Genomic DNA, 47,661 nt, shown 5'->3' with positions numbered 1-47,661 from the left:
AGCGACAGGCACGGCCGCCGCCACTCGCGGCGCGCCAGCCGCCCGCCTTCCGCGACGGCCAGCGCGGCCAGCGGCCAGCGCAGCCCGGCAGGCAGCGCGCTCAGCAGGATCGACAGGCCGGCCAGCAGGCCGAGCAGGCACAGGCCCCGCGCAAGCCAGCGCGAAGGCCGCCAGTCAATGCGGCAGGTCGATGATGCGCTGGACGATGCCATCGAGGTCGCTGTCCCCCGGCCGCTCGCGGCCCATGAACCAGCGCCAGAGCTTATCGTCCTCGGTGTCGAGCAGCCGTAGGAAAAGCGAACGTTCGGCGTCGTCCGCCGCCGGCCAGCGGCCGTCGAGGTAACGCAGCATGAGCTGGTCGAGCTCGCGCATGCCGCGACGGCAGCGCCAGCGCAGCCGTCGCAGTTCGGCGTCGTCGCTCACGCCCGCCGCCTCAGGCGCCGCGGCGCTGCAGCATCAGCTTCTTGATCTCGCCGATGGCCCGCGCCGGGTTCAGGCCCTTCGGGCAGGTGCGCGCGCAGTTCATGATGGTGTGGCAGCGGTAGAGCTTGAACGGATCTTCCAGGTCGTCCAGGCGGGCGCCGGTGTCCTCGTCGCGCGAATCGATGATCCAGCGGTAGGCCTGCAGCAGGATCGCCGGGCCCAGGTAGCGGTCGCCGTTCCACCAGTAGCTGGGGCAGCTGGTCGAGCAGCAGGCGCACAGGATGCACTCGTACAGGCCGTCGAGCTTGGCGCGGTCTTCCTTCGACTGCAGGCGCTCCTTGGCCGGGGCCGCGCTCTGGGTGCGCAGCCAGGGCTTGATGGAGGCGTACTGGGCGTAGAAGTGGCTCAGGTCCGGCACCAGGTCCTTGATGACCGGCATGTGCGGCAGCGGGTAGATCGGCACGTCCTTGCCGCCGCACTCGTCGATGGCCTTGGTGCAGGCCAGCGTGTTGGTGCCGTCGATGTTCATCGCGCACGAACCGCAGATGCCCTCGCGGCAGGAGCGGCGGAAGGTGAGCGTGGGGTCGATTTCGTTCTTGATCTTGATCAGCGCGTCCAGGACCATCGGCCCGCACGAGTCCATGTCGACCTCGTAGGTGTCGGTGCGCGGGTTGGCGCTGTCGTCCGGGTTCCAGCGGTAGACCTTGAAGGTGCGCACGTTCTTCGCGCCCGGCGCGGGGAAGTGCTTGCCCTTGGTGACCTTGGAATTCTTCGGGAGGGTGAACTCAGCCATGTGCTCGGTTCTCGGTTCGGTGCCTGGGCCCGCGGCGCGGGCGTGGGTGCCTCAGTAGGTGCGCGCCTTGGGCGGCACCACGTCCACGTCCTTGCTGAGCGTGTACATGTGCACCGGGCGGTAGTCGAGGGTGGTGTTGCCGGCCTCGTCCACCCAGCACAGGGTGTGCTTGTGCCAGTTCACGTCGTCGCGCTCCTGGTAGTCCTCGCGGGCGTGGGCGCCGCGCGATTCCTTGCGGTTCTCGGCCGAGACCATGGTGGCCACGGCCTGGCCCAGCAGGTTCTGCAGCTCCAGGGTTTCGATGAGGTCGGAGTTCCAGACCAGGGACCGGTCGGAAACGCGCACGTCCTCGAACGACTTCACCACCTCGCGGATCTTCTGCACGCCCTCGAGCAGGGTTTCGCCGGTGCGGAACACCGCGGCGTTGTTCTGCATGACCTGCTGCATGTTGCCGCGGATGTCGGCCGTCGGCGTACCGCCGCTGGCGTGGCGCAGCTTGTCGAGGTTGGCCAGCGACTTGTCGCAGGCCGACGCCGGCAGCGACTTGTGCGGCGCGCCCGGCTTGATCGTCTCGGCGCAGCGGTTGGCCACGGCGCGGCCGAACACCACCAGGTCGAGCAGCGAGTTCGAACCCAGGCGGTTGGCACCGTGCACCGACACGCAGGCGGCCTCGCCGATGGCGTACAGGCCCGGCACGACGGTGTCGGGGTTGCCGTTCTTCAGGGTGACCACTTCGCCGTGGTAGTTGGTCTGCAGGCCGCCCATGTTGTAGTGCACCGTCGGCAGCACCGGGATCGGCTGCTTGGTCACGTCGACGCCGGCGAAGATCTTGGCGGTCTCGGCGATGCCCGGCAGCTTCTCGTGGATGTCGGCCGGGTTGAGGTGGGTCAGGTCGAGGTGGATGTGGTCCTTCTTCGGGCCCACGCCGCGGCCTTCGCGGATCTCGATGGTCATCGAGCGGCTGACCACGTCGCGCGAGGCCAGGTCCTTGGCGTTCGGGGCGTAGCGCTCCATGAAGCGCTCGCCGTTGGAATTGCGCAGGATGCCGCCTTCGCCGCGCACGCCCTCGGTGATCAGGCAGCCGGCGCCGTAGATGCCGGTGGGGTGGAACTGCACGAACTCCATGTCCTGCAGCGGCAGGCCGGCGCGCAGCGCCATGCCGCCGCCGTCGCCGGTGCAGGTATGGGCCGAGGTGGCGGAGAAATAGGCACGGCCGTAGCCGCCGGTGGCCAGCACGGTGCCCTGGGCGCGGAACAGGTGCAGCTCGCCGGTGGCCATGTCGAGCGCCAGCACGCCGCGGCAGGCGCCTTCCTCGTCCATGACCAGGTCGAGCGCGAAGTACTCGATGAAGAACTCGGCCGAGTGCGCCAGCGACTGCTGGTACAGGGTGTGCAGGATGGCGTGGCCGGTGCGGTCGGCGGCGGCGCAGGTGCGCTGGGCGGTGCCCTTGCCGTAGTGCGTGGTCATGCCGCCGAAGGGGCGCTGGTAGATCTTGCCGTCCTCGGTGCGCGAGAAGGGCACGCCCTGGTGCTCGAGCTCGATGATGGCCGGGATGGCCTCGCGGCACATGTACTCGATGGCGTCCTGGTCGCCCAGCCAGTCCGAGCCCTTGATGGTGTCGTAGAAGTGGAAGCGCCAGTCGTCCTCGCCCATGTTGCCCAGCGCGGCCGAGATGCCGCCCTGCGCGGCCACGGTGTGCGAACGGGTCGGGAAGACCTTGCTGATGCAGGCGGTCTTCAGGCCCTTCTGGGCCAGGCCGAAGGTGGCGCGCAGGCCGGCGCCACCGGCGCCGACGACGACCATGTCGTAGGTGTGCTCGTGGATCTTGTAGGCGGACGTCATGGCGTTCTCAGTGTTTGTTGTCGATGCGGCCCATGGCGCGCATCAGGCAGTAAAGACGATGCGGCCGATGGCCAGCAGGGAGGCGATGGCGGCGATGGCGTAGGCGAACTTCACCGCCACCTGCAGCACCAGTTCGGCGCCGCCGTGCACGTAGTCCTCGATCACCACCTGCAGGCCCAGCCGGGCGTGCCAGAACAGCGACAGCACGAAGGCCGTCAGCAGGATCGCGGTGAGCGGCTGGGACAGGGTGGCGCGCACGGTGGCCTGGTCGTCGCCGAGCAGGCCGATCATGAGGATCACGAACCACGGGGTGAGCAACATCAGCGCGATCGCGGTCAGGCGCTGGTGCCACCAGTGGCTGGTGCCGTCCTTGGCGGAGCCCAGGCCCTTGGCGCGCGCGAGCGGGTTGCGCAGGCTCATGCCGCACCTCCCGCCGTGAAGCCGAAGTACCAGAGCACCGCGGTCAGCACGATGGCGAGCGCGATCACGGCGTAGCCGCTGGCATAGACCTTGGGGATGTCGAAACCGTGGCCGGCGTCCCACGCCAGGTGCCGGATGCCGTTGAGGAAGTGGTAGACCAGGCAGGCCGAGAAGGCGAACAGCGCCACCTGCCCCGGCACCGAGGCCAGCACCGCCTGCAGCGATTCGAACGCGCCCGGGCTGGACGCGGCGGCCACCAGCCAGCCGGCGAGCACCAGGGCCCCCAGGGCGAGGACCACGCCGGTGGCGCGGTGCAGGATGGACATCACGCTGGTGATCTGCGGGCGGTAGACCTGCAGGTGCGGTGACAGGGGTCGTTCTTGCGTCGCCATGGGCTGCGCTCGTCTGGGTGAGGTGGGAAGTATGGAAGGCGCGATGTGGGCGCCGCGTCAGAAGTCGATGCAGCGGCCGTTCTTTTCCCAGTCGCCGTAGCGGGTGGGTTCGGGGCCGTCGCGGCCCCCGACCTCCGCCGGTGGCGCCGCGCCAGGCGCGCCCGTGGGCGGCTCGCCAGGCTGGGGCTCGGGGGATGCGGCTGTTTCGCCTATGATTCGCGGCTCGGTCGCCATCCGCCAATGTTAAGTCCCGCACCCATGTCGTTCAAGCCAAACCTTGCCGCGAACGCCTGCCATCCCCTGCCCGGCCACGGCATCCTCGAGGTGTCGGGGCCCGACGCCGCGGCCTTCCTGCAGGCGCAGGCGATGAACGACGTGGCCGCGCTGGCGCCCGGCCGCTGGCACTGGAATGGCCTGCTGACGCCCAAGGGCCGGGTGATTGCGCTGTTCGCGCTTGTCCATGCAGCGCCGTCGCGATTCCTGATGGTGCTGCCGGATTTCCCCGCGGAGGAACTGGCGTCACGGATGAAACGCTTCGTGTTCCGGAGCAAGGTGGTGCTGCAACCATTGCCCTGGGTGGCCGCGGCCGGCCCCTCGCCCGCTTTTGCCGCCGCCGATGCCGTGCTGGATGGCGGCGACGGCGGACTGGCGCTGGACATGGGCGGCGAAGACGGCCCGCGCTGCCTGTGGCTGCTGCCGTCCGGGCACCCTTCGCTGGCGGCACCCGACGCCGCCGTGGCCTCGGCCTGGCATGCCGCCGACCTCGCCCACGGCCTGCCGCGCCTGCCGGAAGGCCAGCGGGAGGCGTGGACGCCGCAGATGCTCTCGCTCGAACGCCTGGCGGCCTTCAGCCTCAAGAAGGGCTGCTACCCGGGCCAGGAAATCGTCGCGCGCACGCATTACCTGGGACAGGCCAAGCGCGGCCTGGTGCGCCTGGCCGGCGAAAGCCTGCAGCCTGGCCTGGCGGTGGACGCCGCCGGGCAGGCCGTCGGCACGGTGGTTTGCGCCACCGGCGACGGCCGCGAAGCCCTGGCGGTGCTGGGCGCGGACGCGCCGGGGGACCTGGCGGCCGGGGGGCAGCCCTGCCGGCGCCTGCCGCTGCGTGAAGGATTGCGCCGCCCCGCCTGAGACCCGCGTCACGATTGGCGCCCCCCGGCCGTATCTGCTATATCGGGCCGCAAGGGAGGAGTCCAACATGAAGCGTATCCGTGGCCTAGCGGCCTTCGTACTTGCTTTCGTCTCGGCGCCGTCGCTGGCCGCCGATTACACCCTCGCGGTGGAGCCGAACTACCCGCCGTCGCAGGCGCAGCTGGTGTACAAGCCGCTGCTCGACTACCTCTCGGCCAGCACCGGCCACACCTTCAAGCTCAAGACCTCGGCCAACTACCACGTCTACTGGCGCGACCTGCGCGCGGGCATGAAGGTGGACTTCGCCTTCGAGGAAGCGCACTTCACCAGTTACCGCATCGACCGCCTCGGCTTCACGCCGCTGGTGCGCGTGGCCGAGCCCACCCGCTATTCGCTGCTGGCCGACGCGGCCATCGCCGAAGGCGGCACCGCGGGCCTGATCGGCTACCGCGTGGTCAGCATGCCGGCGCCCAGCATGGGCTACCTGCTGCTGGGCGAGATCTACCGCAACCCGATCGCCCAGCCCGAGATCAAGTCGGTGGCCTCGAACTGGCGCGATGGCGTGGAAATGATCTTCTCGCAGGAAACCGAGGCGGCGATGGTGCCCAACTACATCGCCCAGCTCTACCCGAACCTGGTGGTGGTGTCGGAATCGCGCGAATTCACCGGCCGTACGCTCAGCGCCGCCGGCACCGTGCCCGGCGACGTGCGCGAGGCGGTGGCCACGGCCATGCTGAAGCTGCACGAGGACGCCGCCCTGTACGAAGTGCTGGCCGAACTCGGCGCCAGCCAGTTCGTCGAGACTTCCAACGACGCCTATGCCGGCACCGAGAAGCTGCTCGCCGGCGTGTTCGGCTACCGCCCGAAGCCTTCGGCCCCGGCTCCGGCGCCGGTGGAGGAAGTGGAGATCGACGAGGACGCGCTGGGCGGCATCGAGGTCCAGGCCGAGGACTGAGCCCGGCGCTTCAGCCCAGTTCGAACTGGATGGCATCGCCGGTGTTCACGGCGATGCCCTGCCCCAGGCTGATGGTGCCCGACTTGCGAAGGTGCAGTTCGTCGCGGTGCAGCTTGATCTCGTCGTCCTCGCCGATGCGCACGTAGGTGCCATTCGTGGAGCGGTCCGAGAGCGTGAAGTGGCCGCGCTTGTACTCGACCATGGCGTGCGTGCGGCTGACCCAGTCGGCCTCGACCTGCAGGCCGTTGCCCGGTTCGCGGCCCATCGAAAACGGCTCGGAATGCGGGCCCAGCTCGACCACCCGGCCGCGATGGCGCAGGCGCAGCACCGCGGCGCCCTCGCCTTCCTCGGCGGCGGCGCGCACCGAACTTTGCACCATGGTCATGCCGGAGGTGTCCTCCTGCCAGACCAGGTCGACGATGGCGATCGGCAGCAGCTTGCCGCTGACCCGCGCCTTGCCCAGGCTGCGCGCCTCGGGCGCACGGCCCGACAGGCTGTCGTAGGTGGCGGCCGTGGTCACCACCTGTTCGCGCTTGGCCAGCGAAGCCATGCGCGCGGCGGTGTTCACCGCGTCGCCGTAGACGTCGCCGTCGGCCTCCTCGAGCGCATCGCCATGGTGCAGGCCGATGCGCACGGCCAGGCTGTCGCGCACGAAGTCGATGTCGCGGGCCATGCGCCGCTGCATGTCGCAGGCCGCCAGCACGCCGTTGAGCGCGGCCGGGAAGGTGCACATGATCTCGTCGCCGATGGTCTTGATGACCCGCCCGCCATGCTGCTGGCAAACCTGGGTCAGCGCACCCAGGACCAGCGCGATCAGCCGGCGCGCCTCGACGTCACCCTTGGTCTCGAACAGCCGGGTGCTGCCGCTGACGTCGGCGAAGAGGATCGTCTGGGGCCGGGACGGGCTCATGTCCAGCAAAACGACATCAGGCCAGGCGCTCGGCCATGGCCACGATGTCATCGTCGCTGGGAATGACCAGGAAGGCGGCGCCCGCCAGCGGCGTGTAGGTGTCCTCGCCGACCACCCGGCGCAGCGGCTTGGCACCGTGGCCGGCCTCGACCACCGCGGTGATCACGCCCTCGCCCACGCCCGCCGAGCGGCGGCCTTCGTCCACCACCAGGATGCGGTCGCACTCGCCGGCATGGCGTGCGATCGCGTCGCCGTTGAGCGGCTGCAGCCAGCGCAGGTCCACCACGCGCACCTTCCAACCCTTCGCGGCTTCGATGCGGCGCGCGGCGCGCAGGCTCATGGGCACGCCGTTGCCGAAGGTGAAGATGACCAGGTCGCGGGCTTCGGGCGCGTAGACGCGCTCCTCGCCCAGCACCATCGCCTGGTCGACCGGCGGGTAGCTGGTCAGCCACTGGCCGTCGCCCGGCTCGTACAGGTCCTTGGTCATGTACAGCGCGATCGGCTCGAGGTAGGCGCAGACGCGGCCGTCCACCTTCGCCATGGCCATCATCGTGCGCAGCATGGTGGCGGCGTCGTCGCCGCGGCTGGGGCAGCCGACCACCAGGCCGGGGATGTCGCGCAGCGCGGTGATCGAGTTGTCGTTGTGGAAATGGCCGCCGAAGCCGCGCTGGTACCCCAGCGAGGCCACGCGCATCACCATCGGGTTGCGGTACTGGCCGTTGGAGAAGAACTGCAGGCTGCAGGCCTCGCCGCGGATCTGGTCGCAGGCGTTGTGGAAATACGCCAGGTACTGGATCTCGGGCATCGGCAGCATGCCCATGTTGGCGTAACCCTGGGCCAGGCCCAGGATCATGGTCTCGTCGAGCAGCGTGTTGAACACGCGGGCGTTCTTGAACGCCTTGTGCAGGCCCTTGGTGACCGTGTAGACGCCGCCCTTCTGCGCCACGTCCTCGCCGAACAGCAGCGTTTCCGGGTACTTGCAGAACAGGTCGTGCAGGGCCTGGTTGATCTGGATGGCCAGGTGCTTCGGCGGCTGGTTCTCGGGCAGCTTCGCCTCGCCGCCGAACACGGCCAGGCGCTTGTCGGCGTAGTCGCTGCGGCTGGCCTCGGCGGCCACCTTGTCGGGCGTGTACGGCGCCAGCGGCGCCATCACCTCGGCCAGGTCGGTCAGCTTCGGGCGGCGGTCGGCTTCCTCCGCGGCGGCGAAGCAGCGCGCGCGCATGGCTTCGTACTTCTGCAACAGCTCGTCCTTAGACATCAGGCCCGAGACCAGCGCGATCTCGGCCGAGCGCAGCAGCGGGTCGGTGGCTTCCACCGCCATCAGCTCCTCGAAGCTGCGCCACTCGATCTCGAAGTCGGTGCCGGCGTGGCCCATGATTCGGGTGGTCTTGAGGTGCAGGAAGGTCGGGCGGCGCGTGCGCCGGCAGTGTTCCACCGCGGCCTGCACCTGGCCGTAGCCTTCGGCCAGGTCGAGGCCGTCGGCGTAGAAATAGTCCAGCCCGTCTCGGTGGCGGAAGGCATTGCCGATCCAGCCGCCCGGGGTCTTCACCGAGATGCCGATGCCGTTGTCCTCGCAGACGAACAGCACCGGCGCCGGCAGCTTCTGGTAGGCCGTCCACTGCGCGGTGTTGAAGGCGGTCTGGGCGGTGGCGTGGTTGCTCGAGGCGTCGCCGAAGCTGCAGATGGCGATCGAATCCTGCGGGATCGGCAACTCGTGGCCGATGCGGCGCGCCTGCTCGATGGCGATGGCGGTGCCCAGGGCCTTGGGCAGGTGCGAGGCGATCGTCGAGGTCTGCGGCAGTACCCACAGCGGCTTGCTGCCCCAGACCTTGTGGCGGCCGCCCGAGGCCGGGTCGTCCTTGCTGGCGGCGAAGCTGAGCGCGGAATCCATCACCGGGTCCATGCCCGGCAGCTTGCGGAAGCGCTCGGCCATGAAGCCGCCGGAGCGGTAGTGCAGGAAGGCCGGGTCGGTGTGGCGCGTCAGCCGCGCCACCATGGCATTGCCCTCGTGGCCCGAGGAGCCGATGGTGTAGAACACCTTCTGCTGCACGCGCAGCACGCGCGCCATCAGGTCGAGGTGGCGCGACACCAGCTGCGATTCGAACAGGGCCAGGAAGTCTTCGGCCGTGCAGGCGCTGCCGTCGAGCACCGGCTCGTGCGGCGCCGGCCGGTGCTGCGGCGTCCCCTGCCAGCCCTTCACGAACTCGGTGAAGTTGTCGTCGCAGACCTTGGCGCGGTTGACGTCCTTGTGGCGGGCCGGGATCAGGGGGGCGGTCATGGCGCTCAGAACGCGTTGATGCCGGTGACTTCGCGGCCGATGACCAGCTGGTGCACGGTCTCGGTGCCCTCGTAGGTGATGACCGACTCGAGGTTGAGCGCGTGGCGGATCGGCGGGTGCTCGGTGGTGATGCCGGCGCCGCCGAGGATGTCGCGCGCCTCGCGGGCGATGTCCAGCGCCATGCGGCAGTTGTTCCACTTCGCCAGCGACACCTGCGAATGCTGCAGCGTGCCGGCGTCCTTGAGGCGGCCCAGCTGCAGCGACAGCAGCTGCGCGAGCGTGATGCGGCGGGCCATGTCGGCCAGCTTGAGCTGCACGGCCTGGGTGGCGGCGATCGGGCGGTTGAACAGGATGCGGGTCTTGGAATACTCCAGCGCCGAGGTGTAGCTGGCGATGGCGGCGCCGATCGGGCCCCAGGTGATGCCGTAGCGGGCCTGGCTGAGGCAGCCCAGCGGGCCCTTGAGGCCCTTCACGTTCGGCAGGCGCTGGCTGTCGGGCACGCGCACGCCGTCGAAGAACAGGGCCGAGGTGACCGAGGCGCGCAGGCTCATCTTCTTGTGCACGACCTGGGTTTCGAAGCCCTTGGTGCCCTTCTCGACGATGAAGCCCTGGATGCCCTCGTCGGTCATCGCCCAGACGATGGCGATGTCGGCCAGCGAGCCGTTGGTGATCCACATCTTGGCGCCGTTGATGACCCAGTCGCCGCCGTCCTTCTTGGCGGTCGTCTTCATGTTGGCCGGGTCGGAACCACCGTGCGGCTCGGTCAGGCCGAAGCAGCCGATGATCTCGCCGCGGGCCATGCCCGGCAGGTACTTCTGGCGCTGCTCTTCCGAGCCGTAGGCGTAGATGGGGTACATGCACAGCGAGCTCTGCACCGAGACGAAGCTGCGGATGCCGGAATCACCGCGCTCGAGCTCCTGGCAGATCAGGCCGTAGCTGACGGCGTTGAGGTTGGCGCAGCCGTACTTCTCGGGCAGCGAGGAACCCAGCAGGCCCATGGCCGCGATCTCGGGCACCAGTTCCTCGGGGAAGCGGCCCTGGTCGAAGCAGTCGCCGATGATCGGCAGCACCTTCTCGTCGGTGAAGCGGGCGACGCTGTCCTGGATCATGCGCTCCTCTTCCGAGAGCAGCGAACGGATGTCGAACAGGTCGGTCGGGTTCAGGGCCATGGCTTGGGGTTTTCGCTGGACGGGAAAACCGGGATTTTAGCCGGTTCCCCGGCCGGCCGGCAGTCCGTCGGCAGTCAGCCCAATGAAGAAGGGCCGGCCTTGCGGCCGGCCCTCCGGGGGCGACGCGGGGGGAGGAGGCGCGTCAGCCCTTGGGCGGGGTCCCGGCGCCGGCGACGGCGATCACGCCGTCCTCCACCGGCAGGCGGTCGCCCGGGTCCTCGGCCATCACCAGGCTGCCGGTCTGGCCCTCGTAGCGCCAGGTCACGTCGTAGCCGACGATCTTGTCGCGTTCGCCCAGCAGGACCTGGTCGCCCGGCTTGGACTCGACCCGGACGCTGCCCAGTTCGCCCTCGCTGCGGTAGGTCACGTCGTAACCGACGATTTCCTCGCGCGGCTCGGTCACGGTCTGGCAGACCTGCTCGACCTCGGTGTACTTCTTGCCGCCGGCGTGGCGGCGGTCGATCTCGCGGCCGGCATAGGCGCCGCCCACGGCGCCGGCCACGGTGGCCAGCTTGCGGCCGTCGCCGCCGCCCACCTGGTTGCCCAGCAGGCCGCCGACCACGGCGCCCACGACCATGCCGTCCTTGTCGCCGAAACGCTCGGGCTGGCGCTTCTCGACCACCCGGTCCTCGCACACCTGGCGGGAGCCGGTGCGCATCTCGGTGATGGCGGTGGAAGACACCACCTCGCCGTAGATCGGCTCCTTTTCGGTGATCGGGGTGGACGACACCACCTCGGCATACGGCGTCGCGAACGTCTGGTACGCGGCGATGGCGCCGCCACCCGCGAGCATGCCGGCCAGCACGGCCAATACGGTCTTGTTCATGGTCTTGTCCTCGTTTGGCGGCGGTTCTCCGCCGACGCGAATGGAGCCTCGCGCAAGCCGCCTGAACGGCGACCGAAAGCGCGGCCGGCGCCATCACCGCATGTTAACTTCGGCGGCACGCCCCTTGCAGGAGCACGCCATGGCCCACCCCCTTACCGGACCGCTGGTCGGCTTCGCCTCCCGGCTGCGCTTCCCCACCCTGTTCAAGCTCACGCTCGTGCTGATGCTCGTCAGCTGGCTCTGGCCCTTCGACCCCCTGCCCTTCATCGACGAGATCGTGACGGCGCTGGCGACCCTGGTGCTGGCCAGCTGGAAGCGCCGGGACGAGCCGCCGGCACGGCCCAAGGGCCAGGTCATCGACGGTGAAGCCCGGCGCGAATGAACCTGCTGTACGACAGCCACTGCCACCTCGACGCGTCCGAATTCGACCCGGATCGCGACGCCGTGCTGGCCCGGGCGCGTTCCGCGGGCGTCACCCGGCAACTGGTGCCGGCGGTGGACCGCGCCAGCTGGCCGGCCATCCGGACGCTGTGCGCGGCCGACCCGGGCCTGCGCCCGGCCTATGGCCTGCACCCGATGTTCCTCGACCGCCACCAGCCCGAAGACCTCGACGCGCTGGCCGAATGGCTGGCCCGCGAGCGCCCCGCCGCGGTGGGCGAATGCGGGCTGGATTTTTTCGTCGAGGGCCTGGACCCGGAGGCGCAGCGCCGGTACTTCCGGCGCCAGCTGGAACTGGCGCGTGAATTCGACCTGCCCGTGGTGCTGCACGCGCGCCGCGCCGTGGACGAGGTGATCGCCTCGCTGCGGCGGATCGGCGGCCTGCGCGGCGTGGTGCACAGCTGGTCGGGCAGCGAGGAACAGGCGCGGCAGTTGTTCGGCCTGGGTTTCCACCTGGGCATCGGCGGCCCGGTCACCTTCGAGCGCGCCCGGCGCCTGCGCCGCACCGTGGCGACGATGCCGATCGAATGGCTGCTGCTGGAAACCGACGCGCCGGACCAGCCCGACGCCGCCCACCGCGGCGAGCGCAACGAACCCGCCCGCCTGCCGAACGTGCTGGCCGCGGTGGCCGCATTGCGCGGCGAAACGCCGGAATCCGTGGCTGCCGCGACGGCCGCCAACGCCGAACGCCTGTTCGGCTAGCGAACGCCCGGCCGGGCCTCAGCCCGCCCTGGCCTTGAGGATGAGCTCCAACGCCTTGCCCGCCATCGCGAAACCGAAGGTGCCGGTGACGTGCGTGGCCGCGCCCAGACCGGCGCCGCAGTCGAGCTTGAGCGCCGCATCGGCGCCCACCTGCGGCCGCACGCCGCAAACGCTGCCGTCGGCCTGCGGGTATTTCACGTTTTCCAGCGAGTAAACCGCCGGCACGCCGAAGTATCGGTCCGGGTTGCGCGGGAAGTTGAAGTCGGCGCGCAGGCGCTTGCGCACCAGGGCCAGCATGGCGTCGTGTTCGGTGCGCGAGAGGTCGCGCACGCGCACCAGGGTGGGGTCGGTGCGGCCGCCGGCCGAACCGCAGACCACCAGCGGCAGCTTCCGGCGGCGGCACCAGGCGACCATCTCGAGCTTGCTTTTCAGGCTGTCGCAGGCGTCGAGCACGACGTCGTGGCCGCGGTCGAGCAGCGTTTCGAGGTTGGCCGACACCAGGAACTGCGGCACCACCTCGACCTCGATGCCGGGGTTGATGGCGCGGCAGCGCTCGGCCAGCACCTCGCCCTTGTTGCGGCCGAACTGGCCCTCGAGCGCGTGCAGCTGGCGGTTGGTGTTGCTGACGCAGACCTCGTCGGCGTCGACCAGCACCAGCCGGCCCACGCCGCTGCGCGCCAGCGATTCCACCGCCCAGGAACCCACGCCGCCCAGGCCGACGACGCAGACCTGCGCCCGGGCCAGCCGCTGCGCCGCGCCGCGGCCATAAAGCCGGTCGATGCCGGCGAATCGGGAAGAAACCATGGCGCCATTCTACCCGTCGCCCGGTCGGCGGGAGTTCAGGTGCGGGCGCCTAGGTTCGGACGCGAGTTCCCGTCCCCAGGAGATCGCCATGAAGACCCCCCTGCTGATCGCCGCCGCCCTCGCCCTCACCCTGTCCGCCTGCGCCAGCCAGCCGCGCTCGTCGGGTTACGGCTACGACCGTGGCTACGGTTATTCCGAGCCGCGGCGCTGTTACGACTGTGGCCGCGTCGAGCGCATCGAGGTGGTCTACGGCGCCCGCGAAAACAGCCGCACCGGCGCCATCCTGGGCGGCATCGTCGGTGCCGTGGCCGCGCGCGAGATCCCCAAGCACGGCAGCCAGGGCAACAAGAACACCGCCACGGTGGCCGGCGCCGTCGCCGGCGCGGTGGCCGGCAACGCCATCGAGAACAAGGTCAACGAGCAGACCTACGACGTGCACGTGCGCATGGACGACGGCCGCCTCGTGGTGATCAACCGCAACAGCCTGGGCAACGGCATCCGCGAGGGCGCCTACGTGCGCGTGGACGGCACCCGCATCATCCCGCTGCGCTGAGCCTGCTGCCCGCGAAAGACCGCCGTGCTATCGTCGCGGCGGTCTTTTTTCGCCCGGAGCCCGTGCATGCGTTCCCTGATCCTGGTCCTGGTCGGCCTGTTCGTCGGCGCCGCCGCCACCCTCATCGCCATGAACGCCCTGCGCCAGGGCACGGCCTACCCCAACGGCGTGATGGCCGTGATGTCGGCGCAGATGAAGGGCCTGGACCAGTCGCTCAAGCAGAACCGCTGCGCCGCCACTGACCTGACCCCGCGCCTGCAGTCGCTGCGCCACCTGGCCAACGACCTCGAGCCGGCCTTCCTGCCCACCCAGGACGACGAGCGCTTCACCCAGCATTCCACCGTGCTGCGCGCTTCGCTCGACGCCGCGCTGGCGACGCCGCCGGCCGACTGCGCCGCCGCGGGCGTGGCCATCAACCGCATCCAGAACGGCTGCCAGGCCTGCCACCGCGACTTCAAGGGCTGAGCAGCCACTCCGCGACCACCGGCGCCACGGCGCCGGGTTCGCGCATCCAGCGGAAGTGGTCGGACCGGGCGCCGAGCCGCGCGTCGTCGAACAGCTCCCACCGGCGTGGGCCCGCGCCCAGCTTGGCCACCAGCCCCTGCAGCGAGGCCTCGGGCACGAACCAGTCGTGCAGGAAGCGCAGCGCCAGCACCGGCACCGCCAGCTCGCGCAAACGCGCCTCCAGCGGACGCCCGGTGCCGTAACCGGAGTAAACGCCGGTACGCACGGTGCTGGCCCAGTCGCGCATCAGCTGGCCCGCCTCGCGGCCGGCGAACCCGAGGCGATGGCCGGGGTAATAACCCGCCGCCCGCGTCAGCGGCGGCAGCAGGCGCGCGAACGCCGAGATCAGCACGCGCTCCCAGGCCGGGAAGGTGCGCGCGTCCGGCACGCCGGTGGCGACCAGGACCAGGCCGGCGCAGCGCGCGGGCGACAGCGCCGCGGCCATCGCGGCGAACTGGCCGCCCAGGCTGTGCCCGCCGAAGCGCCAGCGCAGCGCGGGGTCGAGCGCGGCCACGCTGGCCGGCAGGTCCTGGCCGAGCAATTCGGCATAACCCCAGTCCACGCCACGCCGGGCCCGCAGCGCGCTGCCGCCGATGCCGCGCCACTCGTGCACCGCCACCGCCACGCCCGCCTGCGCCAGCGTCGCGGCGAAGCGGTCATACTTCTGCGCGGGCACGCCCAGCGCGGGAACCCACAGCAGCCCCGCGCGTGCGCCGGGCGGCGAAAACACGCGCAGCGGGAAACGATGGCCATCGGCGGCGACGAGCGGGGTTTCGACGGGAAGCATGGCCATGCCGGCAACGGTGGGAGCGAAAGCATAACGGGCGCGCCGCGCCGGCGGCAGGGCGAATCACGCCACCTGCACGTGGTCGCGACGCACGGTTGACGCCGCCGCGACCTCGCCACGACACGCCGCGCGCAATGCTGCGCCGGTGCCCTCTCCCCCGGCACCCAACCCAGGAGAAACCCATGACCCTGCTGCGCAAGTCCCTGCTCGCCCTGCTGATCTCCGGCGTCGTCGCCACCCCGGCCCTCGCCGGCCACCACAACGAGGCCAAGCCGGCCGGCACCATCGTCGACGTCGCCGCCGGCAACGCCGACTTCGAAACCCTGGTCGCCGCGGTCAAGGCCGCCGGCCTGGTCGAGACGCTCAGCGGCGAAGGCCCGTTCACCGTGTTCGCGCCCACCGACGACGCGTTCGCCAAGCTGCCGGCCGGCACCCTCGAGGACCTGCTCAAGCCCGAGAACAAGGACAAGCTCGTCGCCATCCTGACCTACCACGTGGTCGCCGGTAAGGTGAAGGCCGCCGACGTGGTCAAGCTCGACACCGCCACCACCGTCAACGGGCAGGCCGCCGACATCACCGTGGAAGGCAGCACCGTGAAGGTGGACAACGCCACCGTCACCGCCACCGACATCGCCGCCAGCAATGGGGTGATCCACGTCATCGACACCGTCATCCTGCCGGACTGATCCCCCGCTCCCTGCGTTCCCAGGACGGCCCGCTTCGGCGGGCCGTCTGCTTGTTATGCTCCGGCCATGGACCTGATCACGACCTACTACGTGGTGGCCGGCGCGCTCATCGTCGTGGGCCTGCTGGGTACGATCCTGCCCGTGCTGCCGGGCTTGCCCGTGATGTACGCGGGCATGGTGCTGGCCGCCTGGGCCGGCGGCTTCCAGCACATCGGCGGCTGGACGCTGGCCGTGCTCGGCGTGCTGGTGCTGCTGTCGATCGCCGTGGACCTGCTGGCCAGCATCGCCGGCGCGCGCCGCGTGGGCGCGTCGAACAAGGGCGTGTTCGGCGCCGGCGTCGGCGGTTTCGTCGGCATCTTCTTCGGGCTGCCCGGCCTGGTGGCCGGGCCCTTCCTGGGCGCCGCGCTGGGCGAAGTGGCGCACGGCCGCGAGTGGAAACACGCCTCGAAGATTGGCTTCGGCACCTGGGTCGGCCTGCTGCTTGGCGCCATCTTCAAGCTCGGGCTGGCCTTCGCCATGCTCGCGCTGTTCGGCCTGGCGCTGCTGGTCGACTGAACCTCAGGACTGCAGTTCGCGCAGCGTCACCGACGGCGGCGCGTTCACCACCCGCCGCGTCGCCCACATGCCCGCCACCAGCGCGGCCAGCATGCCCGCCGCGCCGCCGGTGGCCGCCAGTGCCCAGTCCGGGCTCCACGGCAGTTCGAACACCTGCCGCGCCACCACGCCGGCCAGCACCGACGCGGCGATGGCCGCCACCAGCCCCGAGAGCAGGCCGATGGCCGCGAATTCGGAGGCCTGCGCCAGCCGCAGCTGGCGGCCGCGGCCGCCCAGCACGCGCATCACGCCGCCCTCGAGCAGGCGCTCGTCCTGGCTGGCGCTCACCGCCGCCAGCAACACCAGCAGGCCCGCCACCAGCGAGAAGGCGAACACCGCCTCCACCACCGTGGACACCTGCTCCACCGTGCCGCGCACCTGGGCCAGCACCGCGTCCACGTCGATCACCGACAGGTTCGGGAAGGCCGACACCAGTTCGGCGGTGAAACGCGTCTTCTCCGGCGCCACCTTCACCGCGGTGATGAAGCTGCCCGAATACCCGTCGAGCGAACCGGGCGAGCCGAGCACGAAGAAGTTCGGACGGAAGCTTTCCCAGTCCACGCGGCGCAGGCTGGTGATGCGGCCTGAGTAGCGCGCGCCGGCGATGTCGAACGCCACCTCGTCGCCGACCTTCCAGCCCAGGGATTCGGCGAATTCCTCCTCCACCGACAGCTCGGGCGAGGCCGGCACGCCGGTCCAGAATTCACCCGAGGTGACCACGTTGTCCGCGCGCAGCGTTTCGGCCACCGACAGGTTGAACTCGCGCTCGGCCATGCGCCGGGCGCGGCTGCCTTCCTCGTAATTGGCGCCGCTGGCCGGCTGGCCGTTCACCTCGCTCAGGCGGGCGCGGATCATCGGGAACAGTTCCGGCTCCGCCACGCCCTGGCCCTGTAGGAATTCGCGCACCGACGGCACCTGCTCGGGCTGCACGTTGATGATGAAGCGGTTCGGCGCGTCGGCCGGCATGGCGTCGCGCCAGCGGTCGAGCAGGTCGGTGCGCACGAAGGTGAGCAGCAGCAGGGCCATCAGGCCCAGGCCCAGCGACGACACCTGCGCGATGGACGCACCGGCGCGGCGGCTGACGTTGGCCAGGCCATAGCGCCAGGGCCCGCGCAGGCGCGAACGCAGCCGGCGCAGCAGCGCGATCAGCGCCCAGGCCAGCGCCGCCAGCACCGCCACGGTGGCCAGGATGCCCACCAGCATGGCCGTGCCCAGCGTCGCCGAACCGGCCTTCCACCACAGCAGCGCGGCCAGGCCGGCCAGTCCCGCCACCGCCACCACCCAAGCGCTGGGTTCGGTGGGGTCGAGGTCGCGGCGCAGCACGCGCAGCGCCGGCACCCGGCGCAGGGCCAGCACCGGCGGCACGCCGAAGGCCAGCAGCACCGTCAGGCCCACGCCCAGGCCTTCCAGCGCCGGGCGCCAGCTGGCACCGGGAATGGAAAGCTTCAGGGCCTCCTGCAGCCAATCGGCCACCAGCCACTGCAGGCCGAACGCCAGCGCCACGCCGATGCCGCTGCCGAGCAGGCCGAGCAGCAGCAACTCGCCCACGTGGATGCCGACCAGCGTGGACTGGCTGGCGCCGAGGCAGCGCATCACCGCCGATCCCTGCAGGTGGCGGGCGCTGTGCCGGCGCGCGGCCATGGCCACCGCCACCGCCGCCAGCACCACCGAAATGAGCGCGGCGAGGCCGAGGAAACGGTCGGCGCGGTCGAGCGCACGGCGGATCTCCGGGCGCGCCTCGCCGGCGGTTTCCAGCCGCTGGCCGCGGCCGAGGTTGTCGCGCGCGAACGCCGTGAATTTCTCCACCGCGCCCGCCTCGCCCGCCACCACCAGACGGTAGGTGATGCGGCTGCCTTCCTGCACCAGGCCGGTGGCCGGCAGGTCGTCGAGGTTGATGAACACGCGCGGCGCGGTGTTGAAATAATCGAGCGCGGCGTCCGGCTCCTGCACCACCAGGGCGGCGAGGCGCAGCTCGCGGGTGCCGATGCCGATGGTGTCGCCCACCTTCGCGTCCAGCGCGTCGGCGCCGGCGCGGCTTAGCCACAGCGTGCCCGGCGCCGGCACGTCCGGTGCATCGGATTCGGGGCCGCCGGCGCGTTCCTGGATGCGGAAGCGCCCGCGCAGCGGGAAGCCCTTGCCCATGGCCTTGAGGTCGCCGAGCTTGAGCGATTCGCCCGCGCGCACCATGGTGGCGAAGGACAGTGTCTGTGCCTGCGCCAGGCCGGGCGCCTGCGCGGCCTCGAGCAGGGCTTCGCCGATGGGCTCGTCGGCGCGCAGCACCACGTCGCCGCCGAGCAGGCGGTTGGCTTCCAGCGCCAGCGCGCGTTCGGCGCGGTCGGTGACGAAACCCACCGAGCACACCGCCATCACCGCCAGCACCAGCGCGGCCAGCAGGATGCGCACGTCGCCCGACGCCAGGTCGCGGCGCAGCTGGCGCCAGGCCAGGCCGGCCCACTTCATGCCGACACCAGCCGGCCGGAATCCAGGCGCAGCACGCGGCTGCAGCGCGCGGCCAGGTGCTCGTCGTGGGTCACCAGCACCAGGGTGGTGCCGGCCTCGCGGTTGAGCTTGAACAGCAGTTCGATGATGGCCTGGCCGGTGCGGGTGTCGAGGTTGCCGGTGGGCTCGTCGGCGAACAGCACCGAGGGCCGGGTGACGAAGGCGCGGGCCAGGGCCACGCGCTGCTGCTCGCCGCCGGAAAGCTGGCGCGGGTAATGGCCCAGGCGCTCGGCCAGGCCCACCTGGCCCAGGATGGCGCGGGCCGGGCCTTCGGCGTCGTCGTCGCCGCGCAGTTCCAGCGGCAGCATCACGTTCTCCAGCGCGGTCAGCGAGGGCAGCAGCTGGAAGCTCTGGAACACGAAGCCCACCTTCTCGCCGCGGACGCGGGCGCGGCCGTCCTCGTCAAGCCGCGAAAGCGGTTCGCCGTCGAGCCGCACCTCGCCGTCGCTGGGCACGTCCAGGCCCGCCAGCAGCGACAGCAACGTGCTCTTGCCTGAACCGGAGGCACCGACAATCGCGACCGCTTCACCCCTTGGAATGGTAAAACCAACCCCGTCGAGGATGGTCAGGTCGCCCGAGGGCAGCGGCACGCGCTTGCCGAGGCGCTCCACGTGCAGGGCGTCGCGCTGGTTGGCGTGCGTTCCGGGACTGTCGGCCATGGTGTCCTCAATTCAAAGGTCAGGAGTCGGGTGCATGAATACACGATATGGAGCATGGCGCACCGGGGTTCAACGGGGAGTCATGGCCCTACTGATGGCACTGGTGGCGCTGGCGCCGGCAATGGCCCTGGCCGCCGAACGCAAGGTGCTCGTGATGGGCGATTCGCTCTCGGCCGCCTACAACCTGGCCCCGGAACAGGGCTGGGTGGCGCTGCTGGGCAAGAAACTTCAGACGAGCCACCCGGGCTGGACCGTCGCCAACGCCAGCATCAGCGGCGAAACCACCGCCGGCGGCGCCAGCCGCATCGCCGCGGAACTGGCCCGGCACCGGCCGGCCGTGGTGGTGATCGAGCTCGGTGCCAATGACGGCCTGCGCGGCCTGGACCTGGCCCAGACCCGCGCCAACCTCGAGCGCATGATCACCGCCGCCAAGCAGGCCGGCGCCCGCGTGCTGCTGGTGGGCATGCGGCTGCCGCCGAACTACGGCCCGCAGTACACCCAGGGCTTCGAGCGCAACTACGCCGAACTGGCCAAGGCGCACGGCGCCGCCCTGCTGCCCTTCCTGCTCGAGCCCATCGCCACCGAGCGCGAGGCCTTCCAGGCCGACAACCTGCACCCCGTCGCCGAGGCGCAGCCGCGCCTGCGCGACCACGTGTGGCCGGCGCTCGAGCCGCTGCTGCGCTGAATCCATTTCGTCCACGACACCGGAGCCCGCCCATGAAGACTCCCCTCGCCCTCCTGCTCGCCGTCGCCATCACCGGCTGCGGCGCCCGTGGCGCGGCCGAAGCCGCCAGCCAGTTCCCCAGCGAAAAGGGCACGATCGAAGTCAGCACCGTGGCCGAGGGCCTGGAGCACCCCTGGGGCCTGGCCTTCCTGCCCGACGGCCGCAAGCTCGTCACCGAGCGCCCGGGCCGCCTGCGCATCGTGGACCCGGACGGCAAGCTGTCGGCGCCGGTGCAGGGCGTGCCCGAGGTGTGGGCGCGCGGCCAGGGCGGCCTGCTCGACGTGGCCGTGGACCCGGAGTTCGCGAAAACGCCGTGGATCTACCTCAGCTTCTCCGAACCCGGCGACGGCGGCGCCGGCACCGCCGTGGCCCGCGGCAAGCTCGTGGACGGCGCGCTGCAGGACGTGTCGGTGATCTTCCGGCAGCTCCCCAAGCTCGACGCCGGCCAGCACTTCGGCTCGCGCCTGGTGTTCGACCGCGAGGGCCGCCTGTACGTGACCAGCGGCGACCGCGGCAACTGGGACAACCCGCAGCTGCTGGACAAGGGCCAGGGCAAGATCTTCCGCATCGAACGCGACGGCTCCATCCCCGCCGACAATCCCTACGCCGGCCGCGAGGACGCCCTCCCGGCCATCTGGTCCTACGGCCACCGCAACGTGCAGGGTGCGGCGCTGCACCCGCAGACCGGCAAGCTCTGGCAGACCGAGCACGGCGCCCGCGGCGGCGACGAACTCAACGTGCCGGCGCCGGGCAAGAACTACGGCTGGCCGGTGATCACGCTGGGCGTGAACTACAGCGGCGCGCCCATCGGTTCGGGCAAGGCCGAGATGGAAGGCATGGAGCAGCCCATCCACCACTGGACGCCGTCGATCGCGCCCAGCGGCCTGGCCTTCTACACCGCCGACCGCTTCCCGGCCTGGCGGGGCAACCTGTTCGTCGGCGCCCTCGCCTTCCAGCGCGTGGTGCGCCTCGAGCTCGACGGCGAGAAGGTGGTGCACGAGGAAGCGCTGCTCACCGACCTGGGCGAGCGCATCCGCGACGTGCGCCAGGGCCCGGACGGCTTCCTGTACCTGCTCACCGACGCGCCCAAGGGCAAGCTGCTGCGCGTCGGGCTGGCCGCCGCGAAGTAAGGCCGCGGCTCAGGCCTCGCCGCGCGCCAGCGCGCGCAGCGAGGCGAATTCATGCACGAAGCGGCCGGGCGCATCGCCTTGCCGCAGCAACGCCACCGCCGCGGCCGCGACGTCCGCGGCGGCGATGGCGCGGTAGCGGCACAGGCTGCCCAGCAGCAGCGGATTGGCCAGCGGCGCCAGCCGCTGGCCCAGGCCTTCCGCGAACCGCCGCTCGGCGCGTTCGCCCAGCAGCAGGCCCGGGCGCAGCAGGTCCAGCCGCTCGAAACCCAGCTCGGCCAGGCCGCGTTCGGCCTCGCCCTTCACCCGCAGGTAGAAATTTCCCGACTGGGCGCTGGCGCCGACCGAGGACACCAGGATGGCGTGGCGCGCGCCGAGCCGGCGGGCCACTTCGCCCAGCCGCAGCACCAGCTCGCGGTCCACGGCGAGGAAGGCTTCGCGGGAACCCGCCTGCCTGAGCGTGGTGCCCAGGCAGCAGACGTAGGCCGCCAACCTTGGCGCCAGCGCGGCTACCTGCGGCCCCAGCACGTCCACGCCGGCCGACAGGTCGGTGGCCAGCACGGACAGCCGCGGATGCGTGCGGGCCAACGGCCGCCGCACCGGTGCCACGACCCGGGGGCCGTCGGCACCGGCCAGGGCCAGCGACAGCACGCCGCCGCCGACCAGGCCGGTGGCGCCGGCCAGCAGCACGGCGCCCGCGGGCGTCACGGGCTCAGGCCCACTCGGTCAGGCCTTCGCGCTCGTAAAGCAGGCGGAAGCTCGGACGCGCCTTCATGCGCTGGGCCAGCGCGCCGAGCTGCGGCCAGTCGGTGGCTGGGCGCGGCATGTTGCGCGACCAGCGCATCAGCATGGCCAGCAGGAAATCCGCCGCGCTCACCGACGGACCGAGCAGGTAGGGCCCGCGCTTGGCCAGGTGCGCTTCGATGTGCTCCCAGCAGGCCTCGATGCGTTCGCGGGCGCGCGTTTTCGCGGCCTCGGCATGGGCCTCGCCCGCGGCCTCGTTCGGGTAGAACCAGGTGCGGAAGGCCGGCTGCAGGGTGTTGGCCAGGTGCAGCACCCACTGGTAATAGCGCGCCCGTTCGATGCTGCCCGGCTCCGGCGCCAGGCCGAAGTTCGGGTGGGCGTCGGCCAGGTGCAGCACCAGCGCCGCGGCTTCGGACACGGGCTCGCCGTGGATCAGCAGGGTCGGCACCACGCCGTGGGGGTTGAGGGCCAGGTATTCGGGGCGCTTGTGCTCGCCGGCGGCGAGGTCGAGCTTGCGCAGCTCGTGTTTGGCGCCGATCTCGAGCAGCAGCCAGTGCACGACCAGGCTGGCCGCGCCGGGGGAGTAGTACAGGGTGTACATGCCGGCTTCCATGCTAGGGGATTCCCTGAAGCATACGATGGGCGGCGCGCCAAAAGAAAAGCCCCGGGCGTCTCCACCCGGGGCTTCGCTCAATCCGTGAGGATTGGATTACATGGGCTGCACTTCGTCAGCCTGCATGCCCTTCTGGCCCTTGACGAGCTTGAAGGAGACCTTCTGGCCTTCCTGCAGGGACTTGAAGCCGGTGCCCTGGATGGAACGGAAGTGGACGAACACGTCCTCACCGTTCTCGCGGCTGATGAAGCCGAAGCCCTTGGCGTCATTGAACCACTTCACGGTACCGATCTGACGATCCGACATAACTAACTCCTTGAAACATATAGAAAGTATCGCTGACGGGAACATCCCGCCGCGCGACTGGGGTTGCAAGGAGAGCGAGGTGAAAAGATGTAGCGGATCGATGGATCTACCGCATCAGGCCACGATTCACAGTGACCCTTCGCAAACACAGTCGGGGGCACCCTACACCTTTCCGGGGAAGAATGCCAATGGTTTCGGTGGCTTGGCCGCCGGGGCGGCCAAACCGGGTGGGGACCGTTCAGGCCCGGGCGGCGCCGTTCAGTCCAGGACCACCGGGATCTTGCCGATCCGGGACTGCCACTCGCGCGGACCGGTGCGGTGCACCGACTCGCCGGCCGAGTCCACGGCCACCGTGACCGGCATGTCCTGGACCTCGAACTCGTAGATGGCCTCCATGCCCAGGTCGGCGAAGCCCACCACCCGGGCGCCCTTGATGGCCTTGGACACCAGGTAGGCGGCGCCGCCCACGGCCATGAGGTAGACCGAACGGTGCTTGCGGATGGCCTCGATGGCGGCCGGGCCGCGCTCGGCCTTGCCCACCATGCCCATCAGGCCGGTCTGGTCCAGGACCTGCTCGGTGAACTTGTCCATGCGGGTGGCGGTGGTCGGACCGGCCGGGCCCACCACTTCGTCGCGCACCGGGTCGACCGGGCCGACGTAGTAGATGAAGCGGCCGCGCAGATCCACCGGCAGCGGCTCGCCCTTGTTGAGCATGTCCACCATGCGCTTGTGGGCGGCGTCGCGGCCGGTGAGCAGCTTGCCGTTGAGCAGCAGCACTTCGCCCGGCTTCCAGCTGGCCACCTCGTCGCGGGTGACGGTGTCGAGGTCGACCCGGCGGCCCTTGGAGGCGTCGTAGGTCAGCTTCGGCCAGTCTTCCAGCGAAGGCGGATCGAGCTGCACCGGGCCGCTGCCGTCGAGGGTGAAGTGCGCATGCCGGGTGGCGGCGCAGTTCGGGATCATGGCCACCGGCAGGTTGGCGGCGTGGGTCGGGTAGTCCTTCACCTTGATGTCGAGCACGGTGGTCAGGCCGCCCAGGCCCTGGGCGCCGATGCCGAGCGCATTGACCTTCTCGTACAGCTCCAGCCGCAGCTCCTCGGCGCGGTTGGACGGGCCGCGGGCCTGCAGGTCGGTGATGTCGATGGGCTCCATCAGGGCTTCCTTCGCCAGCAGCATGGCCTTTTCGGCGGTGCCGCCGATGCCGATGCCGAGCATGCCCGGCGGGCACCAGCCGGCGCCCATGGTCGGCACGGTCCTGAGCACCCAGTCCACGATCGAATCGGAGGGGTTGAGCATGGCGAACTTCGACTTCGCCTCGCTGCCGCCGCCCTTGGCCGCGACGATCACGTCCACGGTGTCGCCCGGGACGACCTTCATGTTCACCACCGCGGGGGTGTTGTCCTTCGTATTCGTGCGCTTGCCGGCCGGGTCGGCCAGCACGCTGGCGCGCAGCTTGTTGTCGGGGTGGTTGTAGGCGCGGCGCACGCCTTCGTTCACCATGTCCTCGATGCCCAGGGTGGCGTCGGGCCAGGTCACGCCCATGCCGATTTCCAAGAAGACCGTGACGATGCCGGTGTCCTGGCAGATCGGGCGGTGGCCCTCGGCGCACATGCGCGAGTTGATCAGGATCTGGGCGATCGCGTCCTTCGCGGCCGGCGACTGCTCGCGCTCGTAGGCGGCGGCGAGGTTCCGGATGTAGTCGACCGGGTGGTAGTACGAGATGTACTGCAGTGCGTCGGCGACCGACTGGATGAAGTCTTCCTGCTTGATCTGGCTCACGGCGGGCGTTGGGATGGCGGGGAAGCCGCCATTTTACCCCGCCGGTTCCCCATGTAGGAGCGGCTTCAGCCGCGAGGCCTTTCGCGAAGGGCTTCGCGGCTGAAGCCGCTCCTACTCGAGCGCCTGCCAGCGGGCGTAGGCCTGCTCCAGCTCGGCCTGGAGCGCGGCCAGGCGGGCATTGGCGGCGGTGACTTCCTCGGCCGGCTGGCGGTAGAACGCAGGGTCCTGGATGCGGGCGGTGAGCGCGGCGATCTCGCCGTCCAGCGCCTCGATGCGGGCCGGCAGTTCGTCCAGCTCGCGCTGCTCCTTGTAGCTGAGCTTGCGCTTGGCGGGCGCGGCCGGCGCGGGCGCCGGGGCCGGCTTGGGCGTGGGCGCCACCTGCGGCGTCAGCCGCGGCGACGCGGCGTTGGCCGCGGCGATGCGGGCCGCCATCGGCCGCTGGCGCAGCCAGTCGCTGTAACCGCCGACGTAATCGCCGACGCGGCCGTTGCCTTCCATCACCAGCGAGCTGGTGACCACGTTGTCGATGAACTCGCGGTCGTGCGAAACCAGGATCAGGGTGCCGGGGTAGTCGATGAGCAGCTCTTCCAGCAGCTCCAGCGTCTCGACGTCGAGGTCGTTGGTCGGTTCGTCCATCACCAGCACGTTCGAGGGCTTGGCGAACAGCTTGGCCAGCAGCAGGCGGTTGCGTTCGCCGCCGCTGAGCTTGGTGATCGGCGCCAGCGCGCGTTCGGGGCTGAACAGGAAATCCTGCAGGTAGCCCATCACGTGCTTGCGGGCACCGTTGATCTCGATGAACTCGCGGCCCTCGGAGACGTTGTCGAGCGCGTTCCAGTCCTCGCGCAGCGCGCCGCGCAGCTGGTCGAAGAACGCGATCTCGAGGTTGGTGCCGGTGCGGATCTCGCCCGCCGTGGGCTGCAGCTGGCCCAGCAGCAGCTTGAGCAGGGTGGTCTTGCCCGAGCCGTTGGGGCCGATCAGGCCGACCTTGTCGCCGCGCTGGATGACGGTGCTGAAGCCCTTGACCAGCACGCGGTCGCCATAGGCGAAATCCACGTCCTTGGCCTCGAACACGCGCCTGCCGGACTTGTCGGCCGACGCGGCGGCCATGCGCACGTTGCCCTGCTGCTCGCGACGCTCGGCGCGCTCGCGGCGCATGGCCTTGAGCGCGGTGACGCGGCCTTCGTTGCGGGTGCGGCGGGCCTTGATGCCCTGGCGGATCCAGACCTCTTCCTGGGCCAGCTTCTTGTCGAACAGCGCGTTGGCCTGGGCTTCGGCGTGCAGGCGCTCTTCGCGCCGGCGCAGGAAGTTGGCGTAGTCGCCGGGCCAGCTGGTGACCTGGCCGCGGTCGATCTCGAGGATGCGGGTGGCCAGGTTGCGCAGGAACTGGCGGTCGTGGGTGACGAAGACGACGCTGCCGCCGAAGTTCTTCAGGAACTCCTCGAGCCAGGCGATCGATTCGATGTCCAGGTGGTTGGTGGGCTCGTCGAGCAGCAGCACGTCGGGCGCGGCCACCAGGGCCTGGGCCAGCAGCACGCGGCGCTTCATGCCGCCCGACAGGGCCGCGAAATCGGCGTCCTCGGGCAGGTCGAGCTTGCTGATCACCTGCTCGACGCGCTGCTCGATCTGCCAGCCGTTGCCGGCGTCGATGCGCGCCTGCACGTTGCCCAGCTCGACCATGTCGATGTCGGCGCCGTCGTGCAGCAGGTGGTGGTAACGCGCCAGGTCGGCGCCCAGTTCGCCCAGGCCCATGGCCACCACGTCGAACACGGTGCCCCCCAGGCCCTGCGGCACTTCCTGGGCCAGGCCGGCGATGCGGCCCTCGCGGCGAAGCACGCCGTCGTCGGGCACGATCTCGCCCGCCATCAGGCGCAGCAGGGTGGATTTTCCGGCGCCGTTGCGGCCGACGATGCAGACGCGCTCGTTCGGCTCGATCGTGAGGTTCACGGCTTCGAGCAGCAGCGGTCCGCCGACGCCGTAGTCGACGCCTTGCAGGGTGATCAGGGACATGCGGCCATTCTACCGCGCGGGCGGCCCGGCCGCCCGGGATTCAGGCGCTGCCGTGCTTGAGCCAGCGCTCGGCCATCGCCACCGAGCCGAACACGCGGCCGTGGGCGCCGCGCTCCAGGGCCAGGATTTCGCCGTGCTCCATCGCCGGCATCAACTCCACCCGGCCGACCACGAAGGCGACCTGGAGCTTGTCCATGCCCAGCGCGAAGAGGTAGTCGACGGTGAAGTTCATGTTCCGCTCGCCCTCGAAATCACCCAGGTTCTCGACCATGAGCAGCTTGCGGGCCTTGCGGCGCTGGCATTCGGCGGCAACCCGGGTCCAGTAGGCCTGGGAGATTTCCTGGCTGTCGCGCGGGCCGCTGACGGCGGCGTAGAGGTAATCGGGGCGGTCTTCGAAGACGAGGCTGATGTCGGGGGGAAGGGCGGTCACTGAAGGTCGCACGGGCACGGGGGGCCCGCATTCTACCGCGACGGCCCCGCTCAGCGCCGGCGCAGCGACAGCGTCCAGGCCACGGCAAGCACCAGCACCGCGGACGGCAGCAGCCAGGCGTGCCGGGCCAGGCTCAGGGCCGGATCCAGCGTGGCGTTGAGGATCGGATCGCCCTGCACGCCGATGTAGGCCAGGAACACCAGCGCCAGCTCGAACGGCCGCGGATTGCGGCAGGCCGCGGCCATCGCCAGGCCGGACACCGCCACGCTCGCCCCCACCACCAGCAGCGCAGCCCCCGCCAGGCCAGCGTCGCTGGCGAGGGCGCGCAGCAGCGCCGGAAGCGCTACCGCCCAGGCCAGGCCCAGCGCCATCGCCAGCCGCGCCAGCAGCACCCGCCGCCCTGCCCCGGCCGCGCTGAACACCATCGCCGTGGTGCCGGTGTCGCGCTCGCGCAGGGCGCCGCGGGCGAACACGTCCACGCACAGCAGCCAGGCCAGGATTACCGCGACCGCCTGCCCTTTCGCCGGCGCGAAGGCCTGCACGCCCCAGAGCACGGCCAGGGCCAGCCACCAGGTCAGGCGGCGCTGGCGCAGCACCAGCTTGGCTTCCGCCGCCACCAGCCGGCCCGCCGCCAAGGCCTCAAGTGGCCGCAGCAGCGCGTCCAGCCAGCGCAGGCGCAGGCCGGCACGATCTTCGGCCGCACCGGTGCGGGCCTCGCTGCGCGCTGCCGCCCAATCAAGCAGCGGCGACATGGCGACCACCGCGGCCATCGCCGCCAGCAACCACAGCGCCCGGCCAAACAGGTCCGCCGGGCGCGGCGACCAGGCGTTCCAATCGAAAGTGCCGATGCCGTCCTCCATCACGCTCATGCCGATGCTGAAGCCGCGCACGTCCAGGCCGGGCAGCGCCGTCGCCGCGTAGGCGCGGATGTCGCGCATCGCCATCGACAGGCCGCTGGGTTCGCTGACCCAGGTGCTGGCCGCCCAGGCCGACTTTTCCGGGTCCAGGTTTTCCGAGGCACCGATGAAGACGAAGATCCAAAGGAAGAAGAACAGGACGTTGCCGCCGCTGCGGCGCAGCCAGGGCAGCAGGTCGAAGAGGATGGCGAAGAAGGCCGCCAGGCCCAGGGCGGGCATGGCGAAGACGAGCGACGGCAGCGCCATCTGCCAGGGCGAGAGCGCGGCCGATTCGCCCAGGTGCCACTGCGCGGCCAGGCCGACGCACAGGCCCACGGCGATGATCGCGCCGAACACCACCATGTGGCTGGTCCATTTCGCCAGCAGGTAGGCGGGCCGTGTCATCGGCGTGGCGACCAGGAGCTGCCAGACCCGGGTCTCGAAATCGCGCGCCAGCGTGCCGCGCACGATGTAGAAGCCGAACAGCGACAGCATGCTCGCGTACATCAGGCCCAGTACCATGCCGATCCAGGCGCTGGAATAGGCGCCGCGCGAGTTGCCGATCGCCACGGTGACGTAGCCCGCCTCCATCGGCGGGAAGAAGCCCCAGGTGGCGATGGCGACGCCGGCCAGCACGACCCAGAAGCGCGTGCCGCGGCTGCGCTCGCGGAAATCCGCGCCGACGATGGCGGCGAAGCGCCGCAGCGCGTCCATGTCAGCGCGCCCCGTGGCGGTCGAGCAGCCAGAGGTAGGCGTCCTCCAGGCTGGGCTCCACCCCGGTGGCGCCCGGACCCGGGGCCTCGGCCGACACGACGCGCAGGCGGATGCCGTCGGGCCGGCGCAGCGAGCTGCTGATGGCCAGGCGGCCGCGCGCCTCGGCCAGCGCGGCCTCGGGCACGGTCCACTCCCAGGCGTGGCCGCGGGCCTGGGCCACCAGCGCCTCGGGCTCGCCATGGAACAGGCGGCGGCCCTTCGCCATCACCGCCAGCGTGGTGGCGCTGGCCTCGATGTCGGACACGATGTGGGTGGACAGGATGACCAGGCGCTGGCCGGCCAGGTCGGTGATCAGGTGGCGGAAACGCAGGCGTTCCTCGGGGTCCAGGCCCACGGTAGGTTCGTCCACGATCAGCAGCTTCGGGTCGTTGAGCAGGGCCTGGGCGATGCCGACGCGCTGCCGCATGCCGCCGGAGAACCCGCCCAGGCGCCGGTCGGCGGCTTCCGCCAGCCCGACCATGCCCAGGCACTCGTCCACCCGCTCGCCGGCCACCCGCGAGGGCAGGCCCTTCACGGCGGCCAGGTAGGCGAGGAACTCACGGGCGCTCAGCGCCGGGTAGACGCCGAAGTCCTGCGGCAGGTAGCCGAGTTCGGCGCGCAGCGCGTCGGGCCTGGCGGCGGTGTCCACGCCATTCCACAGCACGCGGCCGCTGCCGGGCTTCGCCAGGGTCGCCAGGATGCGCATGAGGGTGGACTTGCCGGCACCGTTCGGCCCCAGCAGCCCCAGGATGCCTGGCCCCAGCGCCAGGTCGACGCCGGCCAGGGCCTCGTGGCCGTTCGGATACCGGAAACCCACGCCTTCGACGCGCAACTCACAAGCCATGGAACCCCCACGCAATGGACGATCGGCAGCGGGGCGGTCGGGCCGCCCGGCCTTGTCTCGACTTTGCAGGAGGCGCGCGCGCGCCGGCACGTGCCGGTGCGCAGGGTGACGCCTGGCAGGGTCAGCGGGCGCCGAGCAGGCGCTGGTGGTCGACCAGGATGCAGCGGTCCTGCACCACGTCGATGCCGGCGGCCAGCAGGGCCGCGGCGAAGGCGTCGTCGCGGATGCCCAGCTGCAGCCACACGGCCTTGGGGCGCTTGGCGAGGATGTCGTCGAGGTGCGGCGCCAGGTCCTTCGAACGCCGGAACACGTTCACCAGGTCGACCTCGCCCGGGATGTCGGCCAGCGTGCGGAACACCGGCCGGCCGAGGATGCGTTCGACCTCGGGGTAATACACCGGCACCGGCACGATGTCGTAGCCGGCGCGTTCCATGTAACGCGGCACGTCGATGGCCGGCTGGCCGCGCTGGGCTTCGGTCTTGATGCCGAGCACGGCGATGCGCCGCACCCGGCCGAGCAGCTCGCGCAGCCCGGCGTCGTCGTTGATGAGCTTGCCGGGCGCGTTCGCCATGGCGGTCAGTGGTGGTGGCCGCCGGCGCCGTGCACGTGGCCGTGCAGGACTTCCTCGACGCTGGCCTCGCGCACTTCCACCACTTCGATGGCGAAGTTGAGGTTCTGGCCGGCCAGCGGATGGTTGCCGTCGACGGTGACCATGCCGTCCTCGATCTTGGCGATCACCACCGAAATGGCGCCCTGCGGGGTCTGGGCCTGGAACTGCATGCCGACCTCGAGCTCGTCCACGCCCTGGAAGGCCTCGCGCGGCACGACCTGGATCAGCATCTCGTTCGGGGTGCCGTAACCCTCTTCCGGCGACACCACCACGTCGAACTTGTCGCCCGCGCTGCGGCCCTCGAGCGCCTTCTCCAGGCCCGGCACGATGTTGCCGGCGCCGTGCAGGTAGGCCAGCGGCTGGGCGCCGGCCGAGGAATCGATGACCTTGCCCGCGTCGTCGGTCAGGGTGTAGTGGAAGGACGCGACGGTGCGCTCGGCGATCTGCATGGAATTACCTCGGGGGATGCCGGCCGGGAACCCGGCGGCGGGAGAAAGGGCGCATAGGCTAGGCCATGCGCCGGGCCGGCGCAAATCGCGGGTCCCGGAAAAACCAAGGCCCCGGTCGTTGCCGACCGGGGCCTGGTTGGGCGACGGCGAGGCGCCTTACATCGGCTGCACTTCGTCCGCCTGCATGCCCTTCTGGCCCTTCACGACCTTGAAGGTGACCTTCTGGCCTTCCTGCAGGGACTTGAAGCCAGTGCCCTGGATGGAGCGGAAGTGGACGAACACGTCCTCGCCGCTCTCGGGGGTGATGAAGCCAAAGCCCTTGGCGTCGTTGAACCACTTCACGGTGCCGGTCTGACGGTCAGACATATCTCATTCCTTGTAACGGTAAGTTGGGTACCCACGATCAGCCGTGAAACCCGGCAACCGCAGTCCGCCGAACATACCCGCTTACGACGCCGAAAGCGAATGCTTTAGAATGACGGGTTATCGGACCGCCCGCCGCCGCCTGCCGGTCCCCAACCCCACGGATCCCCCATGTCCGCCTTCGCCACCGAGCGTGTCCTCACCGTCCGCCACTGGACGGATGCCTATTTCAGCTTCACCACCACCCGCGACGACGGCCTGCGCTTCGACAACGGCCAGTTCGTGATGATCGGCCTGGAGGTCAACGGCAGGCCGCTGATGCGGGCCTACTCGATCGCGAGCGCCAACTGGGAGGAGCACCTGGAGTTCTTCTCCATCAAGGTGCCCGACGGCCCGCTCACCTCGCGCCTGCAGCACATCCAGCCGGGCGACGACCTGCTTGTGAGCCGCAAGCCCACCGGCACCCTGCTCATCTCCGACCTGCACCCGGGCCGCAACCTCTACCTGCTGGCCACCGGCACCGGCCTGGCGCCGTTCCTGGGCATCATCAAGGACCCGGAGACCTACGAGCGCTTCGAGCGGGTCATCCTGACCCACGGCGTGCGCAACGTGGCCGACCTGGCCTACCACGACTACATCACCCGCGAACTGCCCCGGCACGAATACCTGGGCCCGGTGATCACCGAGAAGCTGCTCTATTACCCGGCCGTGAGCCGCGAACCCTTCCGCCACCCGGGCCGCCTGACCACCCTGCTCGACTCCGGGCAGATGCAGCGCGACCTGGGCCTCGATGCGCTCGACCCGGCCCGCGACCGCGCCATGATCTGCGGCAGCCCGCAGATGCTGGCCGACTTCCGGAGCATCCTCGACGGCCGCGGCTTCAGCGCCGCGCCGCGCATCGGCACGCCGGGCGAATACGTGTTCGAGCGGGCCTTTGTCGAGAAATAAGCCGCGCCGGGCTCAGCCCAGCGCCTTCTCGATATCCTTCGCGATCGATTCGGGCTTGTCGGTCGGCGCGTAGCGCCTGATGACCTGGCCGTCGCGGCCCACCAGGAACTTGGTGAAGTTCCACTTGATGCCCTCCAGGCCGAGCAGCCCGGATTTTTCCGACTTCAGCCACTTCCACAGCGGGTGGGTGTTGCCGCCGTTGACCTCGACCTTGGCGAACATCGGGAAGCTGACGTCGTAGGTGAGCGAGCAGAAGTTGCGGATCTCTTCTTCGTCGCCCGGCTCCTGGTGGCCGAACTGGTCGCAGGGGAAACCCAGCACCACCAGGCCGCGGTCGCCGTAGTCGCGCCAGAGCTTTTCCAGGCCGGTGTACTGGGGCGTGAAGCCGCATTTGGAGGCGGTGTTCACCACCAGCAGCACCTTGCCGCGCCAGGCGTCCAGGGACTGGGGCCGGCCGTCGATGGCGGTGGCGGAGAAATCGAAAGCGGTGGTCATGGCGGGCTCCGGAATGGGATGCAGCCAGCCTACCCCAAGCCGGCCACCCCTGCCTTTCGTCATGGGGACGTAACCGGGGCATGCGCTACCCTTCGGGGTTTCCGCCCCACCCTGCTCCCGAGGAACACGCATGAATTCCAGCAAGCCGCTTGCCCTGGCCGCCGCCATCGCCCTGGGCCTGTCCCTGTCCGCCTGCCAACAGGCCGAATCGCCGCAGGCGCCTGCCGCCGAAGAAGCCGGCGCCGCCGCCCCGGCCGCCGACAACCCGTTCTTCGTGGTCAGCGAACTGCCCTACCAGATGCCCGCCTTCGACAAGATCAAGGACGAGCACTACGCCCCGGCGCTGGAGCGCGGCATGAGCGAGCAGCGCGCCGAGATCGACGCCATCGCCAACAACGCCGAGGCCCCGAGCTTCGAGAACACCATCGTCGCGATGGAGAAGACCGGCGCCCTGCTCAACCGCACCGCCGCGGTGTTCGGCAACCTCGCCGGCGCCCACACCAACGAGACCATCCAGAAGGTCCAGGCCGAGTTCGCGCCGAAGTTCGCCGCCCACCAGGACGCGATCCTGCTCGACGGCAAGCTCTTCGCCCGCATCAAGTCGCTGCACGACCAGCGTGACTCGCTGGGCCTGGACCCGGAGTCCAAGCGCCTGCTCGAGCGCTACTACATCGATTTCGTGCGCGCCGGCGCCAACCTGTCGGACGCCGACAAGGAAACGCTCAAGGGCATGAACGCCGAACTGGCCAGCCTGGCCACGACCTTCAGCCAGAACGTGCTCAAGGAAGTGAACGCCTCGGGCGTGCTGGTGGACGACGTGGCCAAGCTCGACGGCCTGCCGGCCGAAGCCATCACCGCCGCCGCGGAGGCCGCCAAGGCCGCCGGCAAGGAGGGCCAGTACCTGATCGCCCTGCAGAACACCTCGGGCCAGCCGCCGCTGACCAACCTCACCAACCGCGAGCTGCGCCAGCAGATCATGGCCGCCTCGCTGGTGCGCGGCGCCCGCGGCAACGAGTTCGACAACCGCGAGATCGTCGCCCGCGTGGCCAAGCTGCGCGCCGAGCGCGCCGCCCTGCTCGGCTACGACAACCACGCCGACTACATCCTCGAGGACGAGACCGCCGGCAGCGTCGAGGCCGTCAACAAGCTGATGTCCGACCTGGCCCCGGCCGCGGTGGCCAACGCCCGCCGCGAGGCCGCCGAGATGCAGGCCATCATCGACGCCGAGAACGGCGGCTTCCAGCTCGAGGCCGCCGACTGGGCCTTCTACGCCGAGAAGGTGCGCCAGCAGAAGTACGCCTTCGACGAATCGCAGCTGCGCCCCTACTTCGAGATCGACAACGTGCTGGTCAACGGCGTCTTCCACGCCGCCAACCAGCTCTACGGCCTGGAGTTCAAGGAGCGCACCGACCTGCCCACCTACCACCCGGACGTGCGCGTGTGGGAGGTGTTCGAGGCCGACGGCACCCCGCTGGGCCTGTTCCTGGGCGACTTCTACGCCCGCCCGAGCAAGCGCGGCGGCGCCTGGATGAACGCCTACGTGCCGCAGAACGGCCTGACCGGCAGCAAGCCGGTGGTGGCCAACCACCTCAACATCCCGAAGCCCTCGGAAGGCCAGCCCACCCTGCTGACCTTCGACGAGGTCACCACGATGTTCCATGAGTTCGGCCATGCCCTGCACGGCCTGTTCTCGAACGTGAAGTACCCGCAGTTCTCCGGCACCTCGGTGCCGCGCGACTTCGTCGAGTACCCGTCGCAGGTGAACGAGATGTGGGCCACCTACCCGTCGGTGCTGGCCAACTACGCCAAGCATTACCAGACCGGCGAGGCGATCCCGCAGGACCTGCTGGACAAGGTGATGGCCGCCGAGCAGTACGGCCAGGGCCACGCCACCACCGAATACCTGGCCGCGGCCATGCTCGACCAGAAGTGGCACCAGCTCACCGCCGACCAGGTGCCCGCCGACACCCTGGCCTTCGAGGCCGAGGCGCTCAAGGCCGTGGGCCTGGACTACGCGCCGGTGCCGCCGCGTTACCGCAGCACCTACTTCTCGCACATCATGGGCGGCTACTCGGCGGGCTACTACGCCTACCTGTGGTCCGAAGTGCTGGACGCCGAGTCGGTGGAATGGTTCAAGGAGAACGGCGGCCTCAAGCGCGAGAACGGCGACCACTTCCGCCAGACCCTGCTCTCGCGCGGCGGCAGCGTGGACGCCATGCAGCTGTTCCGCGACTTCCGCGGCCGCGACCCGGAAGTGGGCCCGCTGCTGGTGCGCCGTGGCCTCGACGAGCCGGTCGGCGGCAAGTAAGCCGGCAGTTTCAAGGCAACAAAAAACCGCCCGGGCAACCGGGCGGTTTTTTTACCTGATCCGGGATCGGCCTTCGCCAGCCGGCCGGAGCCGGGACGTCAGGCGTTGCGCTGGCAGGCGCGCAGTTCCTTGTTCAGGACCTCGGCCTTGCTGACGTACTGCTTGGCCAGGACGCGGACCACGAAGCTGTGGTCGCGGTCGAGCACGACCTTCTGGAAGGTCGTCTGCAGCTGGCCCTCGATCTCGGCCATGCGCAGGTAGCGCTCGGAGGCCGAATCCGGCCACTGCTTGAGCAGGCCCGCGTAGACCTTGCTGAGCTCGCCGAGGCTGCTCGGCGCCTTCTTGGCGGTCTTCTTGGCGGCCTTGGCCGGCGCCTTGATCTCGCCCGACAGTTCCTGCGCCAGCTCCGACTTGGCCTTGGCCAGGCGGGTGAACAGGGTGCTGAGTTTCTTGTCCTTCACCTTCTGCGCCGCTTCTTCGTAAAACGCGATCCCGTCCTCGCTGATTTCGATGAGGTCGGAAATGCTGTTGGTGGTGTCGGTCATGCGGCGCTCCTTGGCGTGATGAAAGGACAGCGCGATCGTCCCGCGGCCCAGGCCAGGCGACGGAATGCCCCGGGAAGCGGGGCCAGGCGATCACGAAGGAAAGCAAAGCCGGGACAAACCCAAGGGTTGCGGTTTGCCACCCGTTAAGGATACGCGGGGGGGCGTAAAATTTAGGTTATGCCGGCGGGCGCCGACATTTCAAACGACCGATTCAATCCACTTCACCGAACTTGGCTGCATTTTCGCCGCTTTTCAGCGCGAATAAGACCACGACACCATGCGCCCGGCCTGGTAGGGCATCACCCCGTGGAAAGGCCGGGGGTCGCCGTCGAACACCAGGGGCAGGAAATGGCGGTCGCCCTCCCAGAGCGGGAGCTCCTCCAGCCGGTCGAGTTCGACCCAGTGCAAGTCGCCCTCGGCGTTGCTGGCCGGCGGCTCGCCCGCGTAAGCGTCCACCACGAAGATGAAACCCAGCCAGTCCTCGCCGTGTTTGCCGAAACCCGGCCAGCTGAGGGTGCCGCGCAGGCGCAGCGACAGGCATTCGATGCCGGCCTCCTCGCGGATTTCCCGGCGCATGCCGGCCATCACGTCCTCGTCGGGTTCGAGCTTGCCGCCCAGGCCGTTGTACTTGCCCAGGTGGTTGTCGCCCGGCCTGGCGTTGCGGTGGACCATCAGGCAGCGGCGGCCGTCGGGCGACAGCACGTAACCGAGGGTGGCGACGATCGGGGTGTAGGGCACGCGGGACTCGGAGTTCGGGGCGGCCAGCAAGCATAATCGCAACATGCACGTGACCCCGCTCCCTGGCCTCGCCGTCGTCGGCGGCGGCCCCGCCGGCCTGATGGCCGCGGAAACCGCCCGCGCCGCCGGCTTCGACGTGGACCTGTTCGACGCCAAGGGCTCGGTGGGCCGCAAGGTGCTGGTGGCCGGCAAGGGGGGCCTCAACCTCACGCACTCCGAACCCTTCCCGCGCTTCGTCTCGCGCTTCGGCGCGCGCAGCGCCGAGGTGGGCGCCTGGCTGGCGCGCTTCGACGCCGACGCCCTGCGCGCCTGGGCCGCCGACCTCGGCGTGCCGACCTTCGTGGGCAGCTCCGGGCGCGTGTTCCCGGAAGACCTCAAGGCCGCGCCGCTGCTGCGCGGCTGGGTGCGCCGGCTGCGCGAACAGGGCGTGCGCTTCCACGTACTGCACCGCTGGCGCGGGCTGGGCCCGGACGGCGAGCACGTGTTCGACACGCCCGACGGCGAGCGCCGTTTCCAGGCCGCCGCGAGCGTGCTGGCCCTGGGCGGCGGCAGCTGGCCGGAACTCGGCTCGGACGGCGCCTGGGTGGCGCCGCTGGCCGCCGCCGGCGCCGACGTGGCGCCGCTACGGCCCGCCAACTGCGGCTTCGACGTGGGCTGGAGCGAACACTTCGCCAGCCGCCACGCCGGCGCGCCCATCAAACCCGTGCGCCTGGCCCTGGGCTGGGAAGACCCGCCGCGCTGGCGCCAGGGCGAATGCGTGGCCACCACCACCGGCCTCGAAGGCAGCCTGGTGTATTTCCTTTCGTCCGCGCTTCGCGAGCGCATCGCCAGCCACGGCGAGGCGCTGCTGCTCATGGACCTGGTGCCCGGCCGCGAGCCGGCCCGGCTCGAACAGGACCTGTCACGCCCCCGCAACGGCCGCAGCCTGAGCGAATTCCTGCGCCGAAGCGTGGGCCTGGAGGGCGTGAAGGCGGCGCTGCTGCGCGAGGTGCTGCCGCCGGAAGTCCTCGCGGGCGACGCGGCCACGCTGGCCCGCGCCATCAAGTCGCTGCCGGTGCGCTTGAAGGCAGCGCGCCCCATCGCCGAAGCCATTTCCAGCGCCGGCGGCGTGCGCCTGGAGGCGCTGGACGAACACCTGATGCTGCGCGCCCGCCCCGGGCTGTTCCTGGCCGGCGAAATGCTCGACTGGGAAGCCCCGACCGGCGGCTACCTGCTCAGCGCCTGTTTCGCCAGCGGCAAGGTCGCCGGCGCAGGCGCCGCGGCCTGGCTGCAGGCGCGGCGCTGAGCCGGCCGCCTACTCCTCGGGCACGGCCTGCGGATCGTCGGTGGCGACCTGGCCGGCGCCCGCCGGCAGCGGCTTGCCGAAACCGTAGAGGGTGACGTCGAACACCAGCATGCCGCGTGGCGCGCCCGGCGTGGGGGCGTTGTCGTAGGCCAGCGGGCCGGGAATCCAGAAGCGGAAGGTGTCGCCGCGCGACATCAGCTGCAGGCCTTCCTGCCAGCCGTCGATCAGCGCCCGCAGCGGGAAGGTGGCGCGGCTGCCGCGCTGCACCGAACTGTCGAACACGGCGCCGTCGGTGGTCCAGCCGGTGTAGTGGATCATCACCGCGTCGTCGAGCGTCGGCCGGCCGCCGCCCTTGCCGCGCTTGAGCACCTTGTAGGCCAGGCCGGTGGCCGTGCGGATGGCGTCGGCCGGCGGCGCGGCCACGTCGGCGGGGGCCTTGGTCGGGTCCACTTCGCGCAGCACGGTCACTTCCAGCACGTGCGGCAGGTCGGGCATGCCGGGGTAGCCGGGCTTCATGCGCTCGGCGTCGAACCACCAGCGCCGGGTCTCGCCGATGGGCGTGCTCATGATGGCGCGGGCCAGCGCCGGCTGGCCGCGCATCAGCCGCCGCATCGAGCCCATGATCGGGCCGCTCTGCTCGCCGTTGATGCGCGTCTCGCCGTCGGCACTCCAGGCGTTGGCCCGGAACTCGATCATGTCGGTGGTCGGCAGCACCTGCGGCTTGGGCGCCGGCTTGAGCACGACGTAGGCCACGCCGGTGGCCGTGGGGATCGCCTGCTTGGGCGGCGCGTCCAGCGGGCTGGGCGCGGGCAGCGGCTTGACCTGCGCGGCCAGGGGCAGCGCGGCCAGCAGCAGGCACAGGGCGATGAGACGGCTGAGCAGGGGCATCCAATAACTCCGGGACTGAAAACAGGGGCCGAAGGTTAGCAGACCCCCGCCTACCAGTCGGTGTTCTCCGGCAGCAGGCCGCGCAGCTCGGCTTCGGTGAGGTTGCGCCAGCGGCCGGGCTTGAGTTCGCCCAGGCGCACGTTGGCGATGCGGATGCGGCGCAACTGGGTGACGCGGTAGCCGAAGGCGGCGGCCATCAGGCGGATCTGCCGGTTCAGGCCCTGGGTGAGCACGATGCCGAAACCGAAGCGGGCGATCTTGCGGGTTTTGCAGGGCAGCGTGAGCTGGCCGTGGATGCGCACGCCCTTGGCCATGCCGCGCAGGAAGTCGTCGGTCACCGGCTGGTTCACGCCGACCAGGTATTCCTTTTCCTTCTTTTCCTCGGCGCGCAGGATGCGGTTGACGATGTCGCCGTTGCTGGTGAGCAGGATCAGGCCCTCGGAATCCTTGTCCAGCCGGCCGATCGGGAAGATGCGCTGCTCGTGGCCGACGAAGTCGACGATGTTGCCCTTCACGGCCTGGTCGGTGGTGCAGGTGATGCCCACGGGCTTGTTCAGGGCGATGTAGACGTGGCGGCGGCCGCCGGCCTTGGCCTCGCGCTTCTTCAGCGCCTGGCCGTCCACCTCCACCACGTCGCCCTCGGCCACCTGGGTGCCGATGCCGGCCCGCTGCCCGTTCACCGTCACCCGGCCCTCGGCCACCAGGCGGTCGGCCTCGCGGCGGGAGCAGTAACCGGTGTCGGAGATGTGTTTGTTGACTCGCATGGGTTCGCCGGGGTGCCGCACCGCGTCAGAAGTGGCGCGCATGCTGGCATGGCGCCGGGGGCAAGTCACGCCGGCGCGCCGGGGGCGACTTGTGGCCGGGCCCGCGCCGGCACCGAACATCTTGGGGCGACCGGCCGGGTTCCGTGACCTGTCCGCCGGTTTCACGGCGTTGGAGTGGGATGTGGCCGGGATTCCCCCCGGGCTGGCACGGAATATGCAGCGCGTTGCCTGCAAGCCAACCCCCGACCACCCGGAGCCGAGCCATGGGCATTGTCATCCCCTTCCCCGCCAAGCAGGTCCTCGACGACGAACTCGCCATCCAGCTCTGGGAGCTGGTGATGGCCGGTGACATCGGCACGCCCGAGTACCGCCGCCTGGACGCCGAGATCAACCGCCGCCGGGCCCAGCGCGAACCGCGCGCCGCCGGCGCCCTGCCGCGTCGCTGAAGCCATGCCGGCGTTCGCCACCACGCGCTGGGCGCGGCGCGCCCGCGCCTGCCCGCGTCACCGCCGTCAGCCCAGCTTCCGGATCCTGAAGCTGCGGCCCTTGACCTTGCCCGTGCGCAGCCTGTCCATGGCCTTCTGGGCCTGGCTGCGTTCGATGGCCACGTAAGTCCGGGTCGCGAACGCGGCGATCTTGCCGATCGCCGTCGCGGCCAGGCCGCCTTCGCCGGTCAGCGCGCCAACCACGTCGCCGGGGCGCAGCTTGTCCTGGCGCCCGGCGTCGATCACCACCGTCACCATCGGCGCCGCCGCCGGCCGCGCGGCCTTGCGCGAGAGGTCGATGCGCTCCCAGCGCACGGCCTTGCCCAGCTGCTCCTCGATGCCGATCACGCGCCGGCGGTCCTCGCCCGACACCAGCGCCAGGGCCAGGCCGTCCTGCCCCGCCCGGCCGGTGCGGCCGATGCGGTGGGTGTGGATGTCGGTGTCGCTGGCCAGGCCGTGGCTGATCACCACCGGCAGGCCGGCGATGTCCAGGCCGCGCGCGGCGACGTCGGTGGCCACCAGCACGGTGCAACTGCGGTTGGCGAACTGCACCAGCACTTCGTCGCGTTCGCGCTGGTCGAGGTCGCCGTGCAGGGCCAGCGCGGCGAAACCGCGCTGCTGCAGTTCGTCGCAGACCTGCTGCACGTCGCGGCGGGTGTTGCAGAACACCAGCGCCGATTCCGGCTGCAGATCGCCCAGCAGCAGCGCGATCGCGTCCACCTTGCGCGGCGGCTCCACTTCGTAGAAACGCTGCTCGATGGCCTCGGAGGCGTCGCCGCCGATGGTCACCTCCTCGGGGTCGCGCTGGAAACGCGCGCCCAGGGCGCGGATGCCCTCGGGGAAGGTGGCCGAGAACAGCAGGGTCTGCCGGTCCTTCGGCGCCTGGCCGAGGATGCCGGCGATGGCGTCGGCGAAGCCCATGTCGAGCATGCGGTCGGCTTCGTCGAGCACCGCCACGCGCACGTCGTCGAGCTTGAGCGCGCCTTCGTCCATCAGTTCCTGGATGCGGCCCGGCGTGCCCACCACCACGTGCGGCGGGTGCGTGAGCGAGGCCAGGTGCGGGCGCAGCGGCACGCCGCCGCAGAACACCGAGAGCTTGAGGTTGGGCAGGAAACGCGCCAGCCGGCGGATTTCCTTGCCCACCTGGTCGGCCAGTTCGCGCGTGGGGCACAGCACCAGCGACTGCACCGCGACCCGCGTGGGATCCACCTTCGCCAGCAGGGCCAGGCCGAAGGCCGCGGTCTTGCCGCTGCCGGTGCGGGCCTGGGCGGTCACGTCGCGGCCGGCCAGCATGGGCGGCAGGCTGGCGGCCTGCACCGGGGTCATGGCGTGGTATTCGAGCACGCCCAAGGCCTGCAGCAGCGCCGGCGCGAGCGGAAGTTGCGAGAAGTCGGTCATGCCGCATTCTCGCACGGCCGGGTGGAGCCCCGGCTCGGGTGTGTCGCTCAGCCCTGGCCCATGGGCAGGCGCTTGCCGTCCTTGGTGAGGATCTCGCACTCGCTCGTCCAGGCCGGCTGGGCCGACGTCGAACCGGTCATGCGGCCCTCGGCCAGCGCCAGGAATTCGGCGGCCAGGCCGGCGCGGCCGTCCTTCGACAGCTTGCACTCCATGCGCATTTCGCCGGGCATGGTCTGCGAATAGGCGCAGGCGCCGTCCTGCTCGCCGGCCACCACGTGGTCGATGGTGAAGCCCTTCATGAACGGGTGCGGCGACTGGTGGCTGGCGGCGCGGCAGGCTTCGAGGGCCGCGGCGAAGGCACGGTCGGCGGCGCCAGGTTCCGGCGCGGGTTCGTCCCCGGCGGTGGCCGCGGTGGTCAGGGCAAGCAGCAGGAACAGCGGGCGTGGGGTCATGGCGGGGTCTCCAGGTCGGGGGCCGGGTTCAGCGCATCAGCTCGTAGGGCCCGCCCTTTTCCAACGCGCGCTGGTAGGCGAGGCGGCCGTGGATGGCCGCCAGGAAGGCCTGCAGGCGCGGGTGTGCACCGGTGACCGCGCCGCGGGCCTGGGCGGCCTCGATCGGGAAGCTCATCTGGATGTCGGCGGCGCTGAAGCGATCGCCGGCGAACCAGGCGGAGCGCGCCAGTTCGCCCTCCATGTAGTCCACGTGCAGGCGCAGCTGAGGGCCGATGAATTCGGCCATCACCTTGTCGGCGATGGCGCGGGCGACGGGCCTGACGAAAAACGGCGCCGGCGCCGAGCGCACCTTGGAAAACACCAGGCTCATCAGCAGCGGCGGCATGGCCGAACCTTCCGCATAGTGCATCCAGTAGCGCAGCCGCCGCCATTCCGGCGTGCCCGGGGGCGGCAGCAGGCGATCGGCGCCGTAGGTTTCCGCCAGGTATTCGATGATCGCACCGGACTCGGCCAGCACCAGCGCGCCGTCCTCGAGCACCGGCGACTTGCCCAGCGGGTGCACGGCGCGCAGCGCGGCCGGCGCCAGCAGGGTGTTCGGGTCGCGCTCGTAGCGCACCACCTCGAAGGGCAGGCCCAGCTCCTCGAGCAGCCACAGCACGCGCTGCGAACGGGAGTTGTTGAGGTGGTGGACCTTGATCATCGGACGCTCCGCGCGGGTTGGCCCGCAGCATAACGCCGCCGCCGTTCCGCGACGATTTCGCCGGGCGGTGGCAAAGTGGCGCGCATGAAGACCTTCCGCGTCGCCCTGCCCGCCCTGCTCTGCCTCGCCGCCCTGCCCGCCGCCGCCGGCGACCTGGCGCCCTGCCTCGAACGCCTGCGCCCGCAGGCCCGCGCGGCCGGCATCGGCGACGCCAGCTGGCGCCACCTCGACGGCCTGGAACGCGACGCCAGCGTGCTCGAGGCGCTGGACTACCAGCCCGAGTTCCGCACGCCGATCTGGGACTACCTTGCCGGCCTGGTGGACGACGAACGCATCGCCGACGGCCAGGCGCGCCTGCTCGAACACGCCGCTCTGCTCGCCCGCATCGAACGCGAACACGGCGTGGACGCCGCCACCGTGGTCGCGGTCTGGGGCGTGGAAAGCGACTACGGCCGCACCTTCGGCAGCAAGGCGCTGCTGCGCTCGCTGGCCACGCTCTCCTGCGAGGGCCGGCGCCAGCCCTTCTTCAGGGGCGAACTGTTCGCCACGCTCAGGCTCATCCAGTCCGGCGACCTCGACGCCGCCGGCCTGGTGGGCTCCTGGGCCGGTGCCTTCGGCCACACGCAGTTCATGCCTTCGACCTACGCGCGCATCGCCGTGGATGGCGACGGCGACGGCCGCCGCGACCTGGTCGGCAGCATTCCCGATGCGCTCGCGTCGACCGCGAACTACCTGCGCAAGTCGGGCTGGCGCACGGGCCAGCCCTGGGGTTACGAAGTGACGCTGCCGCCGGGTTTCGACGCCTCGGTGAACGGGCGCAATGCCCGCCGGCCGCTGTCGCAGTGGCTGTCGCGCGGCATCACCCGCGCCGACGGAAAGCCGCTGCCGGCCAGCGACACGCCGGCCGCGCTGCTGCTGCCGGCCGGCAAGGACGGCCCGGCCTTCCTGGTGTTCCGGAACTACGACGCGATCTACTCGTACAACGCGGCCGAAAGTTACGCCATCGCCATCGCCCACCTGTCCGACCGGCTCCGCGGCGGTGGCCCGCTGCACCGGGCCTGGCCCACCGACGACCCGGGCCTGTCGCGCGCGCAGCGCCGCGAACTGCAGGGCCTGCTGCTGGGCCGCGGCCACGCCATCGGCGAGGTCGACGGCATGATCGGCGCCCGCTCGCGCGAAGCCATCGCCGCCGAGCAGGCGCGCCTCGGGCTGCCGGTGGACGGCCGCGCCAGCCAGCGCATCCTCGCCGCGCTGCGTACGCCGCCGGCCGCCCCCTCGCAGCCCCCGGCGGAATAGGCAACAATCGGTTCCGTCCCCCCACGGAGGTCGACCGATGAAATGGCGCAGCGCCCGTCGCAGCAGCAACGTCGAGGACCGCCGGGGCATGCCCGGGGGCGGTGGCATGAAGCTCGGCCTGGGCGGCATCGCCGCGGTCGTGGTCATCGGCCTGCTGCTGGGCAAGAGCCCGATGGAAATGCTCGGACTGGTTGCGCAGGTGCAGCAGCAGGCGCCCGCGGGAAGCCAGGCACCCTCCGCGCCCGTCGACGACGAAGCCTCGCAGTTCATCGCCAGCATCCTGGGCGAAACCGAGGACGTCTGGGGCGCGGTCTTCGAAGCCAGCGGCAGCCGGTACACGCCGGCCCGGCTGGTGCTCTTCAGCGGCCAGGTGCAGTCGGCCTGCGGCGGCGCCACCGCCGCGGTGGGTCCGTTCTACTGCCCGGGCGACCAGCAGGTCTACATCGACCTGAGTTTCTTCGACCAGATGGAAGCGCGCCTCGGCGGCGGCGGTGATTTCGCCGAGGCCTACGTGATTGCGCACGAGGTGGGCCACCACGTGCAGACGCTCACCGGCGTCTCGGCCCAGGTGAACGAGATCCGCCGCCGCGGCGGCAACGTCGAAGGCGCCGACGGCCCGCTGGTGCGCCAGGAGCTGCAGGCCGACTGTTACGCCGGCCTGTGGGCCCACCACGCGCAGAAGCGCCACGCCTGGCTCGAACCCGGCGACCTCGAGGAAGCCCTGGCCACCGCCACCGCCATCGGCGACGACACCCTGCAGCGCCAGGGCCAGGGCCAGGTAGTGCCGGACTCGTTCACCCACGGCAGCGCCGAGCAGCGCGTGCGCTGGTTCCGCGCCGGCTTCGAAAGCGGCGACGTGCGCCGCTGCGACACCTTCGCGGCCGGCGCCCTCTGAGCGCAGCCCAGGGCAGGCCATGGCCGGCGCCGGCGAGCCGATCCCGGTCTTCCGCGCCCGGGGGCTGACCAAGACCTACCGCATGGGCGAGGTCGAGGTACCGGCCCTGCGCGGCATCGACCTGGACCTGTGGCCCGGTGAATTCGTGGTGCTGCTGGGCGCCTCGGGCAGCGGCAAGTCCACCCTGCTCAACATCCTCGGCGGCCTCGACGCGCCCACGTCGGGCGAAGTGATCTGCCAGGGCCACCCACTCACCGGTGCCGGCGAAGCCGCGCTCACCCGCTTCCGGCGCGAGCACGTGGGCTTCGTGTTCCAGTTCTACAACCTCATCCCCAGCCTGACCGCGCGCGAGAACGTGGCCCTGGTCACCGAGATCGCCAGCGACCCCATGCGCCCCGAGGACGCGCTGGCGATGGTGGGCCTGCAGTCGCGCCTGGACCACTTCCCCTCGCAGCTCTCCGGCGGCGAGCAGCAGCGCGTGGCCATCGCCCGCGCCATCGCAAAGCGGCCGGCGGTGATGCTGTGCGACGAACCGACCGGCGCGCTCGATTCGCAAACCGGCATCACCGTGCTCGAGGCGCTGGCGCGCACGCACCGGGAAACCGGCGCGCTCACGGTCATCATCACCCACAACGCGGTGATCGCCCGCATGGCCGACCGGGTCATCCAGCTCAGCGACGGCCGCATCGCCGGCGAGCAACGCAACGAAAGCCGCGCCCAGCCTTCGGAGCTGAGCTGGTGAAGGCGCTCGACCGCAAGCTGCTGCGCGACCTGCGCCAGCTGCGCGGGCAGACCGCCGCCATCGCCCTGGTGCTGGTGGCCGGCATCGCCACCCTGGTGATGTCGCTCACGGCCTACCGGGCGCTGCACGACACCCGCGCGCAGTTCTACGGCGAATACCGCTTCGCCGAAGTGTTCGCGCGGGTGGTGCGCGCGCCCTGGCCGCTGCTTGAAGACCTGCGCCGCCTGCCCGGCGTGCAGCGCGCCGAGGGCCGCGTGGTGGCGGGTGTGAACCTGGAGGTGGCCGGCTTCGACGACGCGGTCAACGGCCTGGTGGTGTCGTTGCCCGACGCGCGCCAGGGCGGCCTGAACCAGCTGTTCCTGCGCGAGGGCCGCCTGCCCGACCCGCTGCGCGCGAACGAGGTGGTGCTGGGCGAAGCCTTCGCCCAGGCGCACGGCCTGCACCCGGGCGACCGCTTCGCCGCAATCCTCAACGGCCGGCGCCAGACGCTGGAAATCACCGGCATCGGCCTCTCGCCCGAATTCGTCTACCAGATCCGCCCGGGCGACGCCTTCCCCGACCACCTGCGCTACGGCGTGGTCTGGATGCAGCGCGAACCGCTGGCCGCCGCCTTCGACCTCGACGGCGCCTTCAACGACCTGGTGCTGGTACTCGAACACGGCGCGCTCGAAGCCGACGTCATCGCCCGCGTGGACGCGCTGCTGGCGCCCTACGGCGGCCTGGGCGCGCACGGCCGCGAGCTGCAGACCTCGCACCGTTTCCTCGACGAGGAACTGGGCCAGCTGCAGGTGATGGTGCGGCTGTTCTCCTCGGTGTTCCTGGGCGTGGCCGCCTTCCTGCTCAACATCGTCATCGGCCGGCTGGTGAACACCCAGCGCGAGCAGATCGCCGTGCTCAAGGCCTTCGGCTACCGCCGCTTCGAAGTGGGGCGGCACTACGCCGCCCTGGTCGGGCTGATGGTGTTCGCCGGCCTGCCGCCCGGCGTGCTGGCCGGCGCCTGGCTGGGCCGCGGCATGGCGGACATGTACGCCGACTTCTTCCGCTTCCCCTACCTGGACTGGAGCCTGGACCCGGGCGTGCTGGGCCTGGCCACCGCCTTCGCGCTGGCGGTGGCGGTGCTGGGCACGGCCACCGGCCTGTACCGCGCGTTCGCGCTGTCGCCGGCCGAAGGCATGCGACCGGAATCGCCGCCGCCCTTCCGCCGCAGCCTGCTCGAACGCCTGGGTTTCTACCGCTGGCTCGACCCGGCGGCGCGCATGGTGCTGCGCACGCTGGCGCGCAGGCCGCTGCGCACCTCGCTCAGCGTGCTCGGCATCGGCCTGGCCTGCGGCATCCTGGTGATGTCGCGCTTCCAGGACGCCGCCATCAACGAAATGATCGAAGTGCAGCTCGGCTTCGCGCAGCGCGACGACCTGGCCGTGACCTTCACCGAAGTGCGCCCGGCGCGCGCGGCGCTGGAGCTGGCGTCGATCCCGGGCGTCGCCGCGGTCGAACCCTTCCGGCAGGCGCCGGTGATCCTGCGCCACGGCCACCGCAGCCACCGCCTGGCCCTGCTGGGCCTGCCACGCGAGGGCGACCTCAAGCGCCTGCTCGGCCCGGCCCTGGCGCCGCTGCCGCTGCCCGCCGAGGGACTGGTGGTCACCGACTACCTCGCCGGCATGCTCGGCGTGCAGCCCGGCGACGAACTGCAGGTGGAATTCCTCGACGGCCGCCGCGAAACCGTCCCGCTCACCGTGCGCGCGCTGTCGCACGAATACCTCGGCGTCGGCGCCTACCTCGAGCTGGGCGCGCTGCAGCGCCTGCGCGGCGAGCAGGACAGCCTGTCCGGCGCCTGGCTGCGGCTGGAACCCGGTGCCCGCGCCGCGGTGGTGAAGGCCCTGCGCGAACGCCCCGGCGTGGCCGCGGCCAGCGACCGCGCCGCCATGATCGAAGGTTTCCGCAGCACCATGGCCGAGGTCATCGTCATCTTCACCCTGGTCGCCACCGCCATGGCCGCGGCCATCGCCGTGGGCGTGGTCTACAACAGCGCGCGCATCTCGCTGTCGGAACGCAGCCGCGAACTGGCCAGCCTGCGCGTGCTCGGCTACACCCGCGCCGAGGTGCGCGGGCTGATGCTGGGCGAGCTGTTCACCCTGGCCGGCCTGGCCCTGCTGCCGGGCTTCGCGCTGGGCTACGGCCTGTGCGCGCTGCTGGTGCTGGGCTTCGAATCCGAGCTCTACCGCATCCCGCTGGCGGTGTCGCCGGCCGGCCTGGGCACGGCCGGGTTGGTGGTGCTGGCCGCCACCGCCGGTTCGGCCCTGCTCGTGCGCCGGCGACTGGACCGGCTGGACCTGATTGCGGTACTCAAGACCAAGGACTGAGCCATGACCCGCGCCCGCCTCCTCCGCTACAGCGCTTCCGCCCTCGCCGTGCTGGCGCTGGCCTGGCTGGCGCTGCGCCCCACGCCGGTGCCGGTGGATTCGGTGCTGGCCGACACCGGCGACGTGGTGGACAGCGTGGAAGCCGAGGGCCGCACCCGCCTGCTCGACCGCTACCTGATCACCGCGCCCATCACCGCCCAGGCCCGCCGGCAGTCGCTGGAAGTGGGCGACGCGGTGGCCGTGGACCAGGTGCTGGTGGTGCTCGACCCGCTGCCCGCGCCGGCGCTGGACCCGCGTTCGCGCGCCGAAGCCACCGCCACCGCCGAAGCCGCCGACAGCCAGCTGCGCGGCGCCGGCG

The 47,661-nt window shown here is 70.8% G+C and carries 51 protein-coding genes and 2 pseudogenes; 19 read left to right on the top strand and 34 right to left on the bottom strand.

All coding sequences use genetic code 11. The features are described 5' to 3' along the window. The 7 genes and pseudogenes from N790_RS16555 to N790_RS15495 all read right to left on the bottom strand — a co-directional run. A pseudogene (locus N790_RS16555) lies at window positions 1-212 on the bottom strand (hypothetical protein); the annotation flags it as partial. After that, the gene (locus tag N790_RS03790; protein ID WP_043800944.1) at window positions 175-423 is read right to left on the bottom strand and encodes an FAD assembly factor SdhE; all 249 of its coding nucleotides are present in this window, start codon (window positions 421-423) and stop codon (window positions 175-177) included. The pseudogene N790_RS16555 and the gene N790_RS03790, both read right to left, overlap by 38 nt. 10 nt (window positions 424-433) lie before the next feature. Continuing rightward, window positions 434-1,216: a succinate dehydrogenase iron-sulfur subunit gene (locus N790_RS03785; protein WP_043800942.1), complete on the bottom strand. Its 783-nt coding sequence runs from the start codon at window positions 1,214-1,216 to the stop codon at window positions 434-436. A 51-nt stretch (window positions 1,217-1,267) separates the two neighbouring features. Further along, entirely contained in the window at window positions 1,268-3,058 is a 1,791-nt protein-coding gene (sdhA, locus tag N790_RS03780; RefSeq protein ID WP_043800939.1) for a succinate dehydrogenase flavoprotein subunit, read from the bottom strand. Between the two features lie 42 nt (window positions 3,059-3,100). Continuing rightward, window positions 3,101-3,478 carry a succinate dehydrogenase, hydrophobic membrane anchor protein gene (sdhD, locus tag N790_RS03775; protein WP_043800935.1) on the bottom strand — a complete coding sequence of 126 codons (378 nt, stop codon included), beginning with the start codon at window positions 3,476-3,478 and terminating at the stop codon, window positions 3,101-3,103. Further along, entirely contained in the window at window positions 3,475-3,870 is a 396-nt protein-coding gene (gene sdhC, locus N790_RS03770) for a succinate dehydrogenase, cytochrome b556 subunit (RefSeq protein WP_043800932.1), read from the bottom strand. Before sdhC ends, sdhD begins: the two co-directional genes overlap by 4 nt. Before the next feature lie 57 nt (window positions 3,871-3,927). After that, a complete protein-coding gene (locus N790_RS15495) occupies window positions 3,928-4,104 on the bottom strand; it encodes a DUF1674 domain-containing protein (RefSeq protein ID WP_211251944.1) in 177 nt (58 codons plus the stop codon). 24 nt (window positions 4,105-4,128) lie between these two features. Between N790_RS15495 and ygfZ the strand changes: the two genes are divergently transcribed. Both ygfZ and N790_RS03760 read left to right on the top strand, forming a co-directional pair. Next, on the top strand, window positions 4,129-4,998 hold the full coding sequence (ygfZ, locus tag N790_RS03765) for a CAF17-like 4Fe-4S cluster assembly/insertion protein YgfZ (protein WP_043800930.1): 870 nt from the start codon (window positions 4,129-4,131) through the stop codon (window positions 4,996-4,998). Window positions 4,999-5,065: 67 nt separating this feature from the next. Further along, window positions 5,066-5,953, top strand: a complete 888-nt coding sequence (locus N790_RS03760; RefSeq protein ID WP_043800927.1) for a phosphate/phosphite/phosphonate ABC transporter substrate-binding protein — start codon at window positions 5,066-5,068, stop codon at window positions 5,951-5,953. Between the two features lie 10 nt (window positions 5,954-5,963). Here the strand turns inward: N790_RS03760 and N790_RS03755 are convergent, their stop codons facing one another. From N790_RS03755 to N790_RS03740, 4 genes are all read right to left on the bottom strand, one after another. Then, window positions 5,964-6,863, bottom strand: a complete 900-nt coding sequence (locus tag N790_RS03755) for an adenylate/guanylate cyclase domain-containing protein (RefSeq protein WP_052385662.1) — start codon at window positions 6,861-6,863, stop codon at window positions 5,964-5,966. Between the two features lie 16 nt (window positions 6,864-6,879). After that, window positions 6,880-9,141, bottom strand: coding sequence for a thiamine pyrophosphate-dependent enzyme (locus N790_RS03750; protein ID WP_043800925.1), 2,262 nt, complete (start codon window positions 9,139-9,141; stop codon window positions 6,880-6,882). Window positions 9,142-9,146: 5 nt separating this feature from the next. After that, window positions 9,147-10,310, bottom strand: coding sequence for an acyl-CoA dehydrogenase family protein (locus N790_RS03745; RefSeq protein ID WP_043800921.1), 1,164 nt, complete (start codon window positions 10,308-10,310; stop codon window positions 9,147-9,149). Between the two features lie 142 nt (window positions 10,311-10,452). Beyond that, on the bottom strand, window positions 10,453-11,136 hold the full coding sequence (locus N790_RS03740; protein ID WP_084062597.1) for a glycine zipper 2TM domain-containing protein: 684 nt from the start codon (window positions 11,134-11,136) through the stop codon (window positions 10,453-10,455). 139 nt (window positions 11,137-11,275) lie between these two features. Between N790_RS03740 and N790_RS03735 the strand changes: the two genes are divergently transcribed. Together N790_RS03735 and N790_RS03730 are read left to right on the top strand one after the other, a co-directional pair. Then, a complete protein-coding gene (locus tag N790_RS03735; RefSeq protein ID WP_043800919.1) occupies window positions 11,276-11,518 on the top strand; it encodes a DUF6116 family protein in 243 nt (80 codons plus the stop codon). Continuing rightward, the gene (locus N790_RS03730; protein ID WP_043800917.1) at window positions 11,515-12,276 is read left to right on the top strand and encodes a TatD family hydrolase; all 762 of its coding nucleotides are present in this window, start codon (window positions 11,515-11,517) and stop codon (window positions 12,274-12,276) included. The genes N790_RS03735 and N790_RS03730 overlap by 4 nt, the downstream gene beginning before the upstream one ends. Before the next feature lie 18 nt (window positions 12,277-12,294). On the opposite strand, the gene N790_RS03725 is transcribed toward N790_RS03730, so the two are convergent. Then, on the bottom strand, window positions 12,295-13,080 hold the full coding sequence (locus tag N790_RS03725) for a tRNA threonylcarbamoyladenosine dehydratase (protein WP_043800916.1): 786 nt from the start codon (window positions 13,078-13,080) through the stop codon (window positions 12,295-12,297). A gap of 88 nt (window positions 13,081-13,168) precedes the next feature. On the opposite strand from N790_RS03725, the gene N790_RS03720 reads away from it, so the two are divergent. Next, on the top strand, window positions 13,169-13,633 hold the full coding sequence (locus N790_RS03720; protein ID WP_043800914.1) for a glycine zipper 2TM domain-containing protein: 465 nt from the start codon (window positions 13,169-13,171) through the stop codon (window positions 13,631-13,633). 66 nt (window positions 13,634-13,699) lie between these two features. Next, window positions 13,700-14,098 (top strand): cytochrome c, encoded by a 399-nt coding sequence (locus tag N790_RS03715; RefSeq protein WP_043800912.1) that lies wholly within the window; start codon window positions 13,700-13,702, stop codon window positions 14,096-14,098. Here the strand turns inward: N790_RS03715 and N790_RS03710 are convergent. After that, the gene (locus N790_RS03710; RefSeq protein WP_245593737.1) at window positions 14,088-14,924 is read right to left on the bottom strand and encodes an alpha/beta hydrolase family protein; all 837 of its coding nucleotides are present in this window, start codon (window positions 14,922-14,924) and stop codon (window positions 14,088-14,090) included. The genes N790_RS03715 and N790_RS03710 overlap by 11 nt on opposite strands. Before the next feature lie 191 nt (window positions 14,925-15,115). On the opposite strand from N790_RS03710, the gene N790_RS03705 reads away from it, so the two are divergent. Together N790_RS03705 and N790_RS03700 are read left to right on the top strand one after the other, a co-directional pair. Then, window positions 15,116-15,610, top strand: a complete 495-nt coding sequence (locus tag N790_RS03705; protein ID WP_211251945.1) for a fasciclin domain-containing protein — start codon at window positions 15,116-15,118, stop codon at window positions 15,608-15,610. Window positions 15,611-15,676: 66 nt separating this feature from the next. After that, on the top strand, window positions 15,677-16,165 hold the full coding sequence (locus N790_RS03700; protein ID WP_043800904.1) for a DUF456 domain-containing protein: 489 nt from the start codon (window positions 15,677-15,679) through the stop codon (window positions 16,163-16,165). A 3-nt stretch (window positions 16,166-16,168) separates the two neighbouring features. Here N790_RS03700 and N790_RS03695 read toward each other — a convergent pair whose 3' ends face one another. Further along, a complete protein-coding gene (locus N790_RS03695; protein WP_043800901.1) occupies window positions 16,169-18,664 on the bottom strand; it encodes an ABC transporter permease in 2,496 nt (831 codons plus the stop codon). Then, window positions 18,661-19,362 carry an ABC transporter ATP-binding protein gene (locus N790_RS03690; RefSeq protein ID WP_052385660.1) on the bottom strand — a complete coding sequence of 234 codons (702 nt, stop codon included), beginning with the start codon at window positions 19,360-19,362 and terminating at the stop codon, window positions 18,661-18,663. Before N790_RS03690 ends, N790_RS03695 begins: the two co-directional genes overlap by 4 nt. 82 nt (window positions 19,363-19,444) lie before the next feature. On the opposite strand from N790_RS03690, the gene N790_RS03685 reads away from it, so the two are divergent. Beyond that, a complete protein-coding gene (locus N790_RS03685; RefSeq protein ID WP_043800899.1) occupies window positions 19,445-20,047 on the top strand; it encodes an arylesterase in 603 nt (200 codons plus the stop codon). A gap of 32 nt (window positions 20,048-20,079) precedes the next feature. After that, on the top strand, window positions 20,080-21,216 hold the full coding sequence (locus N790_RS03680; protein ID WP_043800896.1) for a PQQ-dependent sugar dehydrogenase: 1,137 nt from the start codon (window positions 20,080-20,082) through the stop codon (window positions 21,214-21,216). 9 nt (window positions 21,217-21,225) lie between these two features. On the opposite strand, the gene N790_RS03675 is transcribed toward N790_RS03680, so the two are convergent. The 11 genes from N790_RS03675 to N790_RS03625 all read right to left on the bottom strand — a co-directional run bounded on the left by N790_RS03675 (window position 21,226) and on the right by N790_RS03625 (window position 31,007). Further along, window positions 21,226-21,921, bottom strand: coding sequence for a Rossmann-fold NAD(P)-binding domain-containing protein (locus tag N790_RS03675; protein ID WP_043800894.1), 696 nt, complete (start codon window positions 21,919-21,921; stop codon window positions 21,226-21,228). A 4-nt stretch (window positions 21,922-21,925) separates the two neighbouring features. Then, entirely contained in the window at window positions 21,926-22,558 is a 633-nt protein-coding gene (locus N790_RS03670; protein WP_043800951.1) for a glutathione S-transferase family protein, read from the bottom strand. Between the two features lie 108 nt (window positions 22,559-22,666). Continuing rightward, on the bottom strand, window positions 22,667-22,876 hold the full coding sequence (locus N790_RS03665; protein WP_026816018.1) for a cold-shock protein: 210 nt from the start codon (window positions 22,874-22,876) through the stop codon (window positions 22,667-22,669). Between the two features lie 258 nt (window positions 22,877-23,134). Continuing rightward, window positions 23,135-24,652, bottom strand: a complete 1,518-nt coding sequence (locus tag N790_RS03660) for a fumarate hydratase (protein WP_043800891.1) — start codon at window positions 24,650-24,652, stop codon at window positions 23,135-23,137. Between the two features lie 111 nt (window positions 24,653-24,763). Then, the gene (locus N790_RS03655; RefSeq protein WP_043800887.1) at window positions 24,764-26,659 is read right to left on the bottom strand and encodes an ATP-binding cassette domain-containing protein; all 1,896 of its coding nucleotides are present in this window, start codon (window positions 26,657-26,659) and stop codon (window positions 24,764-24,766) included. Between the two features lie 40 nt (window positions 26,660-26,699). Continuing rightward, window positions 26,700-27,089 carry a hypothetical protein gene (locus tag N790_RS03650; RefSeq protein ID WP_043800885.1) on the bottom strand — a complete coding sequence of 130 codons (390 nt, stop codon included), beginning with the start codon at window positions 27,087-27,089 and terminating at the stop codon, window positions 26,700-26,702. A 50-nt stretch (window positions 27,090-27,139) separates the two neighbouring features. Next, the gene (locus N790_RS03645) at window positions 27,140-28,699 is read right to left on the bottom strand and encodes an ABC transporter permease (protein ID WP_043800883.1); all 1,560 of its coding nucleotides are present in this window, start codon (window positions 28,697-28,699) and stop codon (window positions 27,140-27,142) included. 1 nt (window position 28,700) lies between these two features. After that, window positions 28,701-29,582 carry an ABC transporter ATP-binding protein gene (locus N790_RS03640; protein WP_043800882.1) on the bottom strand — a complete coding sequence of 294 codons (882 nt, stop codon included), beginning with the start codon at window positions 29,580-29,582 and terminating at the stop codon, window positions 28,701-28,703. 121 nt (window positions 29,583-29,703) lie between these two features. Beyond that, window positions 29,704-30,153 carry a CoA-binding protein gene (locus N790_RS03635; protein ID WP_043800880.1) on the bottom strand — a complete coding sequence of 150 codons (450 nt, stop codon included), beginning with the start codon at window positions 30,151-30,153 and terminating at the stop codon, window positions 29,704-29,706. Window positions 30,154-30,158: 5 nt separating this feature from the next. Further along, window positions 30,159-30,641, bottom strand: coding sequence for a peptidylprolyl isomerase (gene slyD, locus N790_RS03630; protein ID WP_043800877.1), 483 nt, complete (start codon window positions 30,639-30,641; stop codon window positions 30,159-30,161). 156 nt (window positions 30,642-30,797) lie between these two features. Continuing rightward, window positions 30,798-31,007: a cold-shock protein gene (locus N790_RS03625; protein WP_043800874.1), complete on the bottom strand. Its 210-nt coding sequence runs from the start codon at window positions 31,005-31,007 to the stop codon at window positions 30,798-30,800. Between the two features lie 168 nt (window positions 31,008-31,175). Between N790_RS03625 and N790_RS03620 the strand changes: the two genes are divergently transcribed. Continuing rightward, the gene (locus N790_RS03620) at window positions 31,176-31,952 is read left to right on the top strand and encodes a ferredoxin--NADP reductase (protein WP_043800872.1); all 777 of its coding nucleotides are present in this window, start codon (window positions 31,176-31,178) and stop codon (window positions 31,950-31,952) included. A 12-nt stretch (window positions 31,953-31,964) separates the two neighbouring features. On the opposite strand, the gene N790_RS03615 is transcribed toward N790_RS03620, so the two are convergent. Further along, the gene (locus N790_RS03615; protein WP_043800869.1) at window positions 31,965-32,447 is read right to left on the bottom strand and encodes a glutathione peroxidase; all 483 of its coding nucleotides are present in this window, start codon (window positions 32,445-32,447) and stop codon (window positions 31,965-31,967) included. 130 nt (window positions 32,448-32,577) lie between these two features. Between N790_RS03615 and N790_RS03610 the strand changes: the two genes are divergently transcribed. Continuing rightward, a complete protein-coding gene (locus N790_RS03610) occupies window positions 32,578-34,755 on the top strand; it encodes a M3 family metallopeptidase (RefSeq protein WP_043800867.1) in 2,178 nt (725 codons plus the stop codon). A gap of 98 nt (window positions 34,756-34,853) precedes the next feature. Here N790_RS03610 and N790_RS03605 read toward each other — a convergent pair whose 3' ends face one another. Then, the gene (locus N790_RS03605) at window positions 34,854-35,300 is read right to left on the bottom strand and encodes a PA2169 family four-helix-bundle protein (protein ID WP_043800864.1); all 447 of its coding nucleotides are present in this window, start codon (window positions 35,298-35,300) and stop codon (window positions 34,854-34,856) included. 252 nt (window positions 35,301-35,552) lie between these two features. Beyond that, window positions 35,553-36,038 carry an NUDIX hydrolase gene (locus N790_RS03600; RefSeq protein ID WP_043800862.1) on the bottom strand — a complete coding sequence of 162 codons (486 nt, stop codon included), beginning with the start codon at window positions 36,036-36,038 and terminating at the stop codon, window positions 35,553-35,555. A 43-nt stretch (window positions 36,039-36,081) separates the two neighbouring features. Here N790_RS03600 and N790_RS03595 point away from each other — a divergent pair, with 43 nt between their 5' ends. Further along, a complete protein-coding gene (locus N790_RS03595; RefSeq protein WP_043800858.1) occupies window positions 36,082-37,323 on the top strand; it encodes a TIGR03862 family flavoprotein in 1,242 nt (413 codons plus the stop codon). A 9-nt stretch (window positions 37,324-37,332) separates the two neighbouring features. Here N790_RS03595 and N790_RS03590 read toward each other — a convergent pair whose 3' ends face one another. Together N790_RS03590 and N790_RS03585 are read right to left on the bottom strand one after the other, a co-directional pair. After that, window positions 37,333-38,211 carry an FKBP-type peptidyl-prolyl cis-trans isomerase gene (locus N790_RS03590; protein WP_052385659.1) on the bottom strand — a complete coding sequence of 293 codons (879 nt, stop codon included), beginning with the start codon at window positions 38,209-38,211 and terminating at the stop codon, window positions 37,333-37,335. Between the two features lie 50 nt (window positions 38,212-38,261). Continuing rightward, entirely contained in the window at window positions 38,262-39,017 is a 756-nt protein-coding gene (locus N790_RS03585) for a pseudouridine synthase (protein WP_245593736.1), read from the bottom strand. Between the two features lie 221 nt (window positions 39,018-39,238). Here N790_RS03585 and N790_RS03580 point away from each other — a divergent pair, with 221 nt between their 5' ends. Beyond that, a complete protein-coding gene (locus N790_RS03580) occupies window positions 39,239-39,421 on the top strand; it encodes a hypothetical protein (protein WP_043800856.1) in 183 nt (60 codons plus the stop codon). Between the two features lie 66 nt (window positions 39,422-39,487). On the opposite strand, the gene dbpA is transcribed toward N790_RS03580, so the two are convergent. From dbpA to N790_RS03565, 3 genes are read right to left on the bottom strand one after another with little or no spacing between them, the layout of a single operon-like run. Beyond that, on the bottom strand, window positions 39,488-40,858 hold the full coding sequence (gene dbpA, locus N790_RS03575; protein ID WP_043800853.1) for an ATP-dependent RNA helicase DbpA: 1,371 nt from the start codon (window positions 40,856-40,858) through the stop codon (window positions 39,488-39,490). A 47-nt stretch (window positions 40,859-40,905) separates the two neighbouring features. Further along, window positions 40,906-41,310 carry a hypothetical protein gene (locus N790_RS03570; RefSeq protein WP_043800850.1) on the bottom strand — a complete coding sequence of 135 codons (405 nt, stop codon included), beginning with the start codon at window positions 41,308-41,310 and terminating at the stop codon, window positions 40,906-40,908. 28 nt (window positions 41,311-41,338) lie between these two features. Then, window positions 41,339-42,010, bottom strand: coding sequence for a glutathione S-transferase (locus N790_RS03565; protein WP_043800847.1), 672 nt, complete (start codon window positions 42,008-42,010; stop codon window positions 41,339-41,341). 84 nt (window positions 42,011-42,094) lie between these two features. Between N790_RS03565 and N790_RS03560 the strand changes: the two are divergent. The 5 genes and pseudogenes from N790_RS03560 to N790_RS03540 all read left to right on the top strand — a co-directional run. Next, window positions 42,095-43,276: pseudogene (locus tag N790_RS03560) on the top strand (lytic murein transglycosylase); the annotation flags it as partial. 67 nt (window positions 43,277-43,343) lie between these two features. Further along, window positions 43,344-44,201: a KPN_02809 family neutral zinc metallopeptidase gene (ypfJ, locus tag N790_RS03555; RefSeq protein ID WP_043800841.1), complete on the top strand. Its 858-nt coding sequence runs from the start codon at window positions 43,344-43,346 to the stop codon at window positions 44,199-44,201. A gap of 19 nt (window positions 44,202-44,220) precedes the next feature. Continuing rightward, the gene (locus N790_RS03550) at window positions 44,221-44,943 is read left to right on the top strand and encodes an ABC transporter ATP-binding protein (RefSeq protein WP_043800839.1); all 723 of its coding nucleotides are present in this window, start codon (window positions 44,221-44,223) and stop codon (window positions 44,941-44,943) included. Beyond that, window positions 44,940-47,303, top strand: a complete 2,364-nt coding sequence (locus N790_RS03545) for an ABC transporter permease (RefSeq protein ID WP_043800836.1) — start codon at window positions 44,940-44,942, stop codon at window positions 47,301-47,303. Before N790_RS03550 ends, N790_RS03545 begins: the two co-directional genes overlap by 4 nt. A 3-nt stretch (window positions 47,304-47,306) precedes the next feature. Continuing rightward, on the top strand, window positions 47,307-47,661 hold a 355-nt coding region (locus N790_RS03540; protein ID WP_043800834.1), incomplete at its 3' end, for a hypothetical protein.

It is taken from the genome of Arenimonas malthae CC-JY-1 (assembly GCF_000747075.1).
GTDB lineage: Bacteria > Pseudomonadota > Gammaproteobacteria > Xanthomonadales > Xanthomonadaceae > Arenimonas > Arenimonas malthae.
Note: the sequence above shows the minus strand (reverse complement) of the source record. Positions and strands in the feature narration are given on the sequence as shown.

Bases quoted from the DNA above. Each gene is read 5' to 3' on its own strand.
- N790_RS03565 (WP_043800847.1), bottom strand. From the start codon at position 42,010: ATGATCAAGGTCCACCACCTCAACAACTCCCGTTCGCAGCGCGTGCTG.
- sdhC (WP_043800932.1), bottom strand. From the start codon at position 3,870: ATGGCGACGCAAGAACGACCCCTGTCACCGCACCTGCAGGTCTACCGC.
- N790_RS03585 (WP_245593736.1), bottom strand. From the start codon at position 39,017: ATGCGCGCCACTTCTGACGCGGTGCGGCACCCCGGCGAACCCATGCGA.
- N790_RS03655 (WP_043800887.1), bottom strand. From the start codon at position 26,659: ATGTCCCTGATCACCCTGCAAGGCGTCGACTACGGCGTCGGCGGACCG.
- N790_RS03710 (WP_245593737.1), bottom strand. From the start codon at position 14,924: ATGCTTCCCGTCGAAACCCCGCTCGTCGCCGCCGATGGCCATCGTTTC.
- N790_RS03610 (WP_043800867.1), top strand. From the start codon at position 32,578: ATGAATTCCAGCAAGCCGCTTGCCCTGGCCGCCGCCATCGCCCTGGGC.
- N790_RS03635 (WP_043800880.1), bottom strand. From the start codon at position 30,153: ATGGCGAACGCGCCCGGCAAGCTCATCAACGACGACGCCGGGCTGCGC.
- N790_RS03750 (WP_043800925.1), bottom strand. From the start codon at position 9,141: ATGACCGCCCCCCTGATCCCGGCCCGCCACAAGGACGTCAACCGCGCC.
- N790_RS03620 (WP_043800872.1), top strand. From the start codon at position 31,176: ATGTCCGCCTTCGCCACCGAGCGTGTCCTCACCGTCCGCCACTGGACG.
- N790_RS03760 (WP_043800927.1), top strand. From the start codon at position 5,066: ATGAAGCGTATCCGTGGCCTAGCGGCCTTCGTACTTGCTTTCGTCTCG.
- N790_RS03640 (WP_043800882.1), bottom strand. From the start codon at position 29,582: ATGGCTTGTGAGTTGCGCGTCGAAGGCGTGGGTTTCCGGTATCCGAAC.
- N790_RS03665 (WP_026816018.1), bottom strand. From the start codon at position 22,876: ATGTCGGATCGTCAGATCGGTACCGTGAAGTGGTTCAATGACGCCAAG.
- N790_RS03720 (WP_043800914.1), top strand. From the start codon at position 13,169: ATGAAGACCCCCCTGCTGATCGCCGCCGCCCTCGCCCTCACCCTGTCC.
- dbpA (WP_043800853.1), bottom strand. From the start codon at position 40,858: ATGACCGACTTCTCGCAACTTCCGCTCGCGCCGGCGCTGCTGCAGGCC.
- N790_RS03725 (WP_043800916.1), bottom strand. From the start codon at position 13,080: ATGGTTTCTTCCCGATTCGCCGGCATCGACCGGCTTTATGGCCGCGGC.
- ypfJ (WP_043800841.1), top strand. From the start codon at position 43,344: ATGAAATGGCGCAGCGCCCGTCGCAGCAGCAACGTCGAGGACCGCCGG.
- N790_RS03715 (WP_043800912.1), top strand. From the start codon at position 13,700: ATGCGTTCCCTGATCCTGGTCCTGGTCGGCCTGTTCGTCGGCGCCGCC.
- N790_RS03700 (WP_043800904.1), top strand. From the start codon at position 15,677: ATGGACCTGATCACGACCTACTACGTGGTGGCCGGCGCGCTCATCGTC.
- N790_RS03615 (WP_043800869.1), bottom strand. From the start codon at position 32,447: ATGACCACCGCTTTCGATTTCTCCGCCACCGCCATCGACGGCCGGCCC.
- N790_RS03735 (WP_043800919.1), top strand. From the start codon at position 11,276: ATGGCCCACCCCCTTACCGGACCGCTGGTCGGCTTCGCCTCCCGGCTG.
- N790_RS03695 (WP_043800901.1), bottom strand. From the start codon at position 18,664: ATGAAGTGGGCCGGCCTGGCCTGGCGCCAGCTGCGCCGCGACCTGGCG.
- sdhA (WP_043800939.1), bottom strand. From the start codon at position 3,058: ATGACGTCCGCCTACAAGATCCACGAGCACACCTACGACATGGTCGTC.
- N790_RS03605 (WP_043800864.1), bottom strand. From the start codon at position 35,300: ATGACCGACACCACCAACAGCATTTCCGACCTCATCGAAATCAGCGAG.
- N790_RS03590 (WP_052385659.1), bottom strand. From the start codon at position 38,211: ATGCCCCTGCTCAGCCGTCTCATCGCCCTGTGCCTGCTGCTGGCCGCG.
- N790_RS03550 (WP_043800839.1), top strand. From the start codon at position 44,221: ATGGCCGGCGCCGGCGAGCCGATCCCGGTCTTCCGCGCCCGGGGGCTG.
- N790_RS03645 (WP_043800883.1), bottom strand. From the start codon at position 28,699: ATGGACGCGCTGCGGCGCTTCGCCGCCATCGTCGGCGCGGATTTCCGC.
- N790_RS03670 (WP_043800951.1), bottom strand. From the start codon at position 22,558: ATGTACACCCTGTACTACTCCCCCGGCGCGGCCAGCCTGGTCGTGCAC.
- N790_RS03730 (WP_043800917.1), top strand. From the start codon at position 11,515: ATGAACCTGCTGTACGACAGCCACTGCCACCTCGACGCGTCCGAATTC.
- N790_RS03595 (WP_043800858.1), top strand. From the start codon at position 36,082: ATGCACGTGACCCCGCTCCCTGGCCTCGCCGTCGTCGGCGGCGGCCCC.
- N790_RS03745 (WP_043800921.1), bottom strand. From the start codon at position 10,310: ATGGCCCTGAACCCGACCGACCTGTTCGACATCCGTTCGCTGCTCTCG.
- ygfZ (WP_043800930.1), top strand. From the start codon at position 4,129: ATGTCGTTCAAGCCAAACCTTGCCGCGAACGCCTGCCATCCCCTGCCC.
- N790_RS03570 (WP_043800850.1), bottom strand. From the start codon at position 41,310: ATGACCCCACGCCCGCTGTTCCTGCTGCTTGCCCTGACCACCGCGGCC.
- N790_RS03625 (WP_043800874.1), bottom strand. From the start codon at position 31,007: ATGTCTGACCGTCAGACCGGCACCGTGAAGTGGTTCAACGACGCCAAG.
- N790_RS03740 (WP_084062597.1), bottom strand. From the start codon at position 11,136: ATGAACAAGACCGTATTGGCCGTGCTGGCCGGCATGCTCGCGGGTGGC.
- N790_RS03580 (WP_043800856.1), top strand. From the start codon at position 39,239: ATGGGCATTGTCATCCCCTTCCCCGCCAAGCAGGTCCTCGACGACGAA.
- N790_RS15495 (WP_211251944.1), bottom strand. From the start codon at position 4,104: ATGGCGACCGAGCCGCGAATCATAGGCGAAACAGCCGCATCCCCCGAG.
- N790_RS03680 (WP_043800896.1), top strand. From the start codon at position 20,080: ATGAAGACTCCCCTCGCCCTCCTGCTCGCCGTCGCCATCACCGGCTGC.
- N790_RS03685 (WP_043800899.1), top strand. From the start codon at position 19,445: ATGGCCCTACTGATGGCACTGGTGGCGCTGGCGCCGGCAATGGCCCTG.
- N790_RS03690 (WP_052385660.1), bottom strand. From the start codon at position 19,362: ATGGCCGACAGTCCCGGAACGCACGCCAACCAGCGCGACGCCCTGCAC.
- sdhD (WP_043800935.1), bottom strand. From the start codon at position 3,478: ATGAGCCTGCGCAACCCGCTCGCGCGCGCCAAGGGCCTGGGCTCCGCC.
- N790_RS03785 (WP_043800942.1), bottom strand. From the start codon at position 1,216: ATGGCTGAGTTCACCCTCCCGAAGAATTCCAAGGTCACCAAGGGCAAG.
- N790_RS03755 (WP_052385662.1), bottom strand. From the start codon at position 6,863: ATGAGCCCGTCCCGGCCCCAGACGATCCTCTTCGCCGACGTCAGCGGC.
- slyD (WP_043800877.1), bottom strand. From the start codon at position 30,641: ATGCAGATCGCCGAGCGCACCGTCGCGTCCTTCCACTACACCCTGACC.